Consider the following 57671-nt stretch of genomic DNA (forward strand, 5'->3'; position numbering starts at 1 on the left):
GGCATACAGCTCGATCAGATCGCGAATCAACACTGCCAGATCCATCGGCTGTCGCTGCAGTTGCGGCGGACGTGCGTAGTCGCCAAACGCATTGACCAGGGTCTTCAGCGCGTCCACCTGGGCGACGATGGTATGGGTGGCGCGACTCAATACCTCGGCCTCCTCCTCGGCCAGACTCGGCATTACCCGGCGCCGCAGGCGCTCGGCTGCCAGCTGGATCGGCGTCAGCGGATTCTTCACTTCATGTGCCAGTCGCCGGGCGACCTCGGCCCAGGCCGCGTCACGACGTGCGCGATCGATCATGGTGGTGTCATCGAGCACCGCCAACAGCCCCTGATCGGGCAACCGGGTGCCGCGCAACAGCCAAAGCTCGCGACCCTCATCAGCCGCTATCACCAGCTCGTCGCGAAACTCCTGCACGCCTTCGCGCAGGCGTTGGCCGAGCTTGTCGACCAGCGCGGCCAGTTGCGGACGCGCGCGCGCGATCGCGCCCAACGGCTGGCCGCGCAAACTGCCTTCGCTATCGCCCAGCCAGGCCAGCGCCGCGGGATTCAGGCGGGTCAGCTGACCGGTGGCATCGATGACCAGCACCACCGAGCTGAGCCGGGCCAGCACGGTCTCCAGAAAGGCGCGCTGACGCTCGGTTTCCTCCTGGCTGCGCTTGGCCTGGGCTGAGGTCAGCTCCAGGTCGCGCGCCATGCGATTGAAGCTCTTGACCAGCAGCCCCAACTCATCATCGAGCAGTTCGGGAATGCGGCGATCGAAGTGCCCGTCGGAGACTTCCTTCATCGCAGCGGCCAGCCGCCCAATCGGCGATACCAACCGTCGGGACATGCCCAGCGCTGCAAACACCGACAACAGCACCGACAACAGCAGCACCAGGGTGAGAATCAGCACAAAGGCGAACTTCAGCGCGTCACGCAGGAACAACGAACGCCGTACCTCGGCAACACCCTGTTCCACTTCAGCAAGATCCCGCGAGTACTCCGGCGGCAGACGATACAAGGCCTGCAGCAAGGCCGCCCCCTGCAGACGCTGCACGCGTTGCACTACGCGAATTCTCAATCCGCCTTCGAACGGCTCGGCCTCGGCATGGAAATCGCTGCTGCTCAGGGCCAGGCGCAACTCCTCGTCGGGCGGATCGACATCGATGTCCTGCGGCGTGGCCGCCGCCAGAGCCAGCAAGCGGCCCTGGGCGTCGAACCAGGCCAATTGCGCGGCGGCGCTGCGGTCCAGCGCCTGTTCGGTACGCTCGACCAGCTCGGCGTCGTCGACAAAGGCCAGATCATCGGCCAGATCTTCGACTTCACGGCCGGCGGCATCCAGACGCAGATCAAGATAGGCGCGGCCCAGATCCAGGCTTTGCTGCAGAATCTCGGCGCTATTGGTGCGCAGCCAGCTGTCGACCGTGCTGAGGATGAAGCGCGAAGCGAACAGGTGTACCAGGATGATTGGCGGCAGGGCCAGTACCAGCAGCCACAGCAGCAGGCGCCGACTCAAGCGTGCCCCGGGCAAACCCTGCCGCACATCGCGTAGCAAACGCAGGATGCGCTGCACGATAGCGATACCCAGGACCAGGGCCGCCAGCGCTACCGCACCAAACACATAGGGATAGAAGCGCTCGTAGCCGGCGCCCAGCCCTTCGGCGTCGGCCGCCAGATACAGCGCCGCCAATAGCAGCACCAGCATCGGCAGGATGCTGAGCGCCCAACCCAGTCGGCGAATCAGACGCCGGGCATCTGCCATGGCACGCTCGGGGAAACCAAACGCCACTGCGCCGAGCGCAGGAAAGCCGGAAAGCGCAGCGGCGTCGGCAACCGGGTCAGGTCCAAGGCCATGCTCAGCTCGCCCCGGCAGTCCGCTGGCAGGCCGGGCGGCAGCTCGATGCGGATCCGTTCGAGTGCGGCCAGCAGGGCCGAACGACGGCCAAAGCGTCGCACGCCAAGCTCACCCTGATCGAGTTCATAGGCGCGCCGCAGCGGGGCATAGCGCAGTACCACCCGGTGTCCGGCGATGGCCTGGTACGGCGCCTGGCAGCCACTGACCTGGTAGCCGAGCGACAACTCAACGCCATTGGTCAGCGCACTTAACATGGTGCTCGACAGACTCAGACGCTGCTGCAACAACAGAAACTGCCGCTCGCCGCTCTGCAGAACGCCGATCGTCTGCAGTTCTGCTCGATCTGGGGTGCTGCCCAGGCAGCCGCTGAGCAGGGCGCTCAGCAGCATCAACAGACTGACTCGCGTCACTCGGCTTCGCCGCATTACAGGGTTCGCCTCAGCCGGTGTCATCGACGTTCGAGCAGAGCATAGAAGAAACCATCACGCTGATCGTCGCCGGGTAGGCATTGTCGACCAGATCCGCTGCAGCGGCCATAGTGCTCGGCCAGGGGCAGGGCCCGCGCATCTGCATGGGCAGCCAGGAAAGCGGCAACCTGTGCTTCGTTCTCGTCTCTGAACACCGAGCAGGTGGCGTACAAGAGCTGTCCGCCCGGCTTCAACAAAGGCCACAGCGCGGCCAGCAATCGCGCCTGCAGGTCGACCAGGGCAGCGATATCGCTGGCCCGTCGATGCCATTTGCTGTCCGGCTGACGTCGAGCCACGCCACTGGCCGAACACGGGGCGTCGAGCAGAATGCGGTCAAACCGGCGGCCATCCCACCAGTCGCGCGGCTGGCTGGCATCGGCACAACGGATCTCACAGTTCAGACTGAGACGACGCAGCCCAATGCGCATTCGTTCGACCCGGCGCGGGTCGTTGTCCAAGGCCAGAACCTGCAGATCGGGCTGCTGCTCCAGCAGGGCCGCCGTCTTGCCGCCCGGCGCGGCGCAGGCATCCAGCACTCGCAAACCGGGCGCAAGGTCCAGCGCTGCGACGGCCAACTGCGCCGAGCCGTCCTGCACCGACACCTCGCCTGCGGCAAATCCAGGCAGTCGCTCGACCGCCAGGCCGCGGGCCAGACACAGCGCCTGCGGCAGATAGGCGCAACGCTGCGATTCGATATCCAGGCTGGACAGCCGTTGCTGATAGTCGCCCGCATCTGCATGCCGGGCATTGACCCGCAACCACAGCGGCGGCTGGGCATTGTCCGCCTCGAGGATTGCCGGCCAGTGCTCTGGCCAGTCCACCCTTAGCTTTTCGATCCACCAGGCAGCATGGCTGTGACGATATTCCAGATCATCCGCCAACTGCGCCTGCAGCGAATCGCGCTCGCGCAGAAAGCGCCGCAGCACTGCATTGATCAGGCCCGCCATCGGCGCCTGGCGCAGATGGCGGCTGGCCTCGACCGTGGCCGAGATCGCCGCGTGAGCCGCTATCCCCACGGCTTCGAGCTGGGCCAGGCCGATCAACAACAGGGCGTGACTGGCGGCATTGCGCTTGGCCAGTGGACGCTGCAGCAGGCGCTGCAGCAGGCATTCGTAACGATGCAGAAAGCGGCAGGCCGCCATCACCATGGCTTCGCAGAGGGCGCGATCGCGCGGATCGGCCAGGGATAGCAGCGCCGACGGCAATTCCGCCTTCAGTGAAGCACCGGCAAAGCGCACTGCCTGCACCACCCGCGCAGCGGCCACTCGCGCCGCCACGCCCTCGGCGCTCATGCGCCGCCAACCAGATCGCGCCGCGCGTTCAGATAGTCGGCGACCGCAATGACCCGACCACCTTCGCGCTGCACCCGGGTCAAGGCCAGACCGCCTTCAGCACAGGCGACCAACAATCGCCCCTGCCCGGCTTGCACTACTTCACCAGGGGTTCCACTGACCGACTCGACCAGTTCGGCAGCGTGCACGCGCAGACGCTCGCCTGCCAACACACACTCGGCGACCGGCCAGGGCGAAAACGCGCGAATCTTGTTGTACAGCGCCCGCGCCGGGGCCTGCCAATCGAGTTGTGCCTCGGTCTTTTCGAGCTTGCGGGCATAGCTGACCCCCTCTTCCGGCTGCGTCTGGGGCGACGGCAGCTGCCCGCTCTGCAGCCGCCGCAGGCCCTCCCCAAGCACCTCGGCACCGAGTTGCGAAAGCCGGTCATGCAGGCTGCCGGCCGTTTCGTCAGCGGCGATCGACAGTGACTTCGATAGCAACACTGGCCCGGTATCCAGACCGACCTCCATCTGCATCAGACAGATGCCGGTCTCGCTGTCGCCAGCTTCAATGGCGCGCTGGATCGGCGCCGCACCGCGCCAGCGCGGCAACAACGAGGCATGCAGGTTCCAGCAGCCGTGGCGCGGCAGAGCCAACACCTTGCGCGGTAGCAGCAGGCCATAGGCGACCACCACCATCAAATCGAGCTGCAGTTCGGCCAGCTGGCGCTGCAGCTCGGCATCCTTCAGCGTCTCCGGCTGCCAGACCGGCAGCCCCTGGATCTGTGCCAGCTGCTTGACCGGACTGGGCTGCAGCTGACGCCCGCGGCCGGCGGGGCGATCGGGCTGCGTCAGCACCACCAAAGGCCGCAGCTCAGCCTGCAACAGCGCAGCCAACGCCGGCACAGCGAACTCCGGAGTGCCGGCGAAGGCAACGCGCAGACTCATATAGGCTTCTCCCAAAACAAGCATCAGCCGCCGCCGAGCGAACCGCGGTTTCGGGCCGAACGACGGGTGGCTGTTGTCAGGCCGCTTGCACCTTGCGCAGCTTGGCCAGCTTGCGCTTCACCATATCCTGCTTCAGCGGCGACAGGTAATCGACGAACAGCTTGCCCTCGAGATGATCCATCTCATGCTGGATGCAGACCGCAAACAGGCCGCTTGCCTCCAGGGTAAATGACTCGCCATGCCGGTCCTGCGCCTCGACCACGATGCGATCGGCGCGGGTGACATCGGCGTGGATGCCGGGCACTGACAGGCAGCCTTCCTGACAGATCTGACTGCCCTCGCGCTCGACGATGCGCGGATTGATGAAAACATGCGGCTGACTTCGGTCTTCACTGACATCGACCACCATGAAGCGCAGGTGCACGTCGACCTGGCTGGCGGCCAGACCGATACCCGGCGCGGCATACATGGTGTCGAACATGTTGTCGATCAGCACCTGAAACTCAGGCTTGAAATCGGCAGCCGTCACCTCGCGCGCCTTGGTGCGCAGTCGGGGGTCGGGGAATTCGAGAATGGTCAACTGGGCCATAACAACTCAGATGGCGGGTCGGCCGCCGCAGTTCAAGAGGGCTGTAAGCGGCAATTCTAGCGCGAGTCATGGAAACGAGCAGTCAAGGATGTTCAGCTGTCCGATTGGATCCCGCGGCGAACAGTGTCGTTGCGTCAATGTTTGGGCTATAGTGCGAGCGACCTGCAAGGGGAAACAGGTGGTTACCAGCCATGTTTAAGAAACTTCTTACCTTCGCCGCAGCCTTCGCGCTGACCGTTTCCGGTTACGTGGCAGCTGTGGAACTGCGCGCCGACCACCCGGACACCTATGTGGTGAAGAAGGGCGACACCCTGTGGGACATCGCCAAGCGCTTCCTGAGCGAGCCCTGGCTGTGGCCGGAGATCTGGCAGGCCAACCCGCAGATCGAAAACCCACACCTGATCTATCCAGGCGACGAGATCAGCCTGGCCTATCTGTCGGGCCGGCCGGTACTGAACGTCAAGAAGCTCTCACCGGAGGTTCGCCGGGAGAAGCTGGACGCCATCCAGACCGTGCCCCTGGCAGATATCGAGAGCTTCCTGCGCCGCTACCACATCATGAGCGAGGAAGAAAAAGACGCGCTGCCCTACGTGCTGGGCGTCGAGGAAGGCCGCCTGTACGGCACCTCCGGCTATATGGTGTATGCCCGCGGCGGCAATCTGCAGGAAGGCGACAAGGTTGCCATTGCCCGCCCGACCGTGCGCTATGCCAAACATCCGCATCCGCACACCGGCTATCCGCGCCTGCGCCGCGACGAGTGGACCATGCAGCACGGCCTGCGACCGAAGCCCTCGGGCATGGAGTGGGCTTACTACGCCGCCAGTGACAACGGCTTCGAAGTGCTGGGCTGGGAGCTGGTCGAGCTCACCGAAGGCACGGTCACCCGCAGTGGCGATCCCAGCAGCATCCTGCTGTCGGCACAGGGGGTCGAAGTGCAGAAGGGCGATGTCATCCTGCCGAAGAACGAGCACCCGTTCGACCTGACCTTCATGCCGCATGCCCCGCGCTCGATTCCCGAACACCTGCGCATCATGGCGATGACCGATCGCGTGCAGTACGGCGGTCGCAACGACGTCATCGCCCTGTCTGCCGGCAGCGAGGACGGCATCGACAACGGCACCGTGTTCTCGATCTACAGCCCGGGTGAAGTGGTGCGCGATGAGGTGCGCCACAAGCAACGACTGGTCTCCAGCATGCCCAGCCGGAAGGTCGAATTGCCGGCCGATTTCGTCGGTCACGCGATGGTGTTCAAGACCTTCGACAAGGTCAGCTATGCGCTGATCATGGATGGCATCCGCCCGGCTCAGCTGGAAGACGAGCTGCGCGCACCGGTGCGACTGCAGCAAGTCGCACAGCGCTGAGCACAAGACCACGCCGCTCACGGAGACGGGTGAGGCGCTGAACGCGGTTGCTGATGAGGCCAGCGCCTGGCTGGCCCTGGCCCGGGTCGAGGGCCTGGGCGGGGGAGGTATACGGCGCCTGCTCGATATCCATGGCAACGCCCTGGCCGCTTGGCGGGCGCTGCCCCATGGCGGCTTGCAAGCAGGCCTGACACCGGCGGTCGTCAAGTCCGCCGCAAAGCTCGACCTGGCCGCACTGGAGCAGGATCGCGCCTGGCTGGCCAGTCCCGACTGCCACCTGCTGCCCTGCACCGACCCTCTATTTCCGCCGCAACTTGCCGAGACTCCCAACGCGCCGGCCCTGCTGTTCCTGCGCGGCGACCCGCAGTTGCTATGCCAGCCGCAAGTGGCCGTGGTCGGCAGCCGCAACCCCACCGCTGCCGGACGCGACAATGCCTACGCCTTTGCCCGCGCCTTGGCCGAGGCCGGCCTGCTGATCACCAGCGGATTGGCTGAAGGCGTGGACAGCGCGGCCCATCGCGCCGCACTCGACGCCGGCCGCCCAACGCTGGCCGTCATGGGCACTGGCGTCGACCGGATCTACCCCGCCCACAATGCCCGTCTGGCTGCCGAAATCGTCGGCCATGGCGCTCTGATCAGCGAGTTTCCACCGGGAACACCAGCCCGCCGCGATCATTTCCCACGGCGTAACCGCATCGTGGTCGGACTCAGCCTGGGCACCCTGGTGATCGAGGCTGCGCTGAAGAGCGGCGCCTTGATCAGCGCACGCCAGGCGGTCGAGGCAGGTCGCGAAGTGTTCGCCCTGCCCGGCTCGATCCACAACCCCCTGGCCAAAGGCTGTCATCGACTGATCCGCGACGGCGCGCACCTGATCGAGACCGCCGATGAGATCATCGCAATGCTCGGCCCGGCCGCCCTTCGCCTCGGCCAGCAGCTGCAGCAGCGCCTCGGCGAGGCTGCGCGCGTGGACGACCCCGGCAGCGAACTGCTGCCAGCGGGGCTGCCCGGCGACCCCGACTATCAGCGTTTGTGGCGCGCCCTGGATCACAGTCCCAGCAGCGCAGTTCAGCTACAGCAGCGAACCGGGTTGACCGCTCAGGCCCTATCCTCCATGCTGCTGCGCCTTGAGCTGGATGGCTGGATCGACGCCCGTGCCGGGCGCTACCTGCGCCGTTCTGGCTGAGGCCCGCTACCGCCCCGGGTCAGGATCGGCCAGCCAGCCAGCGCCGTGGCCAGGCGGCTGTAACGCGCAAAACGCATCATGTTGCCCGCCGCCTACGCGGCGACAGGCAGAGGTGGAATGAAAGAGAACGTATTGGACGTCCTGCTGTACCTGTTTGAACACTACTTCTATGAGGATCCGGACGGCGTCAGCGATCGCGAATCGCTGCGCGGCGGATTGCTGGAAGCGGGCTTCAGCGGCGACGAGATCGGCAAGGCCTTTGAATGGCTGGAGGCCCTGGCCCGAGCGCGACGGGCAGATTTCACCGCCACAGCGCACGGCCCGACCCGAGTTTTTGCGGCCGCCGAACAGGCTCGCCTGGGCACGGAAGGGCTGGGCTTTCTGATCTTCCTGGAGCAGATCGGGGTGCTCGATCCGTCGCAGCGTGAACTCGCAGTTGACCGCGCAATGGCGCTCGATGACGACACGATCGACTTGGATGACCTCAAATGGGTCATCCTGATGGTGCTCTTCAACCAGCCCGGACAGGAGGCCGCCTTTGCCTGGATGGAGAGCCACCTGTTCGACCGTGAAGGCGGCCTGCTGCACTGAAATGGCAGCGGCCTGTCGTCGGGCATTTCGGCTTTCTTGCTTGACAGCTCTTCAGCCCCTGTGTTTCCACTGAATTAAGGAACGGGCCAGCCCCTGGGGAGAGGGGCCGGTGCCGTTATCACCACTACGCGGGCAGAGGCACGCATGCCAAAAAACCTTTTGATCGTGGAATCGCCTGCCAAGGCGAAGACCATCAACAAGTATCTGGGCAAGGATTTCCAGGTACTGGCCTCGTATGGCCACGTTCGCGACTTGGTGCCGAAAGAAGGCGCGGTCGATCCGGACAACGGCTTCGCCATGAATTACAGCCTGATCGACAAGAACGAGCGCCACGTCGACGCTATCGCCAAGGCGGCCCGCGATGCTGATGCGCTGTATCTGGCCACCGACCCGGATCGCGAGGGCGAGGCCATCAGCTGGCACATCGCCGAGATTTTGAAGGAACGCGGCCTGCTGAAGGACAAGCCGCTGCGCCGGGTGGTGTTCAGTGAAATCACCCCACGCGCCATCAAGGAGGCGATGGCCTCGCCGCGCGTGGTCTCCAGCGACCTGGTCAACGCTCAGCAGGCGCGCCGCGCCCTGGACTATCTGGTCGGCTTCAATCTGTCGCCGGTGCTGTGGCGCAAGGTGCAGCGCGGCCTGTCGGCTGGCCGCGTGCAAAGCCCGGCGCTGCGGATGATCGTCGAGCGCGAGGAGGAGATCGAAGCCTTCGTCGCCCGCGAGTACTGGTCGGTCGAAGCCGACTGCCAGCACCCCAGCCAACCGTTCAGCGCCCGCCTGGTGAAACTCGACGGAGCCAAGTTCGAGCAGTTCACCATCACCGATGGCGACAGCGCGGAAAAGGCGCGCGAGCGCCTGCTGCGTGCCGCCGGCGGCCAGCTGCTGGTCAGCGATGTGCAGTCAAAGGAGCGCAAGCGCCGGCCGGCGCCACCGTTCATCACCTCGACCCTGCAGCAGGAAGCGGCGCGCAAGCTCGGCTTCTCGACCAGCCGCACCATGCGCCTGGCACAGAAGCTGTACGAAGGCGTGGCCCTGGGCGGCGAAGGCACGGTCGGCCTGATCAGCTACATGCGTACCGACTCGACCCATCTGTCGCAGGAGGCGGTGGCCGAATTGCGCGACACCATCCTGCGCGAATTCGGCCAGCATGCTCTGCCGGCCCAGGCCAATGTCTACAAGACCAAGTCGAAGAATGCCCAGGAAGCGCATGAGGCAATCCGCCCCACTTCGGCCTTGCGCACACCCAAGTCCGTCGCCAGCTTTCTCGACCCGGATTCGCTGCGCCTGTACGAGCTGATCTGGAAGCGCGCGGTCGCCTGCCAGATGATCCACGCCACCCTCAACACGGTATCGGTGGAACTGGCTGCTGGCAGTGATCATGCCTTCCGCGCCACCGGCACCACGGTGATCGACCCCGGCTTTCTGGCGGTGTACGAAGAAGGCAAGGACCAGAAGGGCGCCGACGACGATGACGAAGGCCGCAAGCTGCCAACCCTGCGCAAAGGCGAGAAGATCAATCTCGGCGGAGTCGAGATCAAGCAGCACTTCACCGAGCCGCCGCCGCGCTATTCCGAGGCCAGTCTGGTCAAGGCACTGGAAGAGCATGGCATCGGCCGCCCCAGCACCTATGCCAGCATCATCCAGGTGCTGCTGAATCGCGACTATGTGTACCTCGACAGTCGCCGCTTTCGCCCCACCGACGTCGGCCGGGCGGTCGCCAAGTTCTTATCCAGCCATTTCACCCAGTACGTCGACTACGACTTCACCGCCAAGCTCGAAGACGAGCTCGACGCGGTGAGTCGCGGCGAGGAGGAATGGCAGCCGCTGATGGAGCGGTTCTGGAAGCCGTTCAAGGCCCTGGTCGACGACAAGGCCGAGTCGGTCGACCGCAGTGAAGCCACCGGCGCCCGCGAGCTGGGCACCGACCCGGCCAGCGGCAAGCCGGTCAGCGTACGGCTTGGCCGCTATGGACCGTTCGCCCAGATCGGCACCGCCGACGACGAGGAAAAGCCCAAGTTCGCCAGCCTACGCCCCGGCCAGAGCATGCATACCATCGCCCTAGCCGAAGCGCTGGAGCTGTTCAAGCTGCCACGCACCCTGGGTGAAGATGAGGGTGAAAGCGTCAGTGTCGCGATCGGCCGCTTCGGTCCATTCGTCAAACGGGGCAGCCTGTACGCTTCGCTAAAGAAAGAAGACGACCCCTACACCATCGACTTCGCCACCGCCGTGGAGCGGATCCGCGAGAAACAGCAGCTCATCGCCAACCGCACGATCAAGACCTTCGAAGGCAGCGAGATCCAGATCCTCAACGGTCGCTACGGCCCGTACATCACCGACGGCAACCGCAACGGCAAGATCCCGAAGGATCGCGAACCGGCCAGTCTGAGCCTGGCCGAATGCGAGGAGATCATTGCCAATGCCCCCGAGCGCCCGGCCCGCGGTCGCTTTGGCAAGAAATCCGCCGCCAAAAAGGCGCCGGCAAAAAAGGCCGCGGCAAAGAAAACCGGCGTGAAAAAGGCCTCGGCCAAGAAAGCCGCCAAGAAGGCGGCAAGCAAGACTTCGCCAGCGAAGAAAGCAGTTAAGAAGGCCGCGACCAAGAAAGCCAGCAAGCCCGCTGAGTGAAGCACAACACGCCAGCGCGCCGTGCCCCGGCTCGCTGGCGTCAGTGCAGGCATAAGGCCAGGCTACAAGCGGTAGGCCACACCATTGCGGATCTGCACCCGCGCACCTTCATACAAGCCACCCCGCTGGTGTTGCTCGAACACCAGCCGGCGGCCGTCATCCATCCGCACGAACACCGCATACAGATCGCGCTGATTGCGCTCGCGTTCGATCTTGTTGCCGGCGATGCCGCCAGCAATGGCACCGGCCGCCGTGGCTGCCTTGCGGCCACTGCCACTGCCGACCTGATTGCCTATCACACCACCGACGATGGCCCCCAGCACGGCACCACCGCCGCTGGTACGGCCGCTACCGTGCGCCACCAACTCGATGTCTTCCACCACGCCGCAATTGACACAACGGCTGTAGTGACTGCCACCGGCATAGCCGTAGCCGCCGGAAGATGCACAACCAACCAGGGCAAAACTAAACAATGCGCTAAGGAGGAGGGCGTTGCGATTCATGCTGATCTCCGTAATCCGGGTCGGTAACGGCGAAGCAAGTGCCATACCAAGTTCTCCCAAAGCGCCAAAATGGCTCAACCACGCACGCTGGGGCCGTCGTCAACTCAGGCAGCCACCGTCCTGAGCATGCAAATTGCCAAAACTTCATGCAGCTTGAACGCCCTCTGCGCAGGGCATAGCGCAGTCTGCGATCTGCAATGCGCGCGTGCATCGACGCACACCCTGGCCATGCAGATTGCAATCGGGCCGGCCTCGACATCTCTGAGCCCAGCCTAAATCGGCATCGCTAAACCGTTGAATTGAGGCCGCAATCTGGCTTGCACGGTTGCCTTGGCATGCCGGTTGCTCGCCGAGAAGCAACCCATTCGCCGCTCGTCTGGAGCCTCGTATGTCTCAGCGCAACCCGATGTTATTGGGACTCGGATTGGTCGTGCTCGGCCTATGCACTGCGCCAACGGGGTCTGCCGCCGATTGGCAGCAGACCGAGGCAGGCCGCGCCTTCCTGCAACGGCAAAGCATCCTGCGCAGCCAGGGCCAGCCGGTGGGTCCGAGCAAGGCGCTGACCGACCGCGTCTTTTCCGACGGTGGCTTCGAATCGCCTAACCCCTGCCTGGAAGACCGTGATAGCGATGGTCTGGCCGACTGTGTCGAAACCCTAACAGGTCATTTCATCGACATTAGCGATACCGGCACCGACCCGGACAATCCCGACAGCGACAGCGATGGCCTGCTGGACGGCGAGGAAGTGCTGGGCAGCGAAACCGGTCTCGACCTGCCGGCGATGGGTGTCAGCCCGTTACGCCGCGACATTCTGCTCGAATACGACTGGTTCGAGTCCGACTATTCCTGCGGGCCACACAGCCAACGCCCAACCGTCGCCGCAATCGAGCGCCTGGCCGACATGTTTGCCAGTGCACCAGTACAAAACCCCGACGGCAGCTTCGGCATCCATCTGGTGCAGGACTACGGTCAAGGTGGGCTGTATCAGGGCGGCAATCGCATCGACGGCTATCATCCGGTGTTACCAGGCGCGCTCGATGCCACCTTCTATGAAATCAAACAGGCCAATTTCGATCCGGCCCGGCTGGGCTACTTCCGCTATGTGATGCTGCCGCATCAGTACAACGGCGGCTCGTTCAGCAGCGGCTATGCCGAAGTGGTGGGTGATGACGCCATCGTCGCCCTGCAGTGCTTCAACAATGACGATTACCTGGCCCGCACCATGGCCCACGAACTCGGCCACCTGCTGGGACTGCTGCACGGTGGCTTTGAATGGTGCAACCACAAGCCCAACTACAACTCGCTGATGAACTACCGCTACCAGTTTGCCGGCATTGACCATGACTGCGATGCCCAAGGGGATCCGCTGGGCGATGACTTCTCGATTGGCGCTCGCGTGCTACTGAATGAGTCGGAACTCAGTGAAACCGCAGGTGTATGCGGCGCGCAGCCGGTCGACTGGAACGGTGACGGCACGCTCGACGAACAGCTCGAATACGACCTCAATCCTACCGGCGGTTGTAGCGGCACGTTCTCGATGCTGCACGACTTTGATGACTGGACGAATCTGACTTTTGCCGGCCTGGCCGACCGTACCGGCGCCCTGAAATCAGTGCAGAGCGAGGTCGGCTGCGCCGGCGCCCCGCCCAGCCCGACCCACAAGGCGCGATAGGAGAATGACATGCGTATGCGATATCTGCTTCCCGGCGTGCTGTTGATCCTGCTCGGCATCCTGAGTCTGATCGGCAAGCTAAGTTGGCAGGAAGACAAGGAACTGGTGCGGATCGGCGATGCCGAGCTATCGGTCAAACAGGAACGCTCGCCGGCCGACTGGGTCGGTTATGGCCTGTTGTTCGCCGGTGGCGTGCTGGTGGTGGGCGGACTGGCCTCACGACGACCGTGACTTTCAACTCGCAGGCGATGGGAGTATCACCACTGATGCAGCCTGGATACCGCTTTTTCGCCGCCGAACTCGATCTGTTCGAGCTGGTGCGTGACGACCACGCACGCCAGCGCGAGTGGCTGCAGGCCCTGTCCCGGCCGAACCTGAGCCTGCCCGAGCGGCAACAGGGCGCGCTTGAGCTGGGCCACTGGCTAAGCGTGCATGCCGCTGCTGAACGCGCAACCCTGTACGCCACCCTGCGCGAGCAGGAGGCCGGCGAACTGGCTGTGCTATGCAGCATCGACGAACACCGCTATATCAACCAACTGCTGCGTGAGCTGTGGATGTTGTCCGAGCGGGCCTCGCCCACCGCCTGGGCGCGGGCGGTGCAGGCCCTGAGTCGCGAGATCGAAGCCCATCAGGAAGAAGAAGAGCATGCGATCTTCTGCCTGCTGGGCGAACACATCTCAGCGCAACAGCGGGTGCAGCTTGCGCATGATTACCAACGCGAAACCGGCCTGCAACACATGCTGTTGCAGCCCGAGCTGCCGGCCTGAGGCCGCGCCGCTCAGGCCTCGCCGCGGATATGCAAGGCCGGGTCGACCGGCCAGCGACCGGCCGCTTCGGTTGAGGCGATCTTGTCGGCGGCCTGACTGAGATCAACGATGGCCGGGGTGACATGACGCATCGACTTGCTGTGATAGACCGTCTTCACCTTCGGCGTGAGCAGGCTACCGGGATTCTGCTCCACCACCACCCCAATCAGACCGGATTCCAGCCGCACCAGCGAGCCGATCGGGTAGATCCCGATGCACTTCATGAACACCTGCAGCAGCTCACGATCGAACTGCTGGGCACTCCACTCCCACATCTTTCTTAACGCCTCGGTTGGCTCCATCGCCTTGTGGTAGCAGCGATCGGCGGTAATGGCATCGTAGACATCGACAATCGCCGCCATCCTGGCAAAGCGGCTGATCTCATCTTCTTTCTGCCGATCGGGATAACCCGAACCATCCTTGCGTTCGTGATGGTGGCGGGTGATATCAAGCGGAATATCGCCGAGGCCACCGGTTTCGACCAGCACCTGGTGACCATCAACGGGGTGCCGCTTGATAATCTCAAACTCGGCGTCGCTAAGCCGACCGGGCTTGTTGAGCACCTCGTTCGGCACCTTCATCTTGCCGACATCGTGCAACAGCCCACCCATGCCCAGCTCGTGCAGGGTCTCGCCTTCCATGCCCAAGGTGCGACCGAAGGCAATCATCAAGGTGCCAACGCTGACGCTGTGCAGAAAGGTGTAGTTGTCCTTGTCTTTCAGTCCGACCATACCAATCAGGGCGCTTGGGCTGCGCATGATCGAGCCGGTGATGGTTTCCACTACCTCGCTCACTGCACCGGTCTGAATCGCCCGCCCCATGCGCACATCGCGCATCACATCGTGCACGGCGCGGTGCGCCTGACCATGCACCTCGCGCGCACGTCGCAGCTCGGCACTGACCGGAATCGGCTCCCATGACTCCCGTGGCTTGGCCAACGGCACCACTGCCACCATTTCCTTAACTAGCTGCTCCCGCACTTCTTCGGCGTCGACGGCCAGCCGATCATCGATCCCGCGCTCGGTATCGATATAGACCTCATCAATGCCGGCATCAAGGATCCGTTGCACATCCTCGTCGCTGCGAATCTCGAAACGACTGCGCCAGAACGGATGCGACATCCAGCTGCCACCCAGCTCGTGGATGTACATGCCTGGACGCAATCGTTCGCTGGCAATCTTGCGGATCATGGGCTCACCGGCCTGGGTAGAGAAAAAATACCACGCCGGCGTGAGCGAGAAGTCAGCAGAATCGCAAGTCGCGGGGGGCGTCACAGTCGCGCGCCAGGGCAGAAACGGCGGGGGCCAGGAAGATCGTCCGTCAGGCCAAGCTCAACTGTCGTCGCGGGTCACTCGCAGCACCTCGTCGACCGAGGTGATTCCGGCCAGCAGCTTGCTCCAGCCGTCATCGATCATGGCCGGCGTGCGTCGCCGGGCCAGCTTCAGCATGTCGGCCTCGCCACGCCCGGCGTGGATCGCCTCGCGCATCGCTTCGTCGACCATCACCAGCTCATAGAGGCCGGTGCGCCCGCGGTAGCCGCCGCCGCGTCCCGCCGCTTGCGAGCCAGGCCGGTAGAGCTGCAGATCCGCACTCAGCTGTTTGCCGAACGCGGCGCAATCCAGGGCGCTGGGCTGATAGGCCTCGCGGGTTTCCGGGTCGAGCACCCGCACCAGTCGCTGCGCCAGCACGCCGAGCAGGGAGGAGCTGAGCAGGAAGGGTTCGATGCCCATATCGCGCAAACGGGTCACCGCTCCCACCGCTGAATTGGTGTGCAGGGTCGACAGCACCAGGTGGCCGGTCAGCGAGGCTTGGACCGCGATCTCGGCGGTTTCCAGGTCGCGGATTTCGCCCACCATCACCACGTCCGGATCCTGGCGCAGGATGGCGCGCAGACCACGAGCAAAGGTCATATCGACGCGCGGATTGACCTGGGTCTGACCGATGCCGTCGAGGTAGTACTCGATCGGATCTTCCACCGTGAGGATGTTGCGGGTGGCGTCATTGAGCCGAGTCAGTGCCGCGTACAAGGTGGTGGTCTTGCCGCTGCCGGTCGGGCCGGTGACCAGGACGATGCCGTGCGGCCGATGGATCAATGAATCGATGCCGCCGAGGATTTGCTCACCCATGCCGAGTTGGGAAAGATCAAGCCGCCCGGCCTGCTTGTCAAGCAGACGCAGCACCACACGCTCACCGTGTCCGGCGGGGATGGTCGAGACACGCACATCAACCGGGCGACCGGCAATGCGCAGACCAATCCGGCCATCCTGCGGCAGTCGCTTTTCGGCGATATCGAGCTTAGCCATCACCTTCAACCGCGACACCACCGGCTGGGCGATGCCGCGCTGCGGCGTCAGCACTTCGCGCAGCACGCCGTCAACGCGGAAGCGCACCACCAGGCGATTCTCGAACGGCTCGATATGGATATCCGAGGCATTCTCTTTCACCGCCTCGGTGAGCAGGGCATTGATCAGGCGGATGATCGGCGCGTCGTCTTCGCTTTCCAGCAGATCTTCGGGCTCGGGCAAGGCCTCGGCGATCTGCGCCAGATCGACCTGCTCGTCGAGGTCGGCGGCCATGCTGCGGGCGTCGTCGGTGCCCGACTCATACAACTCCCGCAGCAACCGATCGTAGGCCGTCGGCTCCAGATACTGCAGGGTCAGCGGGCGGCCGCAGTGACGGCGCAGCTCGGCCAACACTTCGGGGCGCACGTCGACCCGGCAGGCAATCTCGGCCTGGCCTTCGTGGAAGCGGATCAGCGCTGCGCCGTTGCGCTTGGCAAAACCAAAGCTGGGCCGGCTGGGAAGAGCGACTTCAGTCACGCACACCCTCAGTCTCGACCGGCGGCGCAACGTCGAGCTCAGACAGCTCGGGCAACAGCGGCTGGTGTTCGCCGTTGTACTTCAGCTCCTTGTTCTCACGCATGCGCAGCTGTTCACTGCGCAGGTAGTTGTATTTCTCACTGGATACGGCCAGCTCGGCGGCGGCATCACGCAGAATGCGTGGACGCATGAAGATCATCAGATTGAGCTTCTGCTTGCTCGACCGGCGCGACTTGAACAGGTTGCCGAGCAGGGGCACGCGGGAGATGCCGGGCACGCCCTGCACGCTCTCGCGGGTTTCTTCCGAGCGCAAACCGCCCAGCACCAGCAAGCCACCGTCGGGCACCAGCACACTGGTCTTCAGCTCACGCTTGTTGGTGATCAGGTCGACCGCACCGGTCACCTGGGCAGCCAGCGCCGATACTTCCTGGCGCAGATCCAGCCGCACGGCGTCACCTTCATTGACGTGCGGAGTGACCGTGAGGATCACACCCACATCTTCGCGTTCCACCGTCTGAAACGGGTTGTTAATGCCGCCGCCGTTGCCGCCACCTGTGCTGGCATTGGTGTACTGGCCAGTAATGAAGGGCACGGTCTGTACCACCTTGATCTCGGCTTCCTGATGATCGAGGGTCACCACACTCGGATTCGACAGCACATTGGCCCGACCATCGCCGCGCAGGGCGCGAACCAGGGCGCCGACCTGGAACAGTGGACCGTCAACGCCCGGCAGCGAGAAGGTGCCGCCAATATAGCCAAGGTTGAGGCCGTTGCTCAGCGCCGAGGTGGGATCCTGGATGGCACCGACAATACCCCCTGCGCCATTGGCACCGGTCGGGAAATTGGTGCCGCCAATGATGCCGGACTCGTTCTCGCCACCGTCGTAATTGGTGGTCTGCCACTGAATGCCGAGTTCGTCGGCCAGATCGTCACTGACCTCCACCACCACCGCCTCGATCAGCACCTGGGCACGACGCACATCCAGCGACCGCACCACCGCCGACAGCTCGCGAAACACGGTCGGTGCACAGGTCAGCACCAGGGCATTGGTTTCCTCGTGGACCTGGATGGTGACCGGCTTGACGCCATCGGTCTTCACCGCGGTGCCGGTCAAGGTAGCTGCCACGCCCTCCAGGATCGGCACCATGTCGGCCGCCTTGGCATAGCGCAGATAGATCACCTGGGTGTTCTCGCCGGTCGACAGTGGCGTGTCGAGATGGGCCACCAGGGTGCGATAGCGCAGTCGCTGCGCCTTGTCGCCGGACAATAACACCGAGTTGGTGCGCTCATCGGCGACCAGCTTCAGGCCGCCCTGCAACAATGGCGTACTGCCAGCACCCGCTTCCAGACTGGACAACGTGCGCGCTACTTCAGCGGCCGAGGCATGCTGCAAGGCGATCACTTCGACATCGGCGTCGGAGGCCGTATCGATACGCGAGACGATGGTGGCCAGGCGGTCGATATTGCCGGCGCGATCGGTGACCAGCAGTGAGTTGCTGTTCTCATGTGCCGTCATGTGGCCCTGCTGCGGCATCAAGGGGCGCAGCAGTTCGACCAGACTCTTGGCTGAGACATGCTTGACCGGCAACAGCCGGGTGACCAGTTCATCCTTACCGGATACCGGCACCGCCGCCGTACCGCCATCCTGCACCGCCACCGCTTCCGGCAGAATCTTCACCATCTGTGCCCCGGCCGGCACCGCGGCGAATCCATGCACGCGCAGCACTGACTGGAAGGTCTCGTACAGCTCATCCTTGCCCATCGGCCGGCTGGAGATCACCGTCACCTTGCCCTCGACCCGCGGGTCGATGATGAAGCTCTTGCCGGTGATCTCGCTGACCGTCTGGATCAACACGCCGATATCGGCATCCTTGAGGTTCAAGGTGTGCTTCTTGTCGAGCTCCAGCGGTGCCTGCGGCACGTAGGGCGTGATCTGTTCGGTCTGCTGCGCGGCGACAGCGCCCGCAAGCACCAGCAAGCAGGTGAAACTGATTGTTCGGAAGGACATGCGCTTCTCCGCAACCGGGGTCATAGCCCGACCGCCAGGGTTTGGGTTTGACCGTCGCGTCGAACGGTCAGAGTGAGTTGCCGCGCATCGCGCAGCGCGTTGAGCAATTCGGCCTGCCGATGCGGGCCGTCGAGCGGGATGCCGTTGACCGCGGTGATGATATCGGTCGAGCGAATGCCGGTACGCACCAGGATGTCCGAGTCGCGCCCAACATTGAGGCGAACTCCGGCAAAACGGCCGTTCTCCACCACCGGCAGCACATTGACCTGCTTAGCCAGCTCGGCGATGTCGGTGCCGGTACGGGCGCGCAGGGTTTCCAGGCTGGGCGCGCCGAAACTGAGCTGTGGATTGACGAAGCCGGGGGCATTGGTCGGACGCTGACCGGGCAAGGCAGCCCGGCGGTTCGGATCGCTATCACTGGCTGCCGCGCCAAGGTCAGGGCGCAGGCTCAAACCCTCATCGCGACCGGCGCGCGACAGCAGTACGCGGCCGGCGTAGATCGCGGTCAGGGTGGCTTCACCGGGCACGCTATCGCCGACCCGGTAGGCCGCTTCCTTGCCCTGCTCATCGGCAATGATGGCCATGCCGCCGTCGGTCGCATCGATGTTCAAGGTGCCGCGCAGACTCAGCCGCAGCGGTGTTTCCGGCGCCGTTTGCACCAGCCGAGCCAGATCGGGCGCCGCGCCGGCGTTGCCGAACAGATGCCACTGCGCCAAGGGCACCGAGCTGGTCGGTGCGCGCGAAATCGGCGCTGGGCCGGCCGACACCGGGGGCGGCAGATCAGGGCCGCCGAGCAACAGCACGGCGATCTTCACCAAGGTCCAGAGGGCGAAGGCAGCGACGCCGAAGATGACCAGACGCGGCCACCAGGTCGATCGCAACAACTCTGGATTGAACGAGGTGGCGGCCTGCATCCTGCGTCGGTGAAAAGAAGTTGCTGAACTCTAACAGGTTCGAGAGTTAACAGGCGGCTGAAAGACCTCCATCCAGGAGGTTTTCGGCGCGCGCCGTCGGTGGCGTGCAAAATCAGGCCGCTGGAATGAGTGTTTCAGCAGCCTGTAAAGCCGAAGAGTCTCGTTGACTTTTTGGCGCACCATGGCCGCGGGTGCCGCGGCCAGTCTAAGCACTCAGTGCTGACCGCGTGGCGGTCTCTTGATCAGATCGCGCAGACGGTTCTTGATCCGCGCCAGCAGACCGAGCGCCGGCGTGCTCTCAACAACTGGCTTGTCTGCCGCTGTCGACTGCGCATTGGCTGGCAACTCTGCCCGCTCGCCTCGCGGTTTGCGGCGCCGGCGACGGCGTTTGCGCTGTTCACCCACGTCAGCCAGCGGGGCCTGGGCGGTGGGCTGCGTCGCGGTCGGCGCGGCCTCCCCCGTCGGCCCGGGCTTGGCTTCAAGCTCGCCTTCAGAACGCTTGGGGCGCGGACGACGCTGGCGGCTATCGCCGTCACGATCGGCCCGCTTGCCATCGCGCCGACCCTCGCGCTTGCCGTCGCGACCACCATGACGGGCATCCTTGGCGCGCTGTTCTTCGCGCGCCTCGCGGAACAGCTGACCAATGCTCTCGCCTTCGGCATCAGCTGGCCGTTCACGTGTCGGTCGCGGCAGCGCCTGCAATAACTCCGGACTGACCTGCTCGACCGGAATCTTCTGTTCGATATAGGTCTCGATGTCCGGCAGGCTCATGGCATACATTTCGCAGGCGAAACTGATCGCATCGCCTTCGGCGCCGAGTCGCGCGGTGCGACCAATGCGATGCACATAGTCCTCGGCATCGAACGGAAGGTCGTAGTTGTACACATGACTGACGCCGTCGATGTGCAGACCGCGGGCGGCAACATCGGTGGCGACCAGAATCTCCAGCTGGCCGGCTTGGAAGCGCTTCAGCAGGGTTTCGCGCTTCTTCTGCGGCACATCGCCGGACAGCACACCCACCCAGTAGCCGGCTCTTTCCAGGGCCCGCGCAACCTTCTCGACGAAGGCCTTGGTGTTGACGAACACCATGGTGCGACTGCCCTCGCTGCGCGACAGCAGGCCCAGCAACAACGGCAGTTTTTCGTCATTGGCCGGGAAGTACACCACCTGACGCACTCGGGCCGCGGTGATCGACTCTGTTTCGACCACCAGTTTCTCCGGCTCGTTCATATGCTCGTAGGCCAGCTCCAGCACGCGATGGCTGAGGGTGGCCGAGAACAACAAGGTCTGCCGGGTGGTGCGCTCGGGCATGCGTCGCAGCAGGAAGCGCAGATCCTTGATGAAGCCGAGATCGAACATCCGATCGGCCTCGTCCAACACACACATCTCGCAGGCATGCAGCGAGACCACCTTGTGCTGCTTGACGTAATCGATCAGGCGGCCCGGGGTGGCGATGATCACATCGGCCCCTTCCTGCAACAGGGCGCGCTGCTTGTCGTAGTCAACGCCACCGTAGATCAGGGCAAACTTCAGGCCCAGGCTGGAGCCGAACTTCAGCGCATCCTTGTGGATCTGGATCGCCAGCTCACGGGTCGGGGCCAGGATCAGGGCGCGCGGGTCTTCCGGCTTGCGCTCGGCCAGCGCCGGCCGGGTCAGCAGTCGATTCAGCACCGCGACCAGGAAGGCCAGGGTCTTGCCGGTGCCGGTCTGGGCCTGGCCGGCGACGTCACGGCCAGCCAGCGCGTGCGGCAGGGTCAGGGCCTGAATCGGCGTGCAGCGACTGAAGCCGGCGGCCTCGAGACCGGTCAGCAGGACCGGCGCCATCTCGAAATTGGAAAACGGAATATCGGTTAAAGGTTTATCGCTCATTAGGTTTCCTGAGAGCGCCCGAACCCCTGTTCGAGCACTCTGTAACTGGTTGCCGGAGCCTCCATCCTGGAGTTTTCCGGCGCAAAACGGTCGCGGCTAAGCCGCGCCACCTTTGCCGGGAATCAAGCACTTAGCCTGCCTGGTTCCCGTCTGCGCTGTCCATGGCGCCCCAGGCCGCTGAGACAAGTCTCAGCAGCCTGCCAATGCACCCGTGGCGACACAACTAGGCGCCTCCCTGGTTTCTGAAGATCAGGCGCTGAGCCAATAAATGCGCGGGTTGCAGCGGTTTTGCGGCGGTCACGACGTCGCATGGACACGGGCTCAGACATGCTGGTTTCAGGTCAGCGCAGCGGCTCGGCCTCGGCTTGATCGCCTGCCGGTTCTGCCCGCACACTGCCCCTTCCTGACCCGGCCGAGTGCTTGATCCAGCGCCGGGTCACCCCCAAGTGTAGCCCATGCCGCTGTCACGCGGCCTGAAAATGCCAAGGTCTTCAAGGAGTACGCCCGTGAGCGAGCATGTGATGAACGTCAAAGACGCCGATTTCGACAGCCAGGTCCTGCAGTCGAAGGAGCCCGTGCTGGTCGATTTCTGGGCCGAATGGTGCGGCCCCTGCAAGATGATCGCACCGATCGTCGATGACATCGCCCAGACGTATGCCGGCAAGCTGAAAGTGGCAAAACTGGACGTCCAGGAAAACCCGAAAACCCCGCTCAGCTACTCGGTGCGCGGCATTCCCACTCTGATGGTGTTCGTCAATGGTCAGGTCCAGGCCACCCACCGCGGCACCCTGTCGAAAGCGCAGCTGGAAAAACTGATCGATGGCGCGATTTGAACGCGCACTGAGAGCCGTGATTCGAAATTCGTGATGGGTGATTCGTCGAACGCTGATTATCGCGACCGACTGAATTCGAGGCGATACCGCTCCGGTCTTGAGCCTCTCCCCGCCGCGTCCAGCGGCAGATTAACAGGCTGCTGAGACTCATTTCAGCCGCCTGGTTTTGCGCGCCACGGACGGCGCGTGCGGGCACCAAACACGTACGTGTTTGATTCCCGGAAAACCGTTCGACAGGCACCGCGGCGGTGCAGTGAATCGGCCGCCACCGCCGGCTTGGCGCTGCATCGGGTCATCCTTCGCTCGAATCGGGTGCAAAAAAGTTGCCGCAGAAACAAACTAACCGGCTGATTCAACAGACGTTTTTGCCGGGACCTGCGCCATCCGCCGACTTATAACCAAATGCCATACGAATGCGCATTGCGGCGGCGCAACAATTGTGCTTTAGTCGATCGGGCACCCCTCCAGCACACCCTATCCAGGTGAGACGAGCGGGCCGCACGGCAGGTTGCCGGGCGGACAGCGCACCGCCACGACTCATTGAGCTCGCGGCGCACGGGGCGCCAGGGGACGTCATCTGACGCGAAGTCGACGACGCAGGGTGCTGGAGACGCGGTGCGACCCTGGGAGGGCCAGGAGGACGCATGAGCGATGGGCAAGTGCGGGGTCTTTACGACCCGCGATTCGAGCACGACAGCTGCGGCTTTGGGCTGATCGCGCAAATCGATTCCAAGGCCAGCCGTTGGCTGGTCGAGACCGCGGTGTCGGCGTTGGCGCGCCTCAACCATCGCGGTGCAGTTGCCGCCGATGGCATCACCGGCGATGGCTGCGGCTTGCTGATTCATCGTCCCGAAGCCTATCTGCGTGCGGTGGCCGATAAATCGCGCTATCGCCTCGGCGGCGTGTTTGCCGCCGGCAATCTGTTTCTACCGCGCGATGGCGAGCAGGCTGCGCGCTGCCGCGACGTGCTGGAAGAGGAGCTGGCGAAACTAGAGGTTAAAGTCGCTGGTTGGCGACAGCTGCCGACCCGTCCCGAGGTCTGCGGCGAAACTGCCCGCGCCACCCTGCCGCAGGCGATGCAGGTGTTCGTCACGGGCAGCCCGCCGCTGGATACCCCGGGTCTTGATCGCGCCCTGTTCCTGGCCCGCCGACGCGCCGAACAGCGGCTGGCCGACCTGCCCGAGTTCTATGTCATCAGCCTGTCGGCCTATGTGATCGGTTTCAAGGGCATGGTGATGCCCGAGCACCTGCCGGATTTCTATCCCGATTTGGCGCGCGAAGATCTGACCTCCTGCGCGGTGCTGTTCCATCAGCGCTTCTCCACCAATACTTCGCCGCAATGGAAGCTGGCCCAGCCGTTCCGTTTGCTGGCGCATAACGGCGAGATCAATACCATCCAGGGCAATCGCAACTGGATGCAGGCGCGCAGTGCCAAGTGGCGCTCGCCACTGGTCGACCTGCGCGGACTTAACCCCCTGGTCAGCCTATCGGGCTCTGATTCGCAAAGCCTGGACAACGCGCTTGAAGTACTGATTGCCGGCGGCATGGACATGCTGCAGGCGCTGCGCATCCTGATTCCACCGGCAGCCCATTCGTTGGAGCAGATGGACCCGGATCTGGCGGCATTTTACGAATACTACGCTTTGCACTCGGAGCCCTGGGACGGGCCGGCCGGTATCGTGTTCATGGATGGACGCTATGCCGGCTGCACCTTGGATCGCAACGGCCTGCGTCCGGCGCGCTGGCTGCTGTCGGCCGACAACCATTTCACCGTGGCCTCGGAAACCGGGGTCTGGGATTGCCCGACCGATCGCGTGGTGGCCAAGGGCCGGCTCGGCCCCGGCGAGATGATGGCCGTGGATCTATACCGCGGCGAGTTGCTCGACTCGCGCGCCATCGACAGGATCAATGCCGTGCGCGCGCCCTACAAGCGCTGGCTGAAGTCAGGCGTTCAGTACATTTCGACTGAACTGATCGATCCGGCACTGGCCGCCGAACCATTCGATCCGGACACCCTGAAGCGCTTCCAGAAGCGCTTTCAGCTGACCCGGGAAGAACGCGAGTCGGTGCTGCGTGTGTTGGCCGAGACCGAGGCCGAAGCGGTCGGCTCGATGGGCGACGATATTCCAGCCGCCGTGCTGTCCAGTCACGTGCGTCCGCTGTACGATGCGTTCCGCCAGGCCTTTGCCCAGGTCACCAACCCGCCAATCGACCCGCTGCGCGAACAGGTGGTGATGAGTCTGGTCACTCAGATCGGTCGCGAGCGCAATATCTTCGAGACCACGCCGGAAAACGCCAAGCAGATCCTGCTTAACTCGCCGATTCTCTCCCAGCGCAAGTTGCGGCAGATCCTGGCCTCGGATGAACTGGCCCACGCCCACGTGCGAATCGAGCTGTATTTCCGCGCCGAGGAAGGCCTGGAAGCGGCGATTCGGCGCATCCAGGCACAGGCCGAACAGGCGGTGCGCGATGGCGCCGCGGTGATTCTGCTGTCCGATCGCTATCCGCCGACCGACAGCATGCTGGCCGTGCATGCCCTGCTCGCCACCGGCGCCGTGCATCGACACCTGGTCGATACCGGCCTGCGTTGCGACTGCAACCTGATCATCGAAACCGGCACTGCCCGCGATCCGCATCATTTCGCCTGCCTGCTCGGCTTTGGCGCCACCGCGGTGTATCCGTATCTGGCCTATCAAACCCTGTTCGATATGGGCCGCAATGGACTGATCAAGAACCACGAGGGCGAGCAAAGCGAAATCGGCCGCAGTTACCGGCGTGGGATCAAGAAAGGCCTGCTGAAGATCCTGTCGAAGATGGGCATTAGCTCGATCTCCAGCTACCGCGGTGCGCAGCTGTTCGAGATCGTCGGTCTGGCGCCGGACGTGGTCGACCTTTGCTTCCGCGACACGCCTTCGCGCATCGGCGGCGCCTCCTTCGATGATCTGCAGGAAGACGCCGCCATCCTGGCCTCGCAGGCCTCCGACTCGGTGGCCCCACTGGACCCCGGCGGCCTGCTGAAATTCATGCATGGCGGCGAGTACCACATGTACAACCCGCAGGTGGTGCAAGGCCTGCAACGTGCGGTCAAGACCGGCGACTGGGCCGACTGGAAAGCCTATGCCGACCACGTCAATGGCCGACCACCCTCGGCCCTGCGCGATCTGATGAAGCTGAAGCCGCGTGGCGCGGCGCTGAAACTCGATGATGTGGAACCGATCGAGGCCATTTTGCCGCGCTTTGATTCAGCCGGCATGAGCCTTGGCGCGCTGTCGCCGGAAGCGCACGAAGCGCTGGCGATCGCCATGAATCGACTCGGTGGGCGCAGCAATTCCGGTGAAGGCGGCGAAGATCCACTGCGCTATGGCACCGAGAAAAGCTCGAAGATCAAGCAGGTCGCCTCGGGCCGCTTTGGGGTCACCCCCGAGTATCTGATGAATGCCGAAGTGCTGCAGATCAAGGTGGCCCAGGGCGCCAAACCTGGCGAAGGCGGCCAGCTACCGGGGCACAAGGTCAATGCGCTGATTGCCCGGCTGCGCTATGCCAAGCCAGGCATCGGCCTGATCAGCCCACCGCCGCATCACGATATCTACTCAATCGAAGACCTGGCTCAGCTGATCTTCGATCTGAAGCAGATCAATCCACAGGCCCTGGTCTCGGTGAAGCTGGTCAGCCATGCTGGCGTGGGCACCATTGCGGCGGGTGTAGCCAAGTGTTATGCGGATCTGATCACCATTTCCGGTCACGACGGCGGCACCGGCGCCAGCCCGGTGTCCTCGATCCGTTACGCCGGCACGCCCTGGGAACTCGGGCTTTCAGAAGCGCACCAGACCCTGCGCATCAATGATCTAAGGCAGAAGGTGCGGCTACAGGTCGACGGCGGCTTCAAGACCGGGCTCGATGTGATCAAGGGCGCCATCCTCGGCGCCGAAAGCTTCGGCTTCGGTACCGCGCCGATGATTGCGCTGGGCTGCAAGTATCTGCGCATTTGCCATCTGAACAATTGTGCCACCGGCGTCGCGACTCAGGATGAGCGGCTGCGCGAGGCCCACTTCACCGGCCTGCCGGAGCGGGCGATGAACTTCTTCCGCCTGCTGGCCGAAGAGGTGCGTCACTGGCTGGCGGAACTCGGTGTAGCGAGTTTGGCGGACATCATCGGTCGCACCGATCTGCTGGAACTATTGCCCGGCACCACGCCCAGACAGCACAAACTGGACCTCAGCCCGTTGCTGTCGAATGCCGGACTCGCCACCAGCAGCTCGAACTACTGCATCGATGCGCGCAACCCGCCACGCGACTCCGGCGCGCTGAATGGCCGCATGCTGGAGGATATGGCCGAGGCCATCGAGTCGCAGAATGGCGGCGAGTTCTACTATCCCATCCACAACCATGATCGTTCGGTGGGCGCCCGCGTCTCCGGCGCGATTGCCCAGCGCTGGGGCAACCTCGGCATGAGCGAAGCCCCCATCACCGCCCGTTTCACCGGCGCAGCGGGGCAGAGTTTCGGCGCCTGGAATGCCGGCGGCCTGCATCTGTATCTGGAAGGCGATGCCAATGACGGCGTCGGCAAGGGCATGGCCGGCGGCCGCATCGTAGTCGCCCCCCCGCTTAACTCTCGGTTTGAAGCGAGGGAAGCGGCGATCATGGGCAATGCCTGCCTGTACGGCGCCACCGGCGGCGAACTGTTTGCCGCCGGCCGCGCCGGCGAGCGCTTCGCGGTGCGCAACTCCGGCGCCACCGCGGTCATCGAGGGCGCCGGCGACCATTGCTGCGAGTACATGACCGGCGGCGTGGTGGCGGTGCTCGGCCGCACCGGCCTCAACTTCGGCGCCGGCTTCACCGGCGGCTTCGCCTATGTGCTCGATACCGAACGCGACTTCGTCGATCGCTACAACCACGAACTTGTCGACATCACCCGGATGAAGCCCGAAGGCATGGAGCACTATATCCATCATCTGCGTGACCTGATCCAACGCCATGTTCAGGAAACCGGCAGCGCCTGGGGCCAGCTCCTGGTCAGCGAATTCCGCGACTACGTCAACAAGTTCTGGCTGGTGAAGCCGAAGGCGGCCAGCCTGGCGTCCCTGGTGGATTCGCTGCGGAGGGCGGCATGATGGTGAAGCCGGGATTCGAGATTCGAGATTCGGGATTCGGAACAGCGGGCGAACGCTCCGAATCGCTCCGATCGCCAATCATAGGGTGCGCCTTGGCGCACCGTCGCCCCGCTCCGGTTCACCAACGCCGCAAGATTGCAACGCTGCAACGGTGCGCCAAGGCGCACCCTATGGGCATTGACGCGCCCGAATCGAAGCCGCGCTTCGCTCTTGCCGAATCCCGAATCCCGAATCTCGGCTCTTCAGAATCCCGGCCTCCACATGTCTAAGCATTTCCAATTCCTCGACCTGCCCCGCAAGATGCCGCGCGAGTTGCCGGTGGCGGTGCGTCTGGCCGGATGGCAGGAAATCTATGGCCAGTTCGAGCAGACCGGTGCCGCAGAGCAGTCTGCCCGTTGTCTGGACTGCGGCAATCCGTACTGCGAATGGAAGTGTCCGGTCCACAACTACATCCCGAACTGGTTGAAGCTGGTGCAGGAAGGGCGCCTGTTTGAAGCGGCGACGCTGGCGCATGAGACCAATCCACTGCCCGAGGTCTGCGGCCGGGTCTGCCCGCAGGACCGCCTCTGCGAGGGCGACTGCACCCTTAACGATGGGTTTGGTGCGGTGACCATCGGCGCGGTGGAGAAATACATCGTCGATGAGGCCTTCCGTGCCGGCTGGCGGCCGGATCTATCGGCAGTGAAGAAGACCGGCAAGCGGGTCGCCATTATCGGTGCCGGCCCGGCCGGCCTGTCCTGCGCCGACCGCCTGGTGCGGCGCGGCATCGAAGCTCATGTGTTCGATCGCTACGAGGAAATCGGCGGTCTGCTGACCTTTGGCATCCCGCCGTTCAAGCTGGAAAAGGAAGTCATCGCCACCCGTCGCCAGGTGCTGGAGTCGATGGGCGTCTTGTTCCACCTGAACACCGAGATTGGTCGTGACATTGCGTTCGCCGATCTGCAGCGCGACTACGATGCCGTGTTCGCCGGCACCGGCGCCTACACCTCGCTGGATGGCGGCCTGACCGGCCGTGATCTGCAGGGTGTCACCCTGGCCCTGCCCTTCCTGATTGCCAATGCCCGCCGCCTGCTCGGCAGTGGCGATGCCAACGACCCGCTACTGGATCTGAAAGGCAAGCGGGTGGTGGTACTGGGCGGTGGCGACACCGCGATGGACTGTGTGCGTACCTCGGTGCGGCTGGGCGCGGCCAGCGTCACCTGCGCCTACCGCCGCGACGAAGCCAACATGCCCGGCTCACGGCGCGAAGTGAAGAACGCCAAGGACGAGGGCGTTGAGTTCCTGTTCAATCGCCAGCCGCTGTCGATCCGCCCGCGGAACAGCAATGGCGGCTCAGGCCAGGTCGGCGCCGTCAGCGTGGTCGAAACCCGACTCGGCGCCCCGGACGCCAACGGCCGCCAGGCCGCCGAGACCGTGCCGGGCAGCGAATCGGAACTCGCCGCCGACATCGTCATCCTCGCCTTCGGCTTCCGCCCCAGCCCCGCCAGCTGGCTCGCTGAACATGGCGTTGCACTGGAGAGCGACGGCCGGATCAAACTCGGCCCCGGCCTGCCCTACCAGACCAGCAACCCGAAAATCTTTGCCGGCGGCGACAACGTGCGCGGCGCCGATCTGGTGGTCACCGCGGTGCATGATGGCCGCGAGGCGGGGAATGCGATTGCGCGGATGCTGTTGCGGTAGTTCGCACGGCTGCTGTCGACCCGAAACGGACCGAAGGGCGGGTGAGAGTCCGAGGGCTGTAGCGATGGAATCGCCTTGACGCACCCTGAGCCCGTCGAAGGGTGCCTCACCTAAGCGAGCCCTGAAGGTGACCACGCGAACATTGAGGTTGCAGTGCTGGGTCGGCTGGCTTCGACAAGCTCAGCCAGCGTGGCGGCGACCCGTACCCGAAGCGGACGATGGCCTGCCCTATTCGCATTGAGAGACCGCCCGAAGGGCGATTAAGAGTCCGAGGGCGGTAGCGATGGAATCGCCTTGACGCACCCTGAGCTTGTCGAAGGGTGCCTCACCGAAGCGAGCCCTGAAGGTGACCACGCGAGCATTGAGGTTGCAGTGCTGGGTCGGCTGGCTTCGACAAGCTCAGCCAGCGTGGCGGCGACCCGTACCCGAAGCGGACGATGGCTTGCCCTGTTCGCACTGAGAGACAGCCCGAAAGGCGGATAAGAGTCCGAGGGCGGTAGCGATGGAATCGCCTTGACGCACCCTGAGCTTGTCGAAGGGTGCCTCAGCGAAGCGAGCCCTGAAGGTGTCCACGCGAGCATTGAGGTTGCAGTGCTGGGTCGGCTGGCTTCGACAAGCTCAGCCAGCGTGGCGGCGACCCGAAGATCCTCCCTACAACTTGCTATGGCGGTTGAGGAATTGGCTAAGTTCGGGCGAGGGCGCTTGCAGGCGGCCGCCCAGGTGTTGCTGGGCGGCGCGTTCGGCGAGGTAGATCAGGGCTTCGGCGCTGAGCTTGTTGTCGGGGCCGTGACCGGCCTCGGGGTCGATCAGCAGGCTGACCGGTTTGCCGGCCTGTTTCAGCCCCGCGGCGTAGCGGACGATGCTGTTAAGTGGCACGCGATCGTCGCGGGCGCCGGCCCAGAGCAGAACGTCGGCTTGCAGCTTATCCAGATGCTTGAGCGGGGCATCCTGACGCAGTCGTTCGGCATGTTCGGCGCTGTCGTGCAACCCGTAGTGGCGCAAATGGATCTCGGCCGGCGGGCCGTCTTCGGGTAAGCCGCCGCTGTCTTCGCGGCCGATCCCGGTCATCACCCAGCCCATATCCACCGGCGCGGCACTGGCATAGGCGAAGCGAAACCGCTGCGGGTGATGACTGACCGCCAGCAGGCTGGCGTAGCCACCGAAACTGTGTCCCATCACCGCCTGTTTGCCGGCGTCGCCGATTCCCTGGGCGAGCAGATAGTCCATGCCCTCGATGATGTCGGCCAGTACGCGGCCGTTGCCGAACTCGCCCTCGGCCGAATGCAGGTAGCGCTGCCCATAGCCAGTCGATCCACGAAAGTTGGGCTGGAACACGATATGGCCGCGATTGACCAGCAATTGCACGTAGGGATCGAAGCGATCACGGTCACGGTTGAACGGGCCGCCATGGATCATGGCGATCAGACCGGCTTGGCCCAGCGGCAGGCCGCGTGGCAGGTAAACATAGCCGTGCAGCAAGCGGCCATCGCTTGCTGGATAATGCAGCGGAATGGCATCGACCAGAGCTTTAGCCTGCAGATCCACTGCAGCTGCCAGTTCTGGCAGCAGCGGCTGCAGTTGCGGCTCGCCTTGTCGATACAGGAAGAGCTTGTCCTGTGGCCAGTCGGCGCGGGCGGCGCGCAGCAGCCAGGTCCGACCGTCGGCACTGGCCTCGATGCTCAGGTTGGCGCGCCCAATCTGCCGCTGCCAGCGCTGCAGGCGGTGCGCCATCTCGGGGTCGCGTGCGTGCCAGATCCGTCGAGCCGGATGATAAGCAAGCGCCCGCCACTCACCGTCGGCTGCGTGCAGCGCGGCGGCGACATCGGCAATGCCCGCTGGATCCTGATGTTCGAGGGTCCAGCGCCCGGCCTGCCAGCGGCGCAGCGAGGAGCGGTCGTCGCCTTGCTGGCTGACCACCCAAAGCACGCTGAAATCGGCTGTGCTGGCGCTCAACATACATCGCTCCGAGCCGCGGCAGCGCAGCAATTCCTCGCTGCGCTCGGGCTGATGACGACGCACCACCGTGTCGTAGTCGACGCCCTCATAGCCGGCACTGAAGCGCAGCTCGCCTGCGGCATCAAGCAACACGCCACGTAAGGACTGATCGCCTGACCAGATCAACTCGGTGTTTGCCGCGGCATCGATTCGCAGATAGCGGTACTGCCAACCGTCCTTGTCTGGCACTTTCTCCTGCAACAGGGCGTAGCCGTGCGCTCGGGGATCCACTCCCCAATAGCGTGGATGGCGCTCGCTCTGCCATTTGTACAGCCGGCGAAGTTGTCCGCTTTGGCTCTCGAACACGGCCAGGCCCAACGGGTCGGCCAACCAGAGTCGGGCACCATCGCCTGACCAGTCGAAGCTCAGGCCGCGCGCCTCGCTCAGCAGGCGTCGTCGCACAGGTTCTTTCTTGTCGCCTGCATCCAGACGCAGCAGCCACAACTCGCTGGCGTCGTCTTGCTGCTGCGAATAGACCAGATGTCGCCCGTCCGGCGCTAGCCGGCTCTGGCCCAAGCGCCCGCCGCGTTCCAGCGCGTGGCGTTCGAGCAAGGCCGGCCGCTCGGCCGCCTCGGCCTCTACACGCGCGGCCTGCAGCTCTTCGGCGCTTTGTTTGATCGGATCACTCGCTGCGGCCTGCGCTGCGGCAAACAGCAGGACCAGGGCGCATAGCTGTCGCTGCACATGTACTGAACACATCGCTCAGCTCGCCGATGGGCCGGCCGGGCGGCCGGGCTCGAGACAGATCAGGCTGATCAGGGCAGGCAGGCCAAACAGGCCGCAGTTCAGCAACCAGAAGCCGCGCCGACCGCGACTCGCCGTACTGCCACGCAGGTAACCCCAGGCCAGCAGGGTCGACAACAGCATCAGACTCAGTGCCAGCAGATGAAAGCCTTTGAGCTCAGGCCACACCTCGCGGTTCAACGGATAGCTGAGCCCCTTCTCCATCGCCTGGTCGGGCCATTCGGAGAACGCATGCAGCAGGGGTGAGTACCACCAACTGACCCGAGAGTAGGCGGAAAAATCGGCCTGCAGCGGACGCTCGGCAATCACGCTGATCTGATCCTGCGCGTCGATCAGACTGATCTGCTGCCAGGGCTGGGCGATGCGCGAGTAGCGGGTAAAGCCAACCTGGCGTGTGCCCTCGCCGTACAGCTGTGAGACCAGCCAGCCCTCCATCAGACGGGCCACCACCACTCCTTCCAGCAGGCGCACTTCGTCGGCCAGCGGCATGGCCCAGTCGAGCTCAGGCGGCTCGAAACGCTGCGCCGCCTCGCGTCGCTGATGGAACACGAGCAGGCGCTGATTGGTCAGCACCAGCCAGCGATCGAGCTGCTGATCGGGGGCATCGACGAAGCGTTCGCCGAGCCCCAGACGGATCCACTCGTACTGCCGCTGTTCGATCGGGTCGATTCGATACAGCACCGAGGGCGTCAGCAGATAACCCTGATGGCTGGCGAAGGGCACCTCGGCGAACGGGGTGCGGTCGCCCGCGCCGCCGACCCCCCACCAGCCGCGTTCGCGGCCGCTTTGCGGATCGCGACCGTGGAACAGCATGTGATCGTGACTGAAGCGCCACACGGTCTGCCGCTCTTCATCCCACCAGCTGGTCGGCATGTTGAGCTCGGCCACCTGATGGCGCAGCGGAAAGCGGCTCAGATTGGGGCCGATGCGCACCGGCTCCAGCAAGGGCACTTCGCTGGCCCAGCCACTGGCCCGCGGGTCGGCGCTGGCAGTCAGCCCCATCACCAACTCTTCGGCTGGCTCGGCCCGCATCACCTCGATCACACCGCCTTCTGGGGGAAAGTCCGTGTTAAGGGGGTCGGTGCCAGCCACGATGGTGACAATCAGCCAGAGCATCTGGCCAATCGCAAAGGTCACCATGAAGGCTCCCAACTGCAGGGGCAGAGCGGTAAGCAGCAGATCCCACCAACGCTCGATCGGTGCCTCACGATTGGCACGAAAGCCGCTGCTGGCGATCCACAGCAGCCAGGCCAGAGCCACACCTACCGGCAGCAGCAGCCACCAGGCCGAGATCAGATGCAGACTCATGGCCATGGGCGCCACCGCGGCCAACAGGGCCAGCCGGCGCCGACTGCAACACGCATAGGCGCCGCCCAGCCAGGCCATAGCGCTGTAGGCCAGCAGGTGCATCGAGCCCAGGTAGTGACGGCTCTCCACCAACTGCGTACTCAGCAGATCGAGAGCGAGCAGGAACAGCAACTGCGGCAGAGCAATCAGGGTCGCCAGCAGGAGGCCGGCGGAGCCGGCCAGGGCGAGGAAGATTTGTCGTGGAGGAAGCGGCCGATGCAGCAACCATAACCACTGGCTTGGCTTGCGATAGCTGCCGACCTGTAGCACACCCAGGATCAAACCCAGCAGACAGTACAAGGCCCAGATCGGCTGTGCCTCGAAATAGCTCAAGGCCAGCAAGTTGGTCGTGCGATTGAGGAATAGCAGGGCCAGCAAGTGCAGGCTAGCGCCGATCAGGGCCAGACGGCTGAAGCGCCGCCACTCAGACAACATGAGATCTTTCATAGAGCTTCCTCAGCGCGGCGCGGCGTGGTGGCGGGTCAGCAGCGCATTGACCGCGCGATCGAGGCTGACCTCGCCGCGGTAGTGGCGGCGTGCGCCCAGGGCTTCGAGTTGTTGGCCGAAGTCGTCTGGCGCATCCAGCAGCAGGCAGTGATGCAGGCCATCGAGTGTCTGTACTTGCAGCAGGCCGCTGAGGTGCGACAGAGGCGGCGACTGCAACCCGAAATCGGCCACCCACAACGAGACCCGGCGGCAGAACTCGTCCGGCGGCGACATATGAATCAGTCGACCGCGTTCCAGCACGATCAGGTTGTCGGCCAGACGCTCGATCTCTTCCATTTGGTGCGAGCAGTAGATGATCGTGCTGTCGCTCTCCGCCACCGCGGCCAGCAGGGATTCGAGAAAGGCGCGTTTGGCCACGACGTCGAGGCCCAGGGTGGGCTCGTCGAGGATCAGCAGCTCGGGCGACTGCGCCATCGCCATCGCTAGATTGAGGCCGGCGCGCTCGCCGCGCGACAGCTCGCGAACACGCTGTTCCGCCAGCACATTGAAATGATCGACGATCTCGCTATAGCGCGCCGCATTCCAGCGCGGATACAAACGGCGCTGCATGGCCACCACTTCAGCTACCCGCAGCCAGGCCGGCAGACTGTGCTCTTCGTTGACGAAGCCGATCCGCGCCCGATCCTGCGCCTCGATCGACTGACAGTCGCGGCCCAGAATGCGCGCACGGCCGCTGCTCGGCGACTGGAAACCGAGCAACACGCGGAACAAGGACGACTTGCCGGCACCATTGGCACCGACGATGGCGTGGATGCCGCCGCGCGGAATGTTCAAACTCAGCTGATCCAACGCCGCTTTGCGGCCAAAGTACAGGCTGAGCTGGTCGACCTCGATCACCGGCTCGCTGATTGCTGGCGGAGCAGAGGGCTGTGGCGCGCTGACCAATTGCAATTGTGCTGACATTTTCAATCCTTGGGTCCAGGCCCAATCAGGCCGAACGGCGCTGGAGACATGGCGAAAGTGCTTGTTCAAGTTGACCAAGCACGTCTTCCAGTGGATAGCCCAACCCGACCACCTCGGCGACGAAACCCTCCACTGCCTGGGACAGCCGCCGCTTGCGCTCGGCCGACGACAAGCGCTGACGGGGCGCGGCGACGAACAGGCCGAGGCCTTGACGAGCGTCCAGCCAGCCTTCCTGACTCAGCTCACCGTACGCCTTGGCCACCGTGTTCGGATTGACTGCCAGCTGCTGCGCCAGGGCGCGCACACTGGGCAACTGAGCGCCAACCTCGAATTCGCCACTGGCGATCGCGCGGCGAATACCATCGCTGATCTGGCGCACGATCGGGCGCGGATCGGCGGCGCTGAGCTGCAAAAAAAGCGGAACGGTGCGTGACATGCGTGTACCTGCTGTACTATGTGCGCTAGTACAGTAGTGGCGGCGAGAGGCAAATGTCAAGCGGAGCGGCAAGCGGCTACGCCAGACCCGGCTCAACTCAAGCCCAACCTCTTGGCCTCCGCTTGCACAAATTCCTCCGCCGCCTGCAGTTCGCCACTTTGTCGCAGTGCTCGAAAGCGCGGCCAGCCTTCATGGGCGATGCGCAGTTCCCACATTTCGCGGCCCTGATAGTCGATGCCTGCCGCTTCCAGGATCAGGCCGGTGACTCGGCAGCGGCACAAGCAGTGTCCCCAGCGCGGAGTGGACAGATATTGGCTGCGCGGCAGTATTTCCAGACAGGGCTCCGCACTCAGCTCGCCAACAATCCTGGCGCGCGGGAACTCGTTGCAGGGGCAATGCGCGGGCACTGGGTGTGTGGGCGCCGCCGGTGCGGGTTCGCCGCCCAGCAGGGCCCACTTCTGCGGGTCATCGATCTGCCCCGCAGCCCATTGCCGCAACTCCTGGATCGCTGCCGGCGACAGCAGCTCGACAAAGCTTTGCACTACCTCAGGCTTGGCGAAGCGCAGCGCCCACTGCACCGCATTGAGACGATCAGTGCGCTCTTCGGCGCGCCAGTTGGCGCCCGCTTCCAGCAGGCGCCGACAGATCGCAGCCTGCCCCTTTTGCACCGCCAGATGCAGGGCGGTATAGCCGACGCTGTTGCAGGCCTCTCGATCGATGCCGGCCGCCAGCAGCAGCTCGACCATCGCTTCACGCCCGTCCTGCGCGGCGCGCATCAGCAGGCTGTAGCCCTGCTTGTCCGACTGGTTGAGAAAGTGACTCTTGCCAGCGAATACACCAGCGGCTTCGACCTGGCCGGCAAGTACGGCCTGTTCCAGAAAGGTACGGCCGTAGGTGTCGCGCTCGTCGACGTTCGCTCCGTTCTTAACTAATAGCTTCATGATGTCGAGCAATTTGCGCCGGTAAGCGATGCGCAGCGGGCTCTCACCGGCGCCCGATGCATTGAGATCGGCGCCATGCTTGAGCAGCAGTTTCAGCTTCGGCGGCAGCAATCTTTCCGGCGACAAGGCGAGCAGCAAGTGGATCGGCTGGTGTCCGCGCGCATCCAACGCCGAGGGTGATGCGCCGCCGACCAGCAAGGCTTCCACCACGGCGGCCGTGCCACCGGCACAGGCATGATGCAGCGGACCACGACCGTCCTCGCGCAGGGTCAGGTCAGGGTCGGCGCCCTGTTCCAGCAGCCACTTGACGATTGCCGCGCGATCGCCGGCTACCGCGACCAACAAGGGCGTGTCGCCATCGGGCAGGGCCGCATTGAGGTCGAAGCCCTCGGCATGGGCGGCCTGCAGCAGGGCCAAACGGCCCTCGAAGATGGCATCACGCACGGCCAACAACGAGGTCTTGTCGAACGTCGTTGCCATCGGTTCCTCCCCGGCCGCGAGCGCACATGCCAAGCCATCATCGCGCCGCCGGCGGCGGCGTGACAACTGGCCGGATTGCCAGCGCATGGGTCTGCTGCTCAACTGTCGCCATGAACAAGCCACCCGCCGACGCCATTGCCATCGTGCTGCTGCGCGAGGGCAGGATTCTGCTGGTTCAGCGCAGCCAGTCGGTGCCGCGCCCGGGCTTCTGGTCGGTACCTACCGGCAAGCTGGAGCGCGGAGAGTCGCAGCCGGCAGCGGTGCAGCGCGAGGCTGAAGAGGAGCTGGGCCTGAGCGTGCGACCGATTGCCCAGGTGTGGCAATGCCTGACCGATGACGGCCGCTATCGCCTGCATTGGTGGCTGGCCGAAGCCAAGGCCGCCGCGGCAAACCTTTGTCCGGCTCCTGAAGAAGTGGCCGATTGGCGCTGGATTCGCCCGTTCGAGTTCGAGCACCTTAGCCCACGGTTTGAGCAACACCGAGCGTTCTTTAAGGAACGCCTGCCTAGCCTGCTTTCGGTGGCTCCACCCTTGGCGGACGAATCGGACTGACCGTAGCCGAGCGCGGAACACGTCTGCGCTCGGCCTTGTCCAGGTACATCAGCTTGTCGGCGCGCAGCAGGGCGCGCTCCGGGCTGTCCCCCGGCTCGATTGGAGTGTCGCCAACGCTGAATCCAATGCCAGGCACACCGACGTCGTTGGCGGCCAGATCGTCGCGCAGATGATCCAGACGTGAAGCGACGTCCGAGCTAAGGGTATCGGGCAGCAACACGACGAACTCATCGCCAGCATAGCGCACCACACCGGTAGCTTCACCGAAGTTGCTCTGCAGGGCCTGGGCAAAGCGGCGCAGACAGGCATCGCCGATATCATGGCCCAGGCTGTCATTGATCGCCTTGAAATCATCCAGATCGAAAAACAGCAGGCGCGCGCCATGCTGGCGCACCCGCTCGATCAACTGCGGCAGCATGCGCCGGTTGTAGATGCCGGTCAGCGGATCGCGCTCAGCCACCCGTTTCAGCGCCTCGTGCGCCTGGTGCAACTCGGCGTGACTGGCATCCAGCTCGGCGTGGTTGCGATGCGACACTGCCAGCACCGCACCGAGGGCAATCACCCACTCGGCGCCGGTATCAAACGAGGAGTGCGAGGCAAGAAAGATGCCGACGTAACTCGGTAGACTGCCGGGCTCGGCCGTGGCGCTCCAGGCATAGGCAGCAAATTCGGCCGCCGCCAATAGGGCACGCAGCAGAAAGCCAATGCCCAGCCAGAGCAGGCCGCGGCCGGGCGCGGTCCAACAGATCAACGCGCCACTGCTCAGCGCCAGGGCAATCACCGAGGCCTGCAGCATGCCCAACTGGGGAATGCTCTGCACCCACCAGCCACCGAGAAAAGTGAGCAGCAAGGGCGGTAGCACCAGGGCCAGGGTCAGCGGCCGCTCGACCCGATTGCGGGCAAACACCCAGGCGCCGACCACCATGGCGGCAACAAAGGCCGACTTGCACAGGGTATAGGCGGCTTGCAGGGTCGGCACCAGCAGGCCTTGCGGCTGCCAGAACCAGAACATCCAGGTCACCAGCAAGGCCAGCCCATTGGCCAGCCAGGCGCACATCCACCAGACCACCTCACGGCGCCCGGTGGAACGCCGAAAGGCGACGAAGAAAATCGCCACCAGCGCCGCCGAGCTGATCTGCACAGCGGTGCTCCATTGCCAAAGGAGGAGTTCTGCCATGGCCTTCGACTACGCCGCGGGAGGGCATTCGGATTCGCCCGACAATGCGATCCTAACACTGGCAGCCGAGCGCTCCGCCGGACCCGCGCGTTGGCAGATCCTGCACAGTCCAATGGTAGGGTTTAGCCCGGATATTTCATGAGGGGGCGCGGATGATCACCGAGGACTTTGCGTCGAGTGCAAGGCGCGACGAGCCCAAGTGGAATCGCCGGATCTTTCGGCGCGACCTCATGAAATATCCGGGTTAGTGGTGAACGCCCTTCCAGCCACTCCCGCCTCTGCCGCAGACGCGGTCGATGCAAACGCCGGCACGAACGGCTTCGTGATCGTGATGAACGCCTGTTCCGGCCGTCGCGCGGCGCAGGAGCGGCAACGGGTCATGCAGCAGGTGCTGGCCGACGCAGGGTGTGAACACGAACTGCTGCAGGTTCTGCATCCTCGTCAGATGCCCGACGTGATCGAGCGCGCTGTCGGGCTGGCGCAAACGCAGGGCCGCGTACTGGTCGCGGCCGGGGGCGATGGCACGATCAATGCCGTGGTCCAGCGCTGCCTGGGCAAGGGCGTGGTGTTCGCCGCGCTGCCGCAGGGCACGTTCAATTTCTTTGGCAGGAATCATCGGCTGTCAGAGCACCTGGAAACCGCGGTGCGTGATCTGCTCGAAGGCAAAGTGCGGCCCATTCAGGTCGGCAAGGTCAATGACCACGTGTTTCTGATCAATGCCAGCATTGGCTTGTACCGGCGCCTGCTGCAAGATCGCGAGGCCTTCAAGCGGCGTCTGGGAAGAAGTCGCCTGGTGGCCCTGTGGGCGGGCATTAACACATTGCTTCGCCCACACCCGCGCCTGTGCCTGGCGATTCAGCACGACGGCGAGACGCGTTTGGAGCAGGTGCTGACCCTGGTGGCGGGCAATAATCGCTTGCAGCTGGAAAGCCTTGGTCTGGAGCAAGCCGCAGCAGTGGACCAAGGGCAGTTGCTGGGTTTGCGAGTGCGACCTCAGCCGCGCTGGTCCCTGTTTAACCTGGCATTGCGCGGCCTGCTCGGACAATGGGTAAGGGATGAGCGGGCACACGCGTTCCTGTTCGAACAACTTGAGGTCACTGCCCTGCACCGACGCCGCCTGTGGGTGGCAATCGACGGTGAGCTGGTGCGTATGGATCAGCCCTTGCGCTTTCAAGTGGCGGCCGAGCGCCTGCCCTTGCTGGTGCCGCGACGAATCGCGAACGAGACCACAGCATGAGTGTGATTCTGCATCTGTCGGATACCCACTTCGGCACCGAGCAGGCCTGGGTGCAGCACGCCTTGAACGAGCTGATCGCGACGCAATCTCCAGACCTGCTGATCCTCTCCGGCGACATCACCCAACGCGCGACCCGTGCACAATTCGCTGCTGCACATGACTGGCTCGATCGACAGGCCGTGGCGCACCGACTGCTGCTGGCGGGCAACCACGACATTCCACTGTTTGCGCTATGGCAACGCCTGTTCAGTCCGTATCGGCGCCTCAGGCGCGGGCTGCAGGTGACCGACCTGTCGCCGAGCCATGTGCAGCATCCGCTGCATGTGCTGTCGGTCAAGACTACCCGTCGCTATCGGCACATCGACGGCGAGATCTCCCCAGCGCAAATCGATCGCGTACGTCGGGCCCTGTTGGCGGCCGATCGCGATGCACTGAAGATCGTCGTCACTCACCAGCCGCTGTGGGTCGAGCGCAGCAGCGATCTGCACAACTGCTGCCGCGGCGCCGAGCGCGCTCTGCAGGCCTGGTGCGAGGCCGGCGCGGATGTCTTCCTCAGCGGTCATATTCATTTGCCCTTCGTTGCCGAGCTACCTGATCACCCGGGCTGCTGGGTGGTCAATGCCGGCACCGCGCTGTCTTCGCGGGTGCGCGACGGTGTCCCCAACTCCTGCAATCTGATTCGCTACCCGACCAGCGAAGGGCCGCGATGCTGCGCGGTCGAGCGCTGGGACTGCCCCAGCGAGTTTCGCCAGTTTCGCCTGGTCGCCCAGCAACAGCTGCAGCTACGGGCCAGGGAAACTTCGAGCTAAGGGCTAAGGACCAATGCAGCGCTGAAGGAAGGCCTCGGTGGTTCGATAGCGATGCAGCAAGTCAGCACCTTTCAGCCCATGCTTGGCGCCTGGATAGGTCATCAGATCAAAGCGAGTCCCTTTGCCCTGCAGATCGGCCAGCAACTGAGTGGTATGGCTGAACAACACATTGTCATCAGCCATGCCATGGATCAACAGCAATGCATCATCACGGATGCCCTGACTATGGCTCATCACCCGACTGGCGGCATACCCATCGGGGTTGGCCTGCGGATGATCCATATAGCGCTCGGTGTAGTGGGTGTCGTACAACGCCCAATCGCTGACCGGGGCACCAGCAATGCCGCAGCGGTAGGTATCGGCCGCCTGCCCCAGCAGCATCAAGGTCATATAGCCGCCGTTCGACCAGCCGTACACCGCGATGCGCTGCGGATCGACAAAGTCGAAGCCCTTTAACCATTCGATGCCGCGACGCTGATCCTCGACTTCCACCTTGCCCTGCTGACGGAACAGGGCGCGACCGAATGTCACGCCGCGGCGCGGTGTGCCGCGATTGTCGAGCGAGAACACCAGATAGCCCTGCTGCGCCAGGTACTGATTGAACCAGGCATCGGCCCGACTCGGCCAGGTGCGGGTGACGGTCTGCGCCGCCGGCCCACCGTATACCCAGACCACCACCGGATAGCGTCTACTCGGATCGAACCCAAGGGGCTTGATCAGGCTGTAATGCAGCTCGCCGTCCTCTGTCTCCACGCTGCCGAACTCGGTTGGCTGATGCGCGCTGAGGTAGGGCGTGTAGGGATGCGCCGGATCGTCCAGTCGATTATCCAGCAAGTTCGCAATGTGCTTGCCATCCGCTGCGACCAGGTCGCTGCGCGGCGGCTGCTGCGGTGCATTCCAGCTATCGACAAAGAAGCTTGCGTCGCTGCTGAAACTGGCCTCGTGCCAGGCAGCCTCGCGGGTAATCCGGACCGGTTCGCCGCCGGCCAAGGGCATCGCATACACATGCCGTTCCAGCGCACTGTCCTTGGTGGCAGAAAAGTAGATCACCGCCTTGCGCTGATCGACCGCCAGCACATCCTCGACCATCCAGTCGCCATAGCTCAGCTGCCTCGGCTCGCCACCGCTGGCAGGGTAGTGATAGAGGTGCTGAAAGCCGCTGCGCTCACTGAGCCAGAGGAAACTGTCGTCGTCGAGAAAATGCAGACCATGATGAAGTTCGATCCAGCTGTCACTGAGCTCGGTCAACAAACGCTGCGGATCATTGGCCCCGCCAGGCTGATCCGCCTCTACACTCAGATCCACCTGCAACAGATCAAGCCGCCGCTGATCGCGACTCTGGCGCTGAAAGCTGAGTAGGTTGGCATTGCGCCATTTCACTCGCGGCAGATAGATATCCGGGTTGTCGCCCAGCGAGATCCACAGCGGCTCTGAACCGGCCGCACCGGGCTTCAGAACACCTAGCTTCACCTTGACATTGGGGTCGCCGGCCGCCGGGTAGCGCTGCTCGACCACGGCGGTGTGATCGGCATAGACCTCGTAGCGCTTCTGAATCGGAACGCTGCTCTCGTCGATGCGAACAAAGGCGATCGCCGAATCGTCCGGCGCCCACCAGTAGCCGGTATGACGATCCATTTCCTCATCGGCGACAAACTCGGCCACACCGTTGCCGATCAGCTCGGAGCCGTCGCTGGTGAGCTGTCTTTCGCTGCCGTCGGCAAGGTCCACCAGCCACAGATTGCGCTCACGTACGAAGCTGACAAATCCGCCACGCGGCGAGAATTGCGGGTCGGTGGCAAAGCCCTCGCCCTGGGTGATCCTGCGCACCGCCTTGGCCGGCCTGGCATCCAGATCATAGAGGTAAAGCTGGCCTGCCAGGGGGAACATCAGGCGGCGCGAATCCGGCCCCCACTGGTACTCAACGATGCCACTTAACGCGGCAATTCGCTGCCGCTCGCGACGCGCCTTCTCCTCGTCGGACAGCTCTTCGCGACCGCCACTCAAGACATCACTGTCGACCAGGCGCCGGGTCTTGCCACTAGCCAGATCGAAGGCCCACAGATCCAGCCGGTTGCGCTCACCCTCGCGACCGCGCAAGAAGCTCACCTGCTTGCCGTCGGGCGCAATGCTCGGCTTGAGCAAGGTCGGCCCGGACAGCTGGGCATCCCCGGTAATCACTTCCAGACTCAGCCGAGTTTCCTGCGCCGTTGCCATTGCCGTAGCTGTCATCATCAACCCCAGGGCCAGTGCCGCACTGCGCACGCTCAACCTCCCGCTCGACCGTGCCCGGCCAAGGCGCGCAGCTTCTTGAAGTAATACTTCGGAAACCAACGCTTGATCCGCCAGCGCATCGGCTCACGCTGGGTGGGCAGGATCATGAAGTCACCGCGCTCGGCAGCTTCGAACACACGGTCAGCTACACCGTCCAGGGTATCGGTCGAGGTCTGCATCATCTTCTCGCCGAACTTCTTCATCCGTTGATCGCCGCGCCAGCTCTCCAGCAGATTGGTCTGAAAGAATGCCGGGCAGATCACCGACACCCTGATGCCCTGATCAATGACCTCGGCACGCAGTTGTTCCGACAAGGTGACCACACCGGCCTTGGACACACCGTAGCTCATGATGTTCGGCGCACCCGCCAGGCCAGCGAAACTGGCCGTATTGATCACCTGGCCGCGCCCCTGAGCCAGCATGCCGGGCAGAAAGGCCAGACAGCCACGCACGACGCCGAGCAGATTGATCTCCAATACTTCTCGCCACTCCTTCATGGTGCTGCCGACCATCGGCCCACCACTGGCGATGCCGGCATTGTTCAGCAGCACATCCACCCCGCCCCAGCGCTGCTGCACGGCCTCTGCCAGCGCCTGCATCGAGTCGTCACTGGCGACATCGGCCTGCTGCGCCCAATGCGGATCGCCACCCAGCAGGCTGACCGTCTCCTCGGCCCGCCCCCGATCCAGGTCGACCACTGCCACCGCCGCACCGCTGCGGGCATAGCGTTGGGCCAAGGCGCGGCCCAGGCCACTGCCGCCACCGGTTATCAGGACGCGACGTTGGGTCATGCAGGAATTCCTTGCGAAGGTGGTAGGCTCCGGAGGATATCAGCCCGATGGAGTTCGTTTCGCATGTCCGACCCCTTATTCGATCTGAGTGACCGGGTGGCCCTGGTCAGCGGCGCGTCGCGCGGCATTGGCGAGGCGATTGCCAAGTTGCTGGCAGCCCATGGGGCGCATGTGATCTGCACCAGTCGGCGCAAGGAAAGCTGTGAAGAGGTCGCCGAGGTGATTCGCGGCGCCGGCGGCCGAGCCGAGGCCATGGCCATGCATGTCGGCGAACCGGAGTCGATCGAGGCGGTGTTTCAGAAACTCGATGCCCTCGAGCTGCGCCCCAGTCTGCTGGTCAACAACGCCGCCGCCAATCCGTACTTTGGCCCGGCCATCGACATGAGTCTGGCCGCCTATGAAAAGACCGTGGAGGTCAATCTGCGCGGCTATTTCTGGACCACCGTACAGGCCGCCCGCCGCATGAAGGACCACGGCGGCGGTGCCATCGTCAATATCGCCTCGGTGAATGCCAAGCGCGCCGCACCGGGCCAGCTGATCTATTCGATGACCAAGGCCGGCATCGTCAACATGACCGAAGGCTTCGCCAAGGAGCTGGCGCCACATGGCATCCGGGTCAATGCCGTACTTCCGGGACTCACCGACACCAAGTTCGCCTCGGCGCTGACTCAGAATGAAAAGATCCTTAACACCATGATGAAACTCATCCCGCTGCAGCGCGTGGCGCAACCGGACGAGATGGCGCCCATGGTGCTGTTCCTGCTGTCGCAGGCGGCCGGCTATGTCACCGGCGGCAAGTTTGTGGTGGATGGCGGGTATCTGGCCTGACAGTGCCGACGCTGGCTGAGCTGGTCATAGCGAAGCGGGCGAACGAAAGCGTCTTGGCTTGCCGGCAGTGCAGCGGCTTCGTTCAGCCGGCTTGGACACGCTCAGCCGACGCAGCCCACCTCACCCGTCAGGGCATCGGCGTATCCCACTCGCTATCACTGAGCGCATCGCCGTACAGCTGCTGCTCCATCTGAATCATCACATCGACTTCCCCCGAGCCTTCGCCAAGACGGGCGATATGGAACAGGGCGTCGCCCTGATTCACGACCGGTAGATTGTTCAGCCCGATGATCAGGCCAGCCTTTCGACAATGCACGGCTTGCTCAGCTTCGCCAAACGGGTCGGAGATCACCCCAAGGACTTCGTTTTCAGCCACCATTGCGCCCAGGGATCTTTCGCGGCGAAACACCCCGCCGCTGGCAGCGCGCACCCAGTAGGTAGTATTGGAATGCATCGGCGCAACCGGCTCACGGCGCTGGCCTGCGGCGCGGATCATGCCGAGATGGCGCAGCACCGAGAGCACGCCACGCACCCCGACGCGTACAGACAAATCGTCAAAACGCAGCGCTTCACCGGCTTCATACAGCAGCACCACCACGCCGGCCTCGCGCGCTGACTGGCGCAGCGAGCCATCACGCAAGGTGGCGTCGATCATGATCGGTGCCGAGAACGCGCTGGCCAGATCGTGGATGCGCGGATCGCCAAGATCGGCACGGATCTGCGGCAGGTTGGCCCGATGGATCGCTGCCGAATGCAGATCGATGCCGTACTGACAGCGACTGACCACCTCGGTCATGAACAGATGCGCAAGCTGGTTGGCCAATGAACCGTGCGGACTGCCAGGAAAGCAGCGATTGAGATCGCGGCGATCGGGCAGATAGCGTGAGCGGGCGATAAAGCCAAAGGCGTTGACCACCGGCACCGCCAGCAAGGTGCCATGCATCGGCCGCAGACCGCGAAAGCGCAGCACCTGGCGAATCACCTCCACACCGGTGATCTCGTCGCCGTGTATTGCCGCACTGAGAAAGAACACCGGCCCGTCCTTGCGGCCGTGCACCACATGCACCGGCAGGGTGACCGGCTGATGGTTACTTAACACCGAGAGCGGCAGCTCAACGGTAGCCCGTTCACCGGCCTTGATCTTCTGCCCACCGATCTCGAAGGCGGCCCGCATCAACCCTTGCCCTTGGTGCGGGTATTGCCATGCGCTGCTTCGTGTTCGAGGAATTCAATGATCTTGCCCGCTACATCCATGCCGGTGGCCTTTTCAACCCCTTCCAAACCGGGGGATGAATTCACTTCCATCACCACCGGACCGTGATTCGAACGCAGCATATCGACACCGGCGACATTCAGGCCCATCACCTTGGCGGCACGAATGGCTGTGCTGCGTTCTTCGGGGGTAATCTTGACCGACTTGGCGCTGCCGCCACGGTGCAGGTTGGAACGAAAATCGCCCGGCGCACCCTGTCGCTTCATCGCCGCCACCACCTTGCCGCCAATCACCAGACAGCGCAGATCGGTGCCGCCGGCCTCCTTGATGTACTCCTGCACCAGGATATTCACCTTGGCACCGCGGAAGGCCTCGATCACCGAACGCGCCGAGCTGCGCGTCTCGCCCAGCACCACGCCGATGCCTTGAGTGCCTTCCAGCAACTTGATGATCACCGGCTCACCGCCAACGATATCGAGGATTTCATCAATGCGGTTGGTGTCGTAGGCAAAGGCGGTGACCGGCAGGCCGATGCCGGCACGCGAGAGCAATTGCAGTGAACGCAGCTTGTCGCGCGAGCGGCCAATCGCCACCGACTCGTTCAGGGTGTAGACGCCCATCATCTCGAACTGGCGCAGCACCGCCAGGCCGTAGAAGGTGATCGAGGCGCCGATGCGCGGAATCACCGCATCGAAGCCGCTGACCTTCTCGCCCTTGTAGCGCAGCTCGGGCCGATGCGAGGTGATGTTCATATAGCAACGCAGGGTGTTGATCACTTCGATCTCGTGGCCGCGCGCCTGTGCCGCTTCCACCAGCCGCTTGTGCGAATAAAGCTCGGGATTGCGTGCCAACAGCGCGATCTTCATCGAAGCCTCCGCGACTGGAAAATCGAGGACATCGCTGGCTCGCCGAATGCAAGCTGCAGCCAAAGTCTACCTGAAGCGAAAGGCGGCAATGAGCGCCAGCGCGCAGCCCGCGGCGGCTTCCAACAGCGCCCTCCGCCGAGGATCGATCACCCGCGATTGCGCGATGCAGCTCTTCACACCGCCTTTCGCCAAACTACTATCATTGGCCGCGGTGAATTTCCTACGCACTCCCACACGCAGTGTTTGCGCCCTGCTGCTGCTCGCCCTGCTTGCGCTGGCGGCCGGACTGGGCATGCGCGCCCCCAACCCGCCTGACGAACCACGCTTTGCCCTGGCCGCCAAGACCATGGTGGAGACCGGGCACTGGTTGATACCACAGCGCGGCAGCGAAGTGTATGCGGAGAAGCCGGCCACCTTCATGTGGATGCAGGCCGCGTTCTATGCCCTGACTGGCGATCTGGACATCGCCTTTCTGTTGCCCTCCCTGCTGGCCGGTCTGCTGACCTTGTGGCTGGTGGCTGATCTGGCCGGCCGCATCTGGCGCCCACGACTGGCCCCCTGGGCGCTGGCCGCCCTCTTCATTAGCCTGCAGTTTGGCTTGCAGGCCAAGCGCGGGCAGATCGACATGTCGCTCACCGCGATGACCACCGTGGCGCTTTGGGGCCTGTTAGTGCATTTTCTGCGTGGACCGAATCGAGCGGCGCTGATGCTGGCCGGTTTCGCCGCCGGCCTGGGCACGGTGACCAAGGGCGTGGGCTTTCTGCCCCTGCTGATGCTGGTTGCCTATGCCGGCTGGCGCAGCTATGCCCGCCGCGGCCATGCCGACCCGGCGACTGGCGGCGGCTGGGGCGGCGCCGGCTGGCTGATCCCGGCCTTTGTTGGCGGCGCCATGATCTGGCTGGCGCCGGTGTTGCTGACCACCTGGTGGAATGACACGCCAGAATTGCGTGCCTACACCCAGGAGCTGTTGTTTCGGCAAACCGGCACTCGTTACCTTAACGCCTGGCATCACCATCGACCGGCTTGGTACTACCTGCAGGTGATCTTCACCCTGTGGCTGCCCGGCGCCCTGTTGCTGCCCTGGCTGCTGCCGGCCTGGTGGCGTCGATTGCGACGCGGCGACCTGCGCTACTGGCTATTGCTCGGCTGGGCGCTGTTGGTGCTGCTGTTCTTCAGCGCCAGCAGCGGCAAGCGCGAGGTCTACATCTTTCCTGCACTGCCAGCCCTGGCCCTGGCCGCCGCGCCGCTGCTGCCAGGTCTGCTGCGGCTGCGTGGCGTCCGCTGGACCCTGCGCATCTACATAGGCGTGGTGTCCCTGCTCGGCGGACTGCTGGCCGTAGGCGGTTGGGTCGAAGCACCGGCGGTACTGAAACTGACCGAACGACGCGCCCTGGATGCCGCCGACCTGCAGCGCCTATTGCTGGGCTTTGCCCTGCTTAGCGGCAGCGGCCTGATCGCCTTGATCGCCTCGCGAGGGCGGCGCATCGGAACCAGCCTGTTCGGATTCACCGTGATGGTGTGGATCAGCTACGGCCTGCTGCTCGGGCCGGCCCTGGATGCCAGCAGCTCGGGCAAGCAGCTGATGGCCGAGGTGGGTGAGCGGCTGCCCGCCGAGGCCGAACTCGGCATCGTCGATCTGAAAGAACAATTGTTGCTGCAGGCCGACCGCCCGGTGCAGGACTTCGGCTATCGCCAACCCTTGGCAGCGCAGTGGGTCGGTGCGGTCGAATGGCTCAATCATGCCCCGCAGCGACGCTGGCTGCTGGTGCGCAAGGCCGATCTGCCCGACTGCCTGAGCACGGCGCGCCTGCAACCGCTGGGTCGCGCCAACCGGGTCGAATGGTCGCTATTGCCCGGCCACGAGCTGGCGCCATCCTGCGCTGCGACCCTGCGCCAAGCGGCCGACGCACAACCCAGCTCGGACCGACCGCCAGCCGCTGACGAATAGTCCGAGGCGGACACAATCAGTACACTGCGCGCGCCCGCTGGCCGCTCGCCAGCGCATCGAACGGACTCCTGCATGTCGCAACGCCTCTGGCGCGCCTCAGTCGCCCACCCGCGTCGGGTATTCCTCCTGACCGCCGTGTTATGCCTGTTGGCGATGGCGGCGATGCCGAGGGTCAAGATCGACACCGACCCGGAAAACATGCTGGCGGCCACGCAGCCCGAGAGGGTGTTCCACAACGAGACCAAGCGGCGCTTCGCCCTGCACGACATGATCGTGGTCGGCCAGGTCAGCCAGCATGCCGAGGGCATCTACAACCCGCAGTCGCTAGCCGCCCTACACCGCCTGAACGCCGAGATCGCCAAGCTCGATGGCGTGATCCGCGCCGACCTGATGTCGCTCGCCACGGTGGACAATATTCGCCAGGCCGGCCTCGGCACGGTGCGCTTCGAGTGGTTGATGTCGACGCCGCCGGCCGACCAGGCTGGCGCTCTCGACCTGAACGCACAGCTTAGCCGCCTGCCGATGTTCGACAACACCCTGGTGTCAGGTGACGACAAGGCCGCGGCGATCTACGTACCGATCGCCGACAAGAATCAGGCCTATCGCATCGGCGGCGAGATCGAGCGGCTGGTGGCCGGGCTCGACAGCAGCGATAGCTTTCATATTACCGGCCTACCGATTGCCGAGGATCGCTTCGGCTACGAGATGTTCGTGCAGATGGCGATCTGTGCGCCGCTGGCCGCCCTGGTGATCTATCTGCTGATGTGGCTGTTCTTCCGCAATGCGCTGTTCGTGGCCGCGCCGATGCTGGTCGCCATGGGTTCGGTCATCATCACCATGGGGCTGCTGATCGGCCTCGGCTTCTCGGTGCATATCATGAGCTCGATGATCGCCATCTTCCTGATGCCGATCGCGGTAGTCGACGCCATCCATATCCTGTCTGATTTCAGCGAGCGCTACCGTCCGGGCGACGACCCGAAGCAGGTGATCGAGTCGGTACTGAACGATCTGTTCAAGCCGATGCTGTACACCAGCCTGACCACAGCGGTGGGCTTTGCCTCCCTTTTGCTGACACCGATTCCGCCGGTGCAGATCTTTGGCGCCTTCGTGGCGTTTGGGATCCTGTTGGCCTTTCTGCTCACCCTGACCCTGCTGCCGGCCTTTGTTGCCTCGCTATCGCCCAAGGCACTGCAGGCCCTGACGCGACACAGCGAAGGCGGCAGCCTGTTGACGCGCTGGCTTCCCGGCTTGGGCCGCGGCGCGCTGCGGGCGCGCTGGCCGATCGTTCTGCTATGCCTGGGCCTGAGCGTGGCCAGCGCCTACGGCATCGCCCGCATCGAGGTCAATGACAACCCGACGCGCTGGTTCAAGGCCGACCACCCGATTCGCGTTGCCGACCGCGTACTTAACCAGCACTTTGCCGGAGCCTACGACGCCTTCATGGTGCTGGACAACGATATCGCCGCGCTGAAAGACCGACTGCGTGATGGTTGGATGGCCGAAGCCGATTCTGCAGCCCAACAGCTGGCGATCGCCAGCCTGAGCCAGCCCGGTGATCTGGGGCCGGCTCTGCAGTCAGCACTGGATCGGCTGGACGAGGGCAGTCTTGCGCTGGACAGCGAGCTCAGCGATCAGTGGATCGAGCGAATCGAAGACGCGCAGCGCGCATTAGCGGTGTTCCAGCAACCCGAGGTACTGCGCTACGTCGAGCAGTTGCAGGCGGCGCTGCAGCAGAGCGGCCTGATCGGCAAGAGTAATGCCCTGCCCGATCTGGTCAAGACCGTGCATCGCGAGCTTCGCAGCGGCGAGGCCGAGCAATTCCGCATCCCCGACAGTCAGGCCGCGGTGGCACAGACCCTGCTGCAGTTTCAGAGCTCACACCGGCCGCAGGACCTGTGGCACTTCACCACCACCGATTACCGCGCTGCGGTGGTCTGGCTGCAGCTCACCAGCGGCGACAACCAGGACATGCAAGCAGTGGAACAATGGGTTCAGGATTATGTAGCCCAGCACCCGCTGCCGGACGGCCTGCAGTTGCGCTGGGCCGGCAAGACCCACCTCAATCGAGTCTGGCAGGGCGAAATGGTGACCGGCATGGCGCAGAGTCTGGCCGGCGCCTTTGTCGTCGTGCTGATCATGATGATCGTGCTGTTCCGTAGCCTGCTGCTCGGCCTGCTGGCGATGCTACCGCTGAGCCTGACCATTGCCTTCATCTACGGTGCCATCGGCTGGCTGGGCAAGGACTACGATATGCCGATCGCCGTTCTGTCTTCGCTGGCCCTGGGCCTGTCGGTCGACTTCGCCATCCATTTCATCCAGCGCGCCCGCGCCATCTACGCCCGCCAGCGCGACCTTCAGCGCACTCTGGCGGCGATGTTCGATGAACCCGCCTTGGCGATCAGCCGCAATGCCATCGTCATTGCGATCGGCTTCACTCCCCTGTTGCTGGCGCCGCTGGTGCCCTACATCACGGTCGGCTACCTGCTGGCCAGCATCATGGCAGTGTCGGCCTTGGTAAGCTTGTACCTGCTGACCGCCCTGCTCTGGGCAGGCAATGGCTGGCTGCTACGGCACACCGCACCAAGGAACCCAGCATGATTCGACAATTCGCTTTGCTCGGCGCCTTGCTCGCTGCCGCGCTCGGTGCCGCGGAGGCGCGCGAAGTCGATGCTGCGGCCGAAGCTATCGTCAGCGCGGCTTATCGCGCCACACGCTACGCCGGCGACGATGGCCGCAGCCAGGCGCGCATGTTGATTCGCGATGCCCAGGGCAATCAGCAACAACGTCAATTCGTGATCCTGCGGCGCGATGTCGAAGACGGTGGCAATCAGGATTTCCTGGTCGTGTTCGATCGACCGGCGGACGTCCGCGGTACCGTGCTGCTGGTCAACAAGCAGACCGAGCGCGACGATGATCGCTGGCTGTATCTGCCGGCACTGGATCTCGACAAACGCATTTCGGCCGGCGACAAGCGCACCAGCTTTGTCGGTTCGGATTTTTTCTACGAGGATATTTCCGGCCGCAACCCGGCGCTCGACTGGCACCAACTGATCAGCAATGACGGCAAGCAGGCGGTGATCAAGTGCGAGCCGAAGGAGCCGAGCTCGGTCGAGTTTGCCTACGCCCTGGCGACCATTGATCTCAGCACCCACCTGCCGGTAAAGGCGGAATATTTCGATGCCGAAGGCAAGCCGCTGCGCAGCATCGAGACCCTGGCCACCGCCCTCGTACAAGGCCATCCAACGGTGATTCGCAGCAAGGTCAGCAACCACTTGACCGGTGGCTACACCCTGCTGGAAATGCGCAATCCGCAATACGACATTGGCCTCGAGGCCGAGCTGTTCACGCCGCGTTCGCTGCGCAACCCACCGCGCCAGTGGCTGAAGGCAGGCGCCGATTGAGCAGTCGGTGGCGTTCTGCCCTGGCGCTTGTGCTGGCCGCAGGCTGCGGCGTCAGCCAGGCGCAGGATGAATTCGACGACTGGCAGGACTGGGACGATCCCAGCCTGCTCAGCGGGTATCTTGAATACCGCTCGGCCCAGCGATTCGATCGTAACCCACTGTTCCCGCACCGAGCGAGTCGCGATGAGCTGAAGCTGAAACTCGAAGCCAGCGATCAGGCCGATCGGCTTGCCTGGGATGTACAGCTCGACCTGTATGCCGACAGCCTCGAAGGCCGATTGCGCAGCGATCTGCGTGAGGCCAGCCTGTCATTCACGCTGACTGATCGGGCCCAGTTCAAGCTCGGTCGCCAGGTGCTGGGCTGGGGCACCGGCGACCTGCTGTTTGTCAATGACCGCTTCCCCAAGGATTTCGTTGCACCGCTGTCCGGGGGCGACGATGCCAATTTCAAGGTGCCGTCGAACACGCTGCGCCTGCTGGCCGGCCTCGGCCCGCTGAATGTCGATCTCGCCTACACACCCAGGTTCACCTCAGACCGCTTTCCCGATGGGCGCCGGCTCAGTCTGTTCGACCCCACGCTGCAGCGACTCGTGGGCGGCAGCCGACTGCTCGACCCTGAGCCGCCCAACAACAGCGAGACGGCACTGCGCCTGGCCCGCAGCCACAACGGCATCGAGTACGCAGCGTACGCCTATCGCGGCTTCGACAAGCAGCCGCTGTCGGCCGATCGTAATGGGGCGGCGCAGTTTCGCCGGCGCGACACGCTCGGCGCCAGCGTGCGCGGACCGCTCTGGGGTGGCATTGCATCGGCCGAACTGGGGCGCGAACGGCGCCGCGACGGCGCCGCCGATGACAGCGTCGTAGTGCCGGACAAATCAGCCATCATGCTCGGTTTCGAACGCGAGCTGCGCGCCAAGCTGAGCGGCGGCGTGCAGCTCTACCACGAGCGCTTTGATCATCACCCGCGCGCGCTGAATCCGTTTGCTCAGGGCCAGCGGCAGTTGATCTCGCTGCGGCTGACCCAGTCGTCGATGCAGGATCGCCTGCAGCTGAGTGCAATTCAGTTCTATTCCCCCGATCGCCACGATCGCTGGCTGCGCGGCACCGCCAGCTATCGCTTCAGCGACGACTGGCTGGCCGGCGTACAACTGAATCTGTTTGGCGGCCTGCCCAACACCTTGTTTGGTCAATTCACCGACGACAGCCAACTCGGTCTGTGGCTGAGAAGGCAGTTCTGAGCCGGCCGTATCAACCGCGCATCCGCCGCAAGGTGTTGTCACGCAACTGCAGGTGGTGCCAGACGACCGCCAGTAGGTGGCCGCCGATCAGGAAGTAGCCGATCGTCGCGCCCCACTCATGCCAGTCTTCCAGTCGGTGAGCCATATCGCTGTCCACTGCCAGCAACGGCGGCAAGGCCATGCCCAGCACACTGGGCAGCTTGCCCTCGGCGCTGACCAGGGCCCAGCCGAGCAACGGCATGATCAGCAAGAAGGCATACAACGCGAAGTGACCAGCATGGGCGGCGGCGACCAACCAAGCCGGGGGCCGAGGAGCAATGGGCGGAAAGGGCCGCCGCCAGCGAGCCCAGAGGCGCAAAGCCAACAGCAGCAGGAGCGACAGCCCCAGCCACTGATGAATCGGATGCAAGGAGGCGCGCAGCTCACTGCCACGCGGAAACCAACCGCGAAACTCCATGCTGACATACACCGCCAGCATCAGCAGAACACTGAGCCAGTGAATCCATCGACTGACTGGATTGATTGCCGGAATTGGATGCTGCGACATGAACCGCTCCACAAGGTCAGAGAATCGGAAACGCCATTGCCATCGCCAGCGCGCAAGCCTATATATCGAACAGCGCGCGTTCGCGATACAGCATGTAGGCCGCCACCATGGCGATCACGCCGGCAAATATCGTATTCAGCCGACCGCGACTCAGCGACAGTCGGCGTGCGACGGCGCTACCCAGCCGGCTGCCGGCCAATCCGCCGAGGATGAACAATAGCGCCAACGGCCAGTCAATCCAGCCGGCTCGGGCATAGTTGATCGCCGTGGTCAGGCCGAAAGCGGTTACCGCCAGCAAGGACGAGCCGATCGCCAGCAGGATCGGCAGGCCGGCGGCGTACATCAGGCTGGGCACGATCAGGAAGCCGCCGCCGATACCGAAAAACCCGGCCATGCCACCCACCGCCAGGCCGGTCAGCGACAGTCGGCGCAGGGTGCGGCCATTCCATTCGGCCTGATCGCGGCCAGGATAATGACGATGGCGCAGCATCAGGCCGGCCACCAGCAGCATCAGCAAGGCAAACAGCAGCAATAGATGCTGTCCATCAACGGTCTTACCGAGGCTCGACCCCAGCCAGGCGCCGAACACGCCGGCGGCGGCAAACACGCCGACCACCGACCAACGCACATGGGCGTGGCGGGCGTGCTGGTACAGGCCGCCCGTGGCATTGGCGGCCACCGCCAGCGCACTGGTACCGATCGCCAGATGCGGGTCCTGCACGCCTACTACGTAGACCAGCAAGGGCAGCGCCAGAATCGACCCACCGCCACCGATCAGACCAAGCGAGAATCCGACCAAACTGCCTGATAAGAGTGCCAGCACAGCCTGAGCGAGGCTGAGACTGGTCACAGGCCCTCGGCGAGTCGCTGCAGGCGTGGCTGCAAGTCGGTCAGACTGATGCCAGCCGCCGCCGCGCGGGACTCGATCTCGGCCAATGGCCGCCGACCGGCTTCGGCCAGCGCCCACAGCAGGGTCGACCGATTACCACTGCGGCAGTACGCCAGAATGGGCGTCGGCAGCTCATTCAATGCCTGGCGAAAGGCGGCGATGGCCGCCGAATCGATAGCGCTTCCGAGCACCGGGAGATAGCGAAACGGCAGGCCCTGCGCCTGCGCCGCAGCAGCGATGGTCGCCGCATCGCACTGGTCATCCGACTCGCCATCGGGTCGATTGCAGATCAGGGCACGATAGCCGGCAGCCGCAATCGCCGTCACATCGGCAGTGCTGATCTGTGCGGCGACGGCAAGCCGTGACTCCAGCGCCTGCGGGCGAAGCGTCATCGGGCAGCGTCCTGAACACTTAGCATATAGGTCATCCCTAAACCCATCGTTCAGAACTGATTGAGCGGAAGCTTGAGATAGCGCACGCCGTTGTCCTCGGCCGGAGGAAGGTGCCCGGCCCGCATGTTCACCTGCACCGCCGGCAGGATCAGCCGCGGCATCGACAGTTGGCGGTCGCGGGCCTGGCGCATAGCGACGAAATCCGCTTCGCTGACCCCTTGGTGAACATGTATGTTATGCATCCGCTGCTCACCGATGGTGGTTTCCCAGGCGAAATCCTCACGTCCCGCGGCCTTGTAGTCATGGCAGAGAAATACCCGCGTGGCGTCAGGCAATTGCAGCAGTCGGCGTATCGAACGGAACAATCGAGCCGCATCGCCGCCCGGGAAATCACAGCGCGCAGTGCCATAGTCAGGCATGAACAGGGTGTCGCCGACAAAGACTGCGTCGCCGATTACATAGGCCAGGCAGGCCGGGGTGTGTCCGGGCACATGCAATACCGTGACATCGAGTCCGCCTAGACGAAACGTTTCACCGTCGTCAAACAACCGATCGAACTGACGCCCATCGGTGGCGAACTCAGGCTCGGCATTGAACACCCGCGCGAAGGTCGATTGCACCTCAGTGATATGCAGTCCAATGCCAATTTGTCCGCCGAGTTGCTGCTTGAGGTAAGGCGCTGCGGACAGATGATCGGCGTGTGCATGGGTCTCCAGTTGCCACACCACCTGCAAGTCTTCGGCGCGAACGGACTCCATGACCGCCTGCGCCAAGCGTGTGTCTGTGCGCCCGGCTGCCGGATCGAAGTCCAACACGCTGTCGATAATCGCTGCAGCCTTGCTCGCCGGGTCGCGCACCCGATAGGTCACGGTATTGCTGTCGGCATCAAACCAGGCCCGCACATTTGGCTGGCGCCGCGGCTCCGCCTGCGCTGCACGCACCTGTTCGCAAGCCCGCTGCACAGCAAGATCGGCGCTGGGGGTCATCGTCGGCCTCGACTTCAAAGCACTATTCTGACCCGATCGCAAGGCCGCTGCACTCATCGCCGCGCCCCTACCCAGGAACCTCGCTATGCTAGCCCGGATCTTTCATGAGGGGGTGCGGATGATCACCGAGAACTTTGCGCCGAGTGCAAGGCGCGACGAGTCCAAGTGGCGGACCCACTTGGGCGAGATCGGGACGCAGTCCCGCGTAGCTGCGACAGCAGCCGACCGAGCGTAGCGAAGGCGCAGGCTACGAAGTAGCCGTTGCTGCGTAGCAGCCGACCGAGCGTAGCGAAGGCGCAGGCTACGAAGTAGCCGTTGCTGCGTAGCAGCCGAACAACGCGGCAATCGCCACAAAGGACCTCAGGGCGAATGCCCTGCGTAGCCGCGCAGCGGCCGAATGAGGGCCGTGCCAGCGCCGAAAGATCGCCAACACTCTGTTCTCTCAACACCATCGGTCGAAACTCTCGCCCCGCTTGGAATTGCCGGGTCTTTCGGCGCGACCTCATGAAATATCCGGGTCAGCACCACTCCCGCAGACAGGCTTCAACCGTTTAGCGTATCCAGGGTCTTCTCCAGCATGCCGCGCTCGTGCGTGCCTAGCGGCTTGGCAGATTGGCGGATTCGCTCGATCAAGGCCGCATCGTTGGCGCTGTGCTCGGCAATCGATTGCAGGGCCAGTCGACGCTCGTAGTCCGAACCGATGCTGTCAACTGCTTCGACCAGGTCGATCAGGGCCGATGGGGGCAGGTCGGCCTGCTCCATCAAGGCGGTAATGGCCATGCGTGCTTCGTAGTCGGACTGGATATCGGCCACTGCACGCGCATAAATTCGCACCAGCTCCGGCGCTTGCCTGATGCGCGGGGCCAGAGTCTGCAGGGCCATGCGATGCTCGTAATCTGAACTTATCGTTTCACTGGCGACCAAGGCCTGCTGCAACAGCTGGCCTTGCAGCGCCGGGTTGGCGATGAGGCTTTGCAACGCCACCCGCGCCTCATAGTCCGACTGAACATCGCGGTACACCTTGATCCAGGCCGACAGGCTATCGCGGTCAGCCGGCAACTGTTCGGCGGCGGCCTGGAGGAACACGCGTGCCTCGTAATCGGACTCGATGCGCTCGGCCTGAGCACAGGCCAGCATCAGCGCTTGCTGATCGAAGCGCTGATGCTTGGCGGCCGTCTGCAGAACGCTGCGCAACTCGTAGTCGCTGTCGAGGGGCTGGGTCAGGCCCAGACTGGCATTCAGGTCGGCCAAGGTCAGCTCGGCCTGCTGGTACAGGGCAACCAGATGGCTGGCCCGAGCGTGTTGCGCATTGACCTGGGCAATCTCCTCCAGCACCGCAGCCGGGCCGCCCTGGGTCAACAGGTTGCTGACCCGATCCTGCGCCGACACCAGCCCTTCGCGTGCCATCTGCTTGACCAGACTCGCCCACCAGACCTGGGCCGCCGAATCAAAGTCTGCCGGCCTGCCATCGACCCGGTACTGCCGCTGCAGCTCGCCGCCGGAGCGACTCAGCTGCAGTTCGCGAGTCAGCCCGTTGCGGGTTTCCTCGACCTCCACATCACCATCAATTTGCGCAAAGTCCGACTCGTCGGCCTGCAGTTTGAAGTCACCCTTGATCCTGGCCTCCAGGGCATAGCCGGGGCGCTCGATTTCAATCACCGTGCGCTCGCCGAACAGCCAGTCAAAGTGCGCCACGCTGGCTGTGGCTGGCGGAGCGGGGGCGACCGGCGGCGCTGGCGGCGTCGGCACAGCGGGTGGTGCCGGAAGCGCCGGGCGCGCACTGGCCTGCGGCGTCTGCGGCGCTTCTGGCGCTGGCGGCGGCTCGGGCGCTGGCGGCGGCTCGGGCGAGGGCGGCGCAGCTGGGCTTTGGCGCGGCGTCGGCACGGCGGGTGGCGGTGGCGGTGGCGCCGGGCGTGCATTGGCTTGCGGCGGCTGCGGCGCTTCTGGCGCTGGCGGCGGCTCTGGCGAGGGCGGCACGGCTGGGCTATGGCGCGCTGTCGGCGTAGCCGATGCGCCAGCGGCCCAGGCCGGATCACTGATCACCATGCCGGGCAGCAGAATCGCGCTGGCGATCACGGCAGTCGGCAGC

43 protein-coding genes and 1 pseudogene (2 of these 44 cut by a window edge) are annotated in these 57671 nt (G+C 64.2%); 18 read left to right on the forward strand and 26 right to left on the reverse strand.

The features are described from left to right. From IFO71_RS05580 to def, 5 genes are all read right to left on the reverse strand, one after another. A protein-coding gene (locus IFO71_RS05580; protein WP_192028550.1) for a sensor histidine kinase crosses the window boundary here: on the reverse strand, positions 1-1746 show its 5' portion. It extends 390 nt beyond the left edge of the window; 1746 of the gene's 2136 nt are visible here — the first part of the coding sequence; the start codon lies at positions 1744-1746; its stop codon lies off the left edge, out of view. Further along, the gene (locus IFO71_RS05585) at positions 1725-2264 is read right to left on the reverse strand and encodes a DUF4390 domain-containing protein (RefSeq protein WP_192028551.1); all 540 of its coding nucleotides are present in this window, start codon (positions 2262-2264) and stop codon (positions 1725-1727) included. Before IFO71_RS05585 ends, IFO71_RS05580 begins: the two co-directional genes overlap by 22 nt. Before the next feature lie 23 nt (positions 2265-2287). Then, complete coding sequence (rsmB, locus tag IFO71_RS05590) at positions 2288-3598, reverse strand: 16S rRNA (cytosine(967)-C(5))-methyltransferase RsmB (protein ID WP_192028552.1); 1311 nt, start codon at positions 3596-3598, stop codon at positions 2288-2290. Beyond that, positions 3595-4518 carry a methionyl-tRNA formyltransferase gene (fmt, locus tag IFO71_RS05595; protein WP_192028610.1) on the reverse strand — a complete coding sequence of 308 codons (924 nt, stop codon included), beginning with the start codon at positions 4516-4518 and terminating at the stop codon, positions 3595-3597. The genes rsmB and fmt overlap by 4 nt, the downstream gene beginning before the upstream one ends. Before the next feature lie 82 nt (positions 4519-4600). After that, on the reverse strand, positions 4601-5113 hold the full coding sequence (def, locus tag IFO71_RS05600) for a peptide deformylase (protein ID WP_192028553.1): 513 nt from the start codon (positions 5111-5113) through the stop codon (positions 4601-4603). Positions 5114-5304: 191 nt separating this feature from the next. Between def and IFO71_RS05605 the strand changes: the two genes are divergently transcribed. From IFO71_RS05605 to IFO71_RS05620, 4 genes are all read left to right on the forward strand, one after another. Then, positions 5305-6474 carry a LysM peptidoglycan-binding domain-containing protein gene (locus IFO71_RS05605; RefSeq protein WP_192028554.1) on the forward strand — a complete coding sequence of 390 codons (1170 nt, stop codon included), beginning with the start codon at positions 5305-5307 and terminating at the stop codon, positions 6472-6474. Continuing rightward, a complete protein-coding gene (dprA, locus tag IFO71_RS05610; RefSeq protein WP_192028555.1) occupies positions 6401-7657 on the forward strand; it encodes a DNA-processing protein DprA in 1257 nt (418 codons plus the stop codon). Before IFO71_RS05605 ends, dprA begins: the two co-directional genes overlap by 74 nt. Positions 7658-7774: 117 nt before the next feature. Continuing rightward, on the forward strand, positions 7775-8248 hold the full coding sequence (locus tag IFO71_RS05615; protein ID WP_192028611.1) for a Smg family protein: 474 nt from the start codon (positions 7775-7777) through the stop codon (positions 8246-8248). 144 nt (positions 8249-8392) lie between these two features. Then, the gene (locus IFO71_RS05620; protein WP_192028556.1) at positions 8393-10870 is read left to right on the forward strand and encodes a DNA topoisomerase I; all 2478 of its coding nucleotides are present in this window, start codon (positions 8393-8395) and stop codon (positions 10868-10870) included. A 62-nt stretch (positions 10871-10932) separates the two neighbouring features. Here IFO71_RS05620 and IFO71_RS05625 read toward each other — a convergent pair whose 3' ends face one another. Continuing rightward, entirely contained in the window at positions 10933-11373 is a 441-nt protein-coding gene (locus IFO71_RS05625; protein ID WP_192028557.1) for an outer membrane lipoprotein, read from the reverse strand. Between the two features lie 388 nt (positions 11374-11761). Between IFO71_RS05625 and IFO71_RS05630 the strand changes: the two genes are divergently transcribed. From IFO71_RS05630 to IFO71_RS05640, 3 genes are read left to right on the forward strand one after another with little or no spacing between them, the layout of a single operon-like run. Further along, positions 11762-13045 (forward strand): hypothetical protein, encoded by a 1284-nt coding sequence (locus IFO71_RS05630; protein WP_192028558.1) that lies wholly within the window; start codon positions 11762-11764, stop codon positions 13043-13045. Positions 13046-13054: 9 nt separating this feature from the next. Further along, complete coding sequence (locus IFO71_RS05635; protein WP_192028559.1) at positions 13055-13276, forward strand: hypothetical protein; 222 nt, start codon at positions 13055-13057, stop codon at positions 13274-13276. A 35-nt stretch (positions 13277-13311) separates the two neighbouring features. Beyond that, positions 13312-13812, forward strand: a complete 501-nt coding sequence (locus IFO71_RS05640; protein WP_192028560.1) for a hemerythrin domain-containing protein — start codon at positions 13312-13314, stop codon at positions 13810-13812. 11 nt (positions 13813-13823) lie between these two features. On the opposite strand, the gene IFO71_RS05645 is transcribed toward IFO71_RS05640, so the two are convergent. The 5 genes and pseudogenes from IFO71_RS05645 to rhlB all read right to left on the reverse strand — a co-directional run. Beyond that, positions 13824-15041: an HD-GYP domain-containing protein gene (locus IFO71_RS05645; RefSeq protein WP_192028561.1), complete on the reverse strand. Its 1218-nt coding sequence runs from the start codon at positions 15039-15041 to the stop codon at positions 13824-13826. A 141-nt stretch (positions 15042-15182) separates the two neighbouring features. Continuing rightward, positions 15183-16670 (reverse strand): type II secretion system ATPase GspE, encoded by a 1488-nt coding sequence (gene gspE / locus IFO71_RS05650; RefSeq protein WP_192028562.1) that lies wholly within the window; start codon positions 16668-16670, stop codon positions 15183-15185. Further along, a complete protein-coding gene (gene gspD, locus IFO71_RS05655; RefSeq protein ID WP_192028563.1) occupies positions 16663-18678 on the reverse strand; it encodes a type II secretion system secretin GspD in 2016 nt (671 codons plus the stop codon). Before gspD ends, gspE begins: the two co-directional genes overlap by 8 nt. 20 nt (positions 18679-18698) lie before the next feature. After that, on the reverse strand, positions 18699-19592 hold the full coding sequence (gene gspC / locus IFO71_RS05660; protein WP_192028564.1) for a type II secretion system protein GspC: 894 nt from the start codon (positions 19590-19592) through the stop codon (positions 18699-18701). A 348-nt stretch (positions 19593-19940) separates the two neighbouring features. Then, positions 19941-21461, reverse strand: a pseudogene (gene rhlB, locus IFO71_RS05665) (ATP-dependent RNA helicase RhlB); the annotation flags it as partial. A 506-nt stretch (positions 21462-21967) separates the two neighbouring features. Between rhlB and trxA the strand changes: the two are divergent. From trxA to IFO71_RS05680, 3 genes are all read left to right on the forward strand, one after another. Continuing rightward, a complete protein-coding gene (gene trxA / locus IFO71_RS05670) occupies positions 21968-22294 on the forward strand; it encodes a thioredoxin TrxA (RefSeq protein ID WP_192028566.1) in 327 nt (108 codons plus the stop codon). A 644-nt stretch (positions 22295-22938) separates the two neighbouring features. Continuing rightward, complete coding sequence (gene gltB, locus IFO71_RS05675; RefSeq protein WP_192028567.1) at positions 22939-27405, forward strand: glutamate synthase large subunit; 4467 nt, start codon at positions 22939-22941, stop codon at positions 27403-27405. 261 nt (positions 27406-27666) lie between these two features. Then, on the forward strand, positions 27667-29085 hold the full coding sequence (locus tag IFO71_RS05680; RefSeq protein WP_192028568.1) for an FAD-dependent oxidoreductase: 1419 nt from the start codon (positions 27667-27669) through the stop codon (positions 29083-29085). Between the two features lie 651 nt (positions 29086-29736). Here the strand turns inward: IFO71_RS05680 and IFO71_RS05685 are convergent. The 5 genes from IFO71_RS05685 to IFO71_RS05705 form a co-directional block, all read right to left on the reverse strand. Next, on the reverse strand, positions 29737-31779 hold the full coding sequence (locus tag IFO71_RS05685) for a S9 family peptidase (protein WP_192028569.1): 2043 nt from the start codon (positions 31777-31779) through the stop codon (positions 29737-29739). Between the two features lie 3 nt (positions 31780-31782). After that, entirely contained in the window at positions 31783-33618 is a 1836-nt protein-coding gene (locus tag IFO71_RS05690; RefSeq protein WP_192028570.1) for a hypothetical protein, read from the reverse strand. A 9-nt stretch (positions 33619-33627) separates the two neighbouring features. After that, positions 33628-34581 carry an ABC transporter ATP-binding protein gene (locus tag IFO71_RS05695; protein ID WP_192028571.1) on the reverse strand — a complete coding sequence of 318 codons (954 nt, stop codon included), beginning with the start codon at positions 34579-34581 and terminating at the stop codon, positions 33628-33630. A gap of 25 nt (positions 34582-34606) precedes the next feature. Continuing rightward, the gene (locus IFO71_RS05700; RefSeq protein WP_192028572.1) at positions 34607-35017 is read right to left on the reverse strand and encodes a GntR family transcriptional regulator; all 411 of its coding nucleotides are present in this window, start codon (positions 35015-35017) and stop codon (positions 34607-34609) included. 92 nt (positions 35018-35109) lie between these two features. Continuing rightward, the gene (locus IFO71_RS05705) at positions 35110-36438 is read right to left on the reverse strand and encodes an ankyrin repeat domain-containing protein (protein ID WP_192028573.1); all 1329 of its coding nucleotides are present in this window, start codon (positions 36436-36438) and stop codon (positions 35110-35112) included. Between the two features lie 110 nt (positions 36439-36548). Between IFO71_RS05705 and IFO71_RS05710 the strand changes: the two genes are divergently transcribed. Continuing rightward, the gene (locus IFO71_RS05710) at positions 36549-36989 is read left to right on the forward strand and encodes an NUDIX hydrolase (RefSeq protein ID WP_192028574.1); all 441 of its coding nucleotides are present in this window, start codon (positions 36549-36551) and stop codon (positions 36987-36989) included. Here IFO71_RS05710 and IFO71_RS05715 read toward each other — a convergent pair. Next, positions 36943-38166 (reverse strand): GGDEF domain-containing protein, encoded by a 1224-nt coding sequence (locus tag IFO71_RS05715; RefSeq protein WP_192028575.1) that lies wholly within the window; start codon positions 38164-38166, stop codon positions 36943-36945. The genes IFO71_RS05710 and IFO71_RS05715 overlap by 47 nt on opposite strands. Positions 38167-38497: 331 nt before the next feature. On the opposite strand from IFO71_RS05715, the gene IFO71_RS05720 reads away from it, so the two are divergent. Further along, positions 38498-39403, forward strand: coding sequence for a diacylglycerol/lipid kinase family protein (locus tag IFO71_RS05720; RefSeq protein WP_192028576.1), 906 nt, complete (start codon positions 38498-38500; stop codon positions 39401-39403). Beyond that, a complete protein-coding gene (locus IFO71_RS05725; protein WP_192028577.1) occupies positions 39400-40212 on the forward strand; it encodes a metallophosphoesterase family protein in 813 nt (270 codons plus the stop codon). Before IFO71_RS05720 ends, IFO71_RS05725 begins: the two co-directional genes overlap by 4 nt. A 3-nt stretch (positions 40213-40215) precedes the next feature. On the opposite strand, the gene IFO71_RS05730 is transcribed toward IFO71_RS05725, so the two are convergent. Together IFO71_RS05730 and IFO71_RS05735 are read right to left on the reverse strand one after the other, a co-directional pair. After that, the gene (locus tag IFO71_RS05730; RefSeq protein ID WP_425502870.1) at positions 40216-42474 is read right to left on the reverse strand and encodes a S9 family peptidase; all 2259 of its coding nucleotides are present in this window, start codon (positions 42472-42474) and stop codon (positions 40216-40218) included. 2 nt (positions 42475-42476) lie between these two features. Further along, on the reverse strand, positions 42477-43274 hold the full coding sequence (locus IFO71_RS05735; RefSeq protein ID WP_192028578.1) for an SDR family NAD(P)-dependent oxidoreductase: 798 nt from the start codon (positions 43272-43274) through the stop codon (positions 42477-42479). 63 nt (positions 43275-43337) lie between these two features. On the opposite strand from IFO71_RS05735, the gene IFO71_RS05740 reads away from it, so the two are divergent. Then, complete coding sequence (locus tag IFO71_RS05740; RefSeq protein WP_192028579.1) at positions 43338-44102, forward strand: glucose 1-dehydrogenase; 765 nt, start codon at positions 43338-43340, stop codon at positions 44100-44102. A gap of 127 nt (positions 44103-44229) precedes the next feature. On the opposite strand, the gene IFO71_RS05745 is transcribed toward IFO71_RS05740, so the two are convergent. Next, positions 44230-45276: a succinylglutamate desuccinylase/aspartoacylase family protein gene (locus IFO71_RS05745; protein ID WP_192028580.1), complete on the reverse strand. Its 1047-nt coding sequence runs from the start codon at positions 45274-45276 to the stop codon at positions 44230-44232. Then, the gene (gene rimK, locus IFO71_RS05750; protein ID WP_192028581.1) at positions 45276-46181 is read right to left on the reverse strand and encodes a 30S ribosomal protein S6--L-glutamate ligase; all 906 of its coding nucleotides are present in this window, start codon (positions 46179-46181) and stop codon (positions 45276-45278) included. The genes IFO71_RS05745 and rimK overlap by 1 nt, the downstream gene beginning before the upstream one ends. Positions 46182-46344: 163 nt before the next feature. On the opposite strand from rimK, the gene IFO71_RS05755 reads away from it, so the two are divergent. The 4 genes from IFO71_RS05755 to IFO71_RS05770 all read left to right on the forward strand — a co-directional run bounded on the left by IFO71_RS05755 (position 46345) and on the right by IFO71_RS05770 (position 52768). Then, positions 46345-48129, forward strand: coding sequence for an ArnT family glycosyltransferase (locus IFO71_RS05755; RefSeq protein WP_192028582.1), 1785 nt, complete (start codon positions 46345-46347; stop codon positions 48127-48129). A gap of 72 nt (positions 48130-48201) precedes the next feature. Beyond that, entirely contained in the window at positions 48202-50727 is a 2526-nt protein-coding gene (locus tag IFO71_RS05760; protein ID WP_192028583.1) for an efflux RND transporter permease subunit, read from the forward strand. Then, a complete protein-coding gene (locus IFO71_RS05765) occupies positions 50724-51530 on the forward strand; it encodes an outer membrane lipoprotein-sorting protein (RefSeq protein ID WP_192028584.1) in 807 nt (268 codons plus the stop codon). Before IFO71_RS05760 ends, IFO71_RS05765 begins: the two co-directional genes overlap by 4 nt. Continuing rightward, positions 51527-52768: a hypothetical protein gene (locus IFO71_RS05770; protein WP_192028585.1), complete on the forward strand. Its 1242-nt coding sequence runs from the start codon at positions 51527-51529 to the stop codon at positions 52766-52768. Before IFO71_RS05765 ends, IFO71_RS05770 begins: the two co-directional genes overlap by 4 nt. 10 nt (positions 52769-52778) lie before the next feature. Here the strand turns inward: IFO71_RS05770 and IFO71_RS05775 are convergent, their stop codons facing one another. The 5 genes from IFO71_RS05775 to IFO71_RS05795 all read right to left on the reverse strand — a co-directional run. Beyond that, positions 52779-53315 carry a cytochrome b gene (locus IFO71_RS05775; RefSeq protein ID WP_192028586.1) on the reverse strand — a complete coding sequence of 179 codons (537 nt, stop codon included), beginning with the start codon at positions 53313-53315 and terminating at the stop codon, positions 52779-52781. Between the two features lie 58 nt (positions 53316-53373). Then, positions 53374-54165: a sulfite exporter TauE/SafE family protein gene (locus tag IFO71_RS05780; RefSeq protein WP_192028587.1), complete on the reverse strand. Its 792-nt coding sequence runs from the start codon at positions 54163-54165 to the stop codon at positions 53374-53376. Next, on the reverse strand, positions 54162-54596 hold the full coding sequence (locus IFO71_RS05785) for a protein tyrosine phosphatase family protein (RefSeq protein WP_192028588.1): 435 nt from the start codon (positions 54594-54596) through the stop codon (positions 54162-54164). Before IFO71_RS05785 ends, IFO71_RS05780 begins: the two co-directional genes overlap by 4 nt. 50 nt (positions 54597-54646) lie before the next feature. Continuing rightward, on the reverse strand, positions 54647-55582 hold the full coding sequence (locus IFO71_RS05790; protein ID WP_192028589.1) for an MBL fold metallo-hydrolase: 936 nt from the start codon (positions 55580-55582) through the stop codon (positions 54647-54649). A gap of 543 nt (positions 55583-56125) precedes the next feature. After that, positions 56126-57671, reverse strand: partial view of a M56 family metallopeptidase gene (locus IFO71_RS05795; protein WP_192028590.1) — the 3' portion only. Its footprint extends 1124 nt past the window's final position; the window shows 1546 of its 2670 coding nt (coding positions 1125-2670); the start codon falls outside the window, past its right edge; the stop codon is at positions 56126-56128.

This window comes from Pseudomarimonas arenosa (genome assembly GCF_014841215.1).
GTDB lineage: Bacteria > Pseudomonadota > Gammaproteobacteria > Xanthomonadales > Xanthomonadaceae > Pseudomarimonas > Pseudomarimonas arenosa.

Coding starts and splice junctions, on each gene's coding strand:
- IFO71_RS05585 (WP_192028551.1), bottom strand. CDS start 2,264: ATGCGGCGAAGCCGAGTGACGCGAGTCAGTCTGTTGATGCTGCTGAGC.
- IFO71_RS05705 (WP_192028573.1), bottom strand. CDS start 36,438: ATGGCAACGACGTTCGACAAGACCTCGTTGTTGGCCGTGCGTGATGCC.
- IFO71_RS05710 (WP_192028574.1), top strand. CDS start 36,549: ATGAACAAGCCACCCGCCGACGCCATTGCCATCGTGCTGCTGCGCGAG.
- rsmB (WP_192028552.1), bottom strand. CDS start 3,598: ATGAGCGCCGAGGGCGTGGCGGCGCGAGTGGCCGCTGCGCGGGTGGTG.
- rimK (WP_192028581.1), bottom strand. CDS start 46,181: ATGAAGATCGCGCTGTTGGCACGCAATCCCGAGCTTTATTCGCACAAG.
- IFO71_RS05615 (WP_192028611.1), top strand. CDS start 7,775: ATGAAAGAGAACGTATTGGACGTCCTGCTGTACCTGTTTGAACACTAC.
- IFO71_RS05680 (WP_192028568.1), top strand. CDS start 27,667: ATGTCTAAGCATTTCCAATTCCTCGACCTGCCCCGCAAGATGCCGCGC.
- IFO71_RS05740 (WP_192028579.1), top strand. CDS start 43,338: ATGTCCGACCCCTTATTCGATCTGAGTGACCGGGTGGCCCTGGTCAGC.
- IFO71_RS05725 (WP_192028577.1), top strand. CDS start 39,400: ATGAGTGTGATTCTGCATCTGTCGGATACCCACTTCGGCACCGAGCAG.
- def (WP_192028553.1), bottom strand. CDS start 5,113: ATGGCCCAGTTGACCATTCTCGAATTCCCCGACCCCCGACTGCGCACC.
- IFO71_RS05765 (WP_192028584.1), top strand. CDS start 50,724: ATGATTCGACAATTCGCTTTGCTCGGCGCCTTGCTCGCTGCCGCGCTC.
- IFO71_RS05695 (WP_192028571.1), bottom strand. CDS start 34,581: ATGTCAGCACAATTGCAATTGGTCAGCGCGCCACAGCCCTCTGCTCCG.
- IFO71_RS05645 (WP_192028561.1), bottom strand. CDS start 15,041: ATGATCCGCAAGATTGCCAGCGAACGATTGCGTCCAGGCATGTACATC.
- IFO71_RS05775 (WP_192028586.1), bottom strand. CDS start 53,315: ATGTCGCAGCATCCAATTCCGGCAATCAATCCAGTCAGTCGATGGATT.
- IFO71_RS05720 (WP_192028576.1), top strand. CDS start 38,498: ATGAACGCCTGTTCCGGCCGTCGCGCGGCGCAGGAGCGGCAACGGGTC.
- IFO71_RS05635 (WP_192028559.1), top strand. CDS start 13,055: ATGCGTATGCGATATCTGCTTCCCGGCGTGCTGTTGATCCTGCTCGGC.
- IFO71_RS05745 (WP_192028580.1), bottom strand. CDS start 45,276: ATGCGGGCCGCCTTCGAGATCGGTGGGCAGAAGATCAAGGCCGGTGAA.
- gspD (WP_192028563.1), bottom strand. CDS start 18,678: ATGTCCTTCCGAACAATCAGTTTCACCTGCTTGCTGGTGCTTGCGGGC.
- IFO71_RS05785 (WP_192028588.1), bottom strand. CDS start 54,596: ATGACGCTTCGCCCGCAGGCGCTGGAGTCACGGCTTGCCGTCGCCGCA.
- gspC (WP_192028564.1), bottom strand. CDS start 19,592: ATGCAGGCCGCCACCTCGTTCAATCCAGAGTTGTTGCGATCGACCTGG.
- IFO71_RS05715 (WP_192028575.1), bottom strand. CDS start 38,166: ATGGCAGAACTCCTCCTTTGGCAATGGAGCACCGCTGTGCAGATCAGC.
- IFO71_RS05700 (WP_192028572.1), bottom strand. CDS start 35,017: ATGTCACGCACCGTTCCGCTTTTTTTGCAGCTCAGCGCCGCCGATCCG.
- IFO71_RS05790 (WP_192028589.1), bottom strand. CDS start 55,582: ATGACCCCCAGCGCCGATCTTGCTGTGCAGCGGGCTTGCGAACAGGTG.
- IFO71_RS05760 (WP_192028583.1), top strand. CDS start 48,202: ATGTCGCAACGCCTCTGGCGCGCCTCAGTCGCCCACCCGCGTCGGGTA.
- IFO71_RS05685 (WP_192028569.1), bottom strand. CDS start 31,779: ATGTGTTCAGTACATGTGCAGCGACAGCTATGCGCCCTGGTCCTGCTG.
- IFO71_RS05640 (WP_192028560.1), top strand. CDS start 13,312: ATGCAGCCTGGATACCGCTTTTTCGCCGCCGAACTCGATCTGTTCGAG.
- IFO71_RS05605 (WP_192028554.1), top strand. CDS start 5,305: ATGTTTAAGAAACTTCTTACCTTCGCCGCAGCCTTCGCGCTGACCGTT.
- IFO71_RS05735 (WP_192028578.1), bottom strand. CDS start 43,274: ATGACCCAACGTCGCGTCCTGATAACCGGTGGCGGCAGTGGCCTGGGC.
- IFO71_RS05755 (WP_192028582.1), top strand. CDS start 46,345: ATGCAGCTCTTCACACCGCCTTTCGCCAAACTACTATCATTGGCCGCG.
- IFO71_RS05620 (WP_192028556.1), top strand. CDS start 8,393: ATGCCAAAAAACCTTTTGATCGTGGAATCGCCTGCCAAGGCGAAGACC.
- IFO71_RS05630 (WP_192028558.1), top strand. CDS start 11,762: ATGTCTCAGCGCAACCCGATGTTATTGGGACTCGGATTGGTCGTGCTC.
- IFO71_RS05625 (WP_192028557.1), bottom strand. CDS start 11,373: ATGAATCGCAACGCCCTCCTCCTTAGCGCATTGTTTAGTTTTGCCCTG.
- IFO71_RS05690 (WP_192028570.1), bottom strand. CDS start 33,618: ATGAAAGATCTCATGTTGTCTGAGTGGCGGCGCTTCAGCCGTCTGGCC.
- gltB (WP_192028567.1), top strand. CDS start 22,939: ATGAGCGATGGGCAAGTGCGGGGTCTTTACGACCCGCGATTCGAGCAC.
- dprA (WP_192028555.1), top strand. CDS start 6,401: ATGGCATCCGCCCGGCTCAGCTGGAAGACGAGCTGCGCGCACCGGTGC.